General features: G+C 62.9%; 55 protein-coding genes (1 of these 55 running past the window's edge). 24 read left to right on the top strand and 31 right to left on the bottom strand.

Annotated elements, in window-relative coordinates; genetic code table 11:
* Positions 1–17: 17 nt before the first annotated feature.
* Entirely contained in the window at positions 18–1,175 is a 1,158-nt protein-coding gene (locus AC6I99_RS21775) for a LacI family DNA-binding transcriptional regulator (RefSeq protein ID WP_497961859.1), read from the bottom strand.
* A gap of 262 nt (positions 1,176–1,437) precedes the next feature.
* Between AC6I99_RS21775 and AC6I99_RS21770 the strand changes: the two genes are divergently transcribed.
* The 8 genes from AC6I99_RS21770 (at position 1,438) to AC6I99_RS21735 (ending at position 11,132) form a co-directional block, all read left to right on the top strand.
* The gene (locus AC6I99_RS21770) at positions 1,438–2,529 is read left to right on the top strand and encodes a sugar ABC transporter substrate-binding protein (RefSeq protein WP_497961858.1); all 1,092 of its coding nucleotides are present in this window, start codon (positions 1,438–1,440) and stop codon (positions 2,527–2,529) included.
* Between the two features lie 72 nt (positions 2,530–2,601).
* Positions 2,602–4,179, top strand: coding sequence for a sugar ABC transporter ATP-binding protein (locus AC6I99_RS21765; RefSeq protein ID WP_497961856.1), 1,578 nt, complete (start codon positions 2,602–2,604; stop codon positions 4,177–4,179).
* Between the two features lie 39 nt (positions 4,180–4,218).
* Complete coding sequence (locus tag AC6I99_RS21760) at positions 4,219–5,277, top strand: ABC transporter permease (protein ID WP_224092726.1); 1,059 nt, start codon at positions 4,219–4,221, stop codon at positions 5,275–5,277.
* Between the two features lie 42 nt (positions 5,278–5,319).
* Positions 5,320–6,270, top strand: a complete 951-nt coding sequence (locus tag AC6I99_RS21755; RefSeq protein ID WP_497961854.1) for an aldo/keto reductase — start codon at positions 5,320–5,322, stop codon at positions 6,268–6,270.
* 44 nt (positions 6,271–6,314) lie between these two features.
* Positions 6,315–7,967: a GMC family oxidoreductase gene (locus tag AC6I99_RS21750; RefSeq protein WP_224165860.1), complete on the top strand. Its 1,653-nt coding sequence runs from the start codon at positions 6,315–6,317 to the stop codon at positions 7,965–7,967.
* Positions 7,968–8,005: 38 nt separating this feature from the next.
* Entirely contained in the window at positions 8,006–8,719 is a 714-nt protein-coding gene (locus AC6I99_RS21745) for a gluconate 2-dehydrogenase subunit 3 family protein (protein WP_224165859.1), read from the top strand.
* Between the two features lie 149 nt (positions 8,720–8,868).
* Positions 8,869–9,861, top strand: coding sequence for a LacI family DNA-binding transcriptional regulator (locus AC6I99_RS21740; protein WP_497944000.1), 993 nt, complete (start codon positions 8,869–8,871; stop codon positions 9,859–9,861).
* A gap of 179 nt (positions 9,862–10,040) precedes the next feature.
* The gene (locus AC6I99_RS21735) at positions 10,041–11,132 is read left to right on the top strand and encodes a nitrilase-related carbon-nitrogen hydrolase (protein ID WP_309928359.1); all 1,092 of its coding nucleotides are present in this window, start codon (positions 10,041–10,043) and stop codon (positions 11,130–11,132) included.
* 76 nt (positions 11,133–11,208) lie between these two features.
* Here the strand turns inward: AC6I99_RS21735 and AC6I99_RS21730 are convergent, their stop codons facing one another.
* The gene (locus AC6I99_RS21730; protein WP_497961852.1) at positions 11,209–12,192 is read right to left on the bottom strand and encodes an acyl-CoA thioesterase; all 984 of its coding nucleotides are present in this window, start codon (positions 12,190–12,192) and stop codon (positions 11,209–11,211) included.
* Between the two features lie 146 nt (positions 12,193–12,338).
* On the opposite strand from AC6I99_RS21730, the gene aztD reads away from it, so the two are divergent.
* Positions 12,339–13,652: a zinc metallochaperone AztD gene (aztD, locus tag AC6I99_RS21725; RefSeq protein ID WP_497961851.1), complete on the top strand. Its 1,314-nt coding sequence runs from the start codon at positions 12,339–12,341 to the stop codon at positions 13,650–13,652.
* 151 nt (positions 13,653–13,803) lie between these two features.
* Here the strand turns inward: aztD and AC6I99_RS21720 are convergent, their stop codons facing one another.
* Both AC6I99_RS21720 and AC6I99_RS21715 read right to left on the bottom strand, forming a co-directional pair.
* Positions 13,804–14,238: a DoxX family protein gene (locus AC6I99_RS21720; protein ID WP_497961849.1), complete on the bottom strand. Its 435-nt coding sequence runs from the start codon at positions 14,236–14,238 to the stop codon at positions 13,804–13,806.
* A 40-nt stretch (positions 14,239–14,278) separates the two neighbouring features.
* A complete protein-coding gene (locus AC6I99_RS21715; RefSeq protein ID WP_497961847.1) occupies positions 14,279–14,863 on the bottom strand; it encodes an antibiotic biosynthesis monooxygenase in 585 nt (194 codons plus the stop codon).
* Between the two features lie 42 nt (positions 14,864–14,905).
* On the opposite strand from AC6I99_RS21715, the gene AC6I99_RS21710 reads away from it, so the two are divergent.
* From AC6I99_RS21710 to AC6I99_RS21700, 3 genes are all read left to right on the top strand, one after another.
* Entirely contained in the window at positions 14,906–16,246 is a 1,341-nt protein-coding gene (locus AC6I99_RS21710; RefSeq protein WP_497961845.1) for an MATE family efflux transporter, read from the top strand.
* A 9-nt stretch (positions 16,247–16,255) separates the two neighbouring features.
* Entirely contained in the window at positions 16,256–16,828 is a 573-nt protein-coding gene (locus AC6I99_RS21705) for a DUF308 domain-containing protein (RefSeq protein WP_309928354.1), read from the top strand.
* 75 nt (positions 16,829–16,903) lie between these two features.
* Positions 16,904–17,257: a hypothetical protein gene (locus AC6I99_RS21700; RefSeq protein WP_497961843.1), complete on the top strand. Its 354-nt coding sequence runs from the start codon at positions 16,904–16,906 to the stop codon at positions 17,255–17,257.
* Between the two features lie 90 nt (positions 17,258–17,347).
* On the opposite strand, the gene AC6I99_RS21695 is transcribed toward AC6I99_RS21700, so the two are convergent.
* Entirely contained in the window at positions 17,348–17,896 is a 549-nt protein-coding gene (locus tag AC6I99_RS21695) for a CGNR zinc finger domain-containing protein (protein ID WP_224092762.1), read from the bottom strand.
* 71 nt (positions 17,897–17,967) lie between these two features.
* Between AC6I99_RS21695 and AC6I99_RS21690 the strand changes: the two genes are divergently transcribed.
* Positions 17,968–19,014 carry an EamA family transporter gene (locus AC6I99_RS21690; RefSeq protein ID WP_497961841.1) on the top strand — a complete coding sequence of 349 codons (1,047 nt, stop codon included), beginning with the start codon at positions 17,968–17,970 and terminating at the stop codon, positions 19,012–19,014.
* Between the two features lie 73 nt (positions 19,015–19,087).
* On the opposite strand, the gene AC6I99_RS21685 is transcribed toward AC6I99_RS21690, so the two are convergent.
* Positions 19,088–19,351, bottom strand: coding sequence for a WXG100 family type VII secretion target (locus AC6I99_RS21685; protein ID WP_011776688.1), 264 nt, complete (start codon positions 19,349–19,351; stop codon positions 19,088–19,090).
* Positions 19,352–19,509: 158 nt separating this feature from the next.
* Between AC6I99_RS21685 and AC6I99_RS21680 the strand changes: the two genes are divergently transcribed.
* Positions 19,510–19,782, top strand: a complete 273-nt coding sequence (locus AC6I99_RS21680; protein ID WP_011776687.1) for a DUF2277 domain-containing protein — start codon at positions 19,510–19,512, stop codon at positions 19,780–19,782.
* Positions 19,783–19,863: 81 nt separating this feature from the next.
* On the opposite strand, the gene AC6I99_RS21675 is transcribed toward AC6I99_RS21680, so the two are convergent.
* From AC6I99_RS21675 to AC6I99_RS21665, 3 genes are read right to left on the bottom strand one after another with little or no spacing between them, the layout of a single operon-like run.
* Complete coding sequence (locus tag AC6I99_RS21675; protein WP_497944005.1) at positions 19,864–22,446, bottom strand: heavy metal translocating P-type ATPase; 2,583 nt, start codon at positions 22,444–22,446, stop codon at positions 19,864–19,866.
* Between the two features lie 8 nt (positions 22,447–22,454).
* Complete coding sequence (locus AC6I99_RS21670) at positions 22,455–22,688, bottom strand: heavy-metal-associated domain-containing protein (protein WP_224092768.1); 234 nt, start codon at positions 22,686–22,688, stop codon at positions 22,455–22,457.
* Between the two features lie 49 nt (positions 22,689–22,737).
* The gene (locus tag AC6I99_RS21665) at positions 22,738–23,109 is read right to left on the bottom strand and encodes a metal-sensitive transcriptional regulator (RefSeq protein ID WP_224165849.1); all 372 of its coding nucleotides are present in this window, start codon (positions 23,107–23,109) and stop codon (positions 22,738–22,740) included.
* 237 nt (positions 23,110–23,346) lie between these two features.
* Between AC6I99_RS21665 and AC6I99_RS21660 the strand changes: the two genes are divergently transcribed.
* A complete protein-coding gene (locus AC6I99_RS21660) occupies positions 23,347–23,691 on the top strand; it encodes a rhodanese-like domain-containing protein (RefSeq protein WP_497946906.1) in 345 nt (114 codons plus the stop codon).
* A 25-nt stretch (positions 23,692–23,716) separates the two neighbouring features.
* Entirely contained in the window at positions 23,717–24,367 is a 651-nt protein-coding gene (locus AC6I99_RS21655; protein ID WP_497944007.1) for an alpha/beta fold hydrolase, read from the top strand.
* 9 nt (positions 24,368–24,376) lie between these two features.
* Here AC6I99_RS21655 and AC6I99_RS21650 read toward each other — a convergent pair whose 3' ends face one another.
* Both AC6I99_RS21650 and treS read right to left on the bottom strand, forming a co-directional pair.
* Positions 24,377–24,817 carry a VOC family protein gene (locus AC6I99_RS21650; protein WP_224165847.1) on the bottom strand — a complete coding sequence of 147 codons (441 nt, stop codon included), beginning with the start codon at positions 24,815–24,817 and terminating at the stop codon, positions 24,377–24,379.
* Between the two features lie 101 nt (positions 24,818–24,918).
* The gene (treS, locus tag AC6I99_RS21645) at positions 24,919–27,195 is read right to left on the bottom strand and encodes a maltose alpha-D-glucosyltransferase (RefSeq protein ID WP_309928336.1); all 2,277 of its coding nucleotides are present in this window, start codon (positions 27,193–27,195) and stop codon (positions 24,919–24,921) included.
* Between the two features lie 272 nt (positions 27,196–27,467).
* Here treS and AC6I99_RS21640 point away from each other — a divergent pair, with 272 nt between their 5' ends.
* Positions 27,468–28,445: an NAD-dependent epimerase/dehydratase family protein gene (locus AC6I99_RS21640; protein WP_497944008.1), complete on the top strand. Its 978-nt coding sequence runs from the start codon at positions 27,468–27,470 to the stop codon at positions 28,443–28,445.
* Positions 28,446–28,501: 56 nt separating this feature from the next.
* On the opposite strand, the gene AC6I99_RS21635 is transcribed toward AC6I99_RS21640, so the two are convergent.
* Genes AC6I99_RS21635 through AC6I99_RS21625 form a run of 3 tightly spaced genes read right to left on the bottom strand, consistent with a single transcriptional unit; the run spans position 28,502 to position 32,285 of the window.
* Positions 28,502–29,860, bottom strand: coding sequence for an MFS transporter (locus AC6I99_RS21635; RefSeq protein WP_497944009.1), 1,359 nt, complete (start codon positions 29,858–29,860; stop codon positions 28,502–28,504).
* 59 nt (positions 29,861–29,919) lie between these two features.
* Positions 29,920–31,686, bottom strand: a complete 1,767-nt coding sequence (locus tag AC6I99_RS21630; protein ID WP_497944010.1) for a sulfatase family protein — start codon at positions 31,684–31,686, stop codon at positions 29,920–29,922.
* Entirely contained in the window at positions 31,683–32,285 is a 603-nt protein-coding gene (locus AC6I99_RS21625; protein ID WP_224165842.1) for a PadR family transcriptional regulator, read from the bottom strand. The genes AC6I99_RS21630 and AC6I99_RS21625 overlap by 4 nt, the downstream gene beginning before the upstream one ends.
* A 221-nt stretch (positions 32,286–32,506) precedes the next feature.
* Between AC6I99_RS21625 and AC6I99_RS21620 the strand changes: the two genes are divergently transcribed.
* Positions 32,507–33,805, top strand: a complete 1,299-nt coding sequence (locus tag AC6I99_RS21620) for an LssY C-terminal domain-containing protein (RefSeq protein WP_497961839.1) — start codon at positions 32,507–32,509, stop codon at positions 33,803–33,805.
* A 91-nt stretch (positions 33,806–33,896) separates the two neighbouring features.
* Here AC6I99_RS21620 and AC6I99_RS21615 read toward each other — a convergent pair whose 3' ends face one another.
* Genes AC6I99_RS21615 through AC6I99_RS21605 form a run of 3 tightly spaced genes read right to left on the bottom strand, consistent with a single transcriptional unit; the run spans position 33,897 to position 36,071 of the window.
* A complete protein-coding gene (locus tag AC6I99_RS21615) occupies positions 33,897–34,301 on the bottom strand; it encodes a RidA family protein (RefSeq protein WP_024818727.1) in 405 nt (134 codons plus the stop codon).
* Complete coding sequence (locus AC6I99_RS21610) at positions 34,298–35,059, bottom strand: IclR family transcriptional regulator (RefSeq protein WP_224165837.1); 762 nt, start codon at positions 35,057–35,059, stop codon at positions 34,298–34,300. The genes AC6I99_RS21615 and AC6I99_RS21610 overlap by 4 nt, the downstream gene beginning before the upstream one ends.
* A gap of 4 nt (positions 35,060–35,063) precedes the next feature.
* The gene (locus AC6I99_RS21605) at positions 35,064–36,071 is read right to left on the bottom strand and encodes a sugar kinase (RefSeq protein ID WP_224092791.1); all 1,008 of its coding nucleotides are present in this window, start codon (positions 36,069–36,071) and stop codon (positions 35,064–35,066) included.
* Between the two features lie 180 nt (positions 36,072–36,251).
* Between AC6I99_RS21605 and AC6I99_RS21600 the strand changes: the two genes are divergently transcribed.
* The 4 genes from AC6I99_RS21600 to AC6I99_RS21585 are packed head-to-tail and all read left to right on the top strand — an operon-like array spanning position 36,252 to position 41,284.
* On the top strand, positions 36,252–37,559 hold the full coding sequence (locus tag AC6I99_RS21600) for an alanine racemase (protein WP_224092793.1): 1,308 nt from the start codon (positions 36,252–36,254) through the stop codon (positions 37,557–37,559).
* Between the two features lie 10 nt (positions 37,560–37,569).
* Positions 37,570–39,237, top strand: a complete 1,668-nt coding sequence (locus AC6I99_RS21595) for an N-acyl-D-amino-acid deacylase family protein (RefSeq protein ID WP_224092794.1) — start codon at positions 37,570–37,572, stop codon at positions 39,235–39,237.
* Positions 39,234–39,869, top strand: a complete 636-nt coding sequence (locus AC6I99_RS21590; RefSeq protein ID WP_224092796.1) for a bifunctional 4-hydroxy-2-oxoglutarate aldolase/2-dehydro-3-deoxy-phosphogluconate aldolase — start codon at positions 39,234–39,236, stop codon at positions 39,867–39,869. Before AC6I99_RS21595 ends, AC6I99_RS21590 begins: the two co-directional genes overlap by 4 nt.
* Positions 39,870–39,892: 23 nt before the next feature.
* A complete protein-coding gene (locus AC6I99_RS21585; RefSeq protein ID WP_224092802.1) occupies positions 39,893–41,284 on the top strand; it encodes a GntP family permease in 1,392 nt (463 codons plus the stop codon).
* Positions 41,285–41,460: 176 nt separating this feature from the next.
* Here AC6I99_RS21585 and AC6I99_RS21580 read toward each other — a convergent pair whose 3' ends face one another.
* The 3 genes from AC6I99_RS21580 to AC6I99_RS21570 are packed head-to-tail and all read right to left on the bottom strand — an operon-like array spanning position 41,461 to position 44,940.
* Positions 41,461–41,967 (bottom strand): universal stress protein, encoded by a 507-nt coding sequence (locus AC6I99_RS21580; RefSeq protein WP_224092804.1) that lies wholly within the window; start codon positions 41,965–41,967, stop codon positions 41,461–41,463.
* Between the two features lie 52 nt (positions 41,968–42,019).
* Positions 42,020–42,364 carry a CU044_2847 family protein gene (locus AC6I99_RS21575; RefSeq protein WP_224092806.1) on the bottom strand — a complete coding sequence of 115 codons (345 nt, stop codon included), beginning with the start codon at positions 42,362–42,364 and terminating at the stop codon, positions 42,020–42,022.
* Positions 42,361–44,940: a CHAT domain-containing protein gene (locus AC6I99_RS21570; RefSeq protein ID WP_224092808.1), complete on the bottom strand. Its 2,580-nt coding sequence runs from the start codon at positions 44,938–44,940 to the stop codon at positions 42,361–42,363. Before AC6I99_RS21570 ends, AC6I99_RS21575 begins: the two co-directional genes overlap by 4 nt.
* A gap of 200 nt (positions 44,941–45,140) precedes the next feature.
* On the opposite strand from AC6I99_RS21570, the gene AC6I99_RS21565 reads away from it, so the two are divergent.
* A complete protein-coding gene (locus AC6I99_RS21565) occupies positions 45,141–45,341 on the top strand; it encodes a hypothetical protein (RefSeq protein ID WP_224092810.1) in 201 nt (66 codons plus the stop codon).
* A gap of 43 nt (positions 45,342–45,384) precedes the next feature.
* Here the strand turns inward: AC6I99_RS21565 and AC6I99_RS21560 are convergent, their stop codons facing one another.
* The 9 genes from AC6I99_RS21560 to AC6I99_RS21520 all read right to left on the bottom strand — a co-directional run bounded on the left by AC6I99_RS21560 (position 45,385) and on the right by AC6I99_RS21520 (position 52,889).
* Positions 45,385–46,047, bottom strand: a complete 663-nt coding sequence (locus AC6I99_RS21560; RefSeq protein ID WP_224092819.1) for a GntR family transcriptional regulator — start codon at positions 46,045–46,047, stop codon at positions 45,385–45,387.
* A gap of 36 nt (positions 46,048–46,083) precedes the next feature.
* Positions 46,084–47,217, bottom strand: coding sequence for an FAD-dependent oxidoreductase (locus AC6I99_RS21555; RefSeq protein ID WP_224092821.1), 1,134 nt, complete (start codon positions 47,215–47,217; stop codon positions 46,084–46,086).
* Between the two features lie 3 nt (positions 47,218–47,220).
* Positions 47,221–47,355 carry a hypothetical protein gene (locus tag AC6I99_RS21550; protein ID WP_263433783.1) on the bottom strand — a complete coding sequence of 45 codons (135 nt, stop codon included), beginning with the start codon at positions 47,353–47,355 and terminating at the stop codon, positions 47,221–47,223.
* A 16-nt stretch (positions 47,356–47,371) separates the two neighbouring features.
* Positions 47,372–48,283 carry an ABC transporter substrate-binding protein gene (locus AC6I99_RS21545; protein ID WP_224092824.1) on the bottom strand — a complete coding sequence of 304 codons (912 nt, stop codon included), beginning with the start codon at positions 48,281–48,283 and terminating at the stop codon, positions 47,372–47,374.
* A 23-nt stretch (positions 48,284–48,306) separates the two neighbouring features.
* Entirely contained in the window at positions 48,307–49,713 is a 1,407-nt protein-coding gene (locus AC6I99_RS21540) for an NAD(P)/FAD-dependent oxidoreductase (protein WP_224092826.1), read from the bottom strand.
* Between the two features lie 51 nt (positions 49,714–49,764).
* Entirely contained in the window at positions 49,765–50,499 is a 735-nt protein-coding gene (locus AC6I99_RS21535; RefSeq protein WP_497961836.1) for an SDR family NAD(P)-dependent oxidoreductase, read from the bottom strand.
* 66 nt (positions 50,500–50,565) lie between these two features.
* Positions 50,566–51,672 (bottom strand): alanine racemase, encoded by a 1,107-nt coding sequence (locus AC6I99_RS21530; RefSeq protein ID WP_224092828.1) that lies wholly within the window; start codon positions 51,670–51,672, stop codon positions 50,566–50,568.
* Between the two features lie 39 nt (positions 51,673–51,711).
* On the bottom strand, positions 51,712–52,182 hold the full coding sequence (locus AC6I99_RS21525; RefSeq protein WP_224092830.1) for a RidA family protein: 471 nt from the start codon (positions 52,180–52,182) through the stop codon (positions 51,712–51,714).
* Between the two features lie 17 nt (positions 52,183–52,199).
* Positions 52,200–52,889, bottom strand: coding sequence for a haloacid dehalogenase type II (locus AC6I99_RS21520; RefSeq protein ID WP_224092841.1), 690 nt, complete (start codon positions 52,887–52,889; stop codon positions 52,200–52,202).
* A 153-nt stretch (positions 52,890–53,042) separates the two neighbouring features.
* Between AC6I99_RS21520 and AC6I99_RS21515 the strand changes: the two genes are divergently transcribed.
* Positions 53,043–53,810, top strand: a complete 768-nt coding sequence (locus AC6I99_RS21515) for a glycoside hydrolase family 16 protein (RefSeq protein WP_497961834.1) — start codon at positions 53,043–53,045, stop codon at positions 53,808–53,810.
* Here AC6I99_RS21515 and AC6I99_RS21510 read toward each other — a convergent pair.
* Together AC6I99_RS21510 and AC6I99_RS21505 are read right to left on the bottom strand one after the other, a co-directional pair.
* Positions 53,791–54,882 carry an ROK family transcriptional regulator gene (locus AC6I99_RS21510; RefSeq protein WP_224092847.1) on the bottom strand — a complete coding sequence of 364 codons (1,092 nt, stop codon included), beginning with the start codon at positions 54,880–54,882 and terminating at the stop codon, positions 53,791–53,793. The two genes, AC6I99_RS21515 and AC6I99_RS21510, sit on opposite strands and share 20 nt — an antisense overlap.
* Before the next feature lie 53 nt (positions 54,883–54,935).
* Positions 54,936–55,491, bottom strand: partial view of an ABC transporter substrate-binding protein gene (locus tag AC6I99_RS21505; protein WP_224165823.1) — the 3' portion only. The gene runs 371 nt beyond the window's last position; only the last 556 of its 927 coding nucleotides appear in the window; its start codon lies beyond the right edge, outside the window; the stop codon is at positions 54,936–54,938.

Genomic DNA, 55,491 nt, shown 5'->3' with positions numbered 1-55,491 from the left:
TGTGTCGCGTCGCTTCATTAATTCTGAACCTGGGGCGCTGCTTTTGGGGGCGCAGCGGTGCTTTGGCGGACAACGAGCTGGGTGGGGACGAGGGTGACGCCGCGTTTGGTGGTCTTGGTGCGGATCTGCTGTAGGACGTTGTCAACGCACTGGTTGCCGACGTCGGCGAAGTTCTGGTGGACCGTGGTGAGCGGGGGAGTGAAGGAGGAAGCTTCGGGGACGTCGTCGAAGCCGACCAGGCTGATGTCTCCTGGAACTGATTTCCCCTTTTCACGGAAGGCCCGGAGCATGCCGAGGGCCATGTGGTCGTTCGCGGCGAAGACGGCGGTGCAGCCGGGCTCGTCGGCAAGCCGCAGGCCCGCAGCGTAGCCCGAGTCCGCCGACCAGTCGCCGCGGATCAGCGGCGGGACAGGCCTGCCGGCGTCGGTGAGCGCCGTGTGCCAGGCGGCGGCGCGGCGTTCGCCGGCCAAGGACTCTTCGGGGCCGGCGACGTGCCAGACGGTTTCGTGGCCGAGGTCCAGGAGGTGTTTGACGGCCTTGCGGGCGCCGCCGGCCTGGTCGGTGTCCACCACGCTGTACTGCTCCCCGGCGTCGGGATCGACGACGACGACCCTCACTCCCGGGGGCAGAGTCGCTGTCGCTGCCTCGAGGAGGTGGACCTCCATGATGGCAATCACCGCATCGACGGCGAGTTCGCCGATGCGTGAGAACGCACCCTGGATACCGGCTTGGGTGGGGGCGGTGACGGGGATCAGTGTGATGGCGAAGTCCTGCCGGGCTGCGTGCAGCGCGATTGCCTCAAGCGTACGCATGGTCCCCAAGGACGACAGCGAGAACGTGATCACGCCGATGGTCCGGAAACTTCCGCGCCTCAGCGCCCGTGCCGCACTGTTGGGCCGATATCCCAATTCATTCATCGCAGCAGTGACGCGCCGCCTGGTGTCATCGTGCACATCGCGGCTCCCGTTCGCCACCCGGGACACGGTCTGCGTCGAGACTCCGGCCCGTACGGCAACATCCACCATCGATACACGATCAATGACGGTTGCGGCAGGTTTGGCGAAGGTGGTCTTCGGTCCCGCGCCCGCGTGGAGCCGATCGCCTGGCCCCAAATCAGGATGCCGCAACTGTTCCCGTTGGTCCGGGGGCGGGTTCTCGTCAAGGTCCCAGCACATCTGTCCTACCTGGTTGGCCGCGGGCCGCTTCGATGCGTCCGCGGGAAGAAAGATACTTCCGAGTTAGCGATAAATCAGGATCCTTATCACTGACCTGATCATTTGATACCTCTGACTTTCCCTTTATTTTGCAGGACTTATTCGGAAAACGCCAGCTTCATTAAATTTTCCTCCAGCCTCTTGATAGTGCGCTAACTCAGACTGTAACGTGACTCTCGTGCCCCAAAGTTGGGGTGATCACGAACACAAGGGAGTGTTGTTCATGCAGAGAACTACAACTGGAATTCGTCGAAACAAGAGACTTGGCAGAGCGGCACTGTGTGCTTCTGTCCTGACGGTCTCCATGCTTGGGCTGGCTGGCTGTAAGGGCGGCGCTGCCGCGGACGACGCGGGGGAGAAGGCAAGCGGCAAGGGGCTGGTCATCGGCTGGAGCCAGCGCGGCATCAGCGGCAGTGACTGGTGGAAGACTCTTGTTGAGGGCGGCCAGGCCGAGGCCGGCAAGGTCGGCGCGCGTGTGGAGCTGCTGGACGCCAACGGTGACACAGTCCGGCAGAACGCCGACGTGCAGACCCTGATCACCAAGGGTGTGGACGTGGTCGTTATGAACCCAAATGATCCGCTTGGCGTTGGTCCCTCGATTCAGGCCTTGAAGGACGCGGGCATACCCGTTGTGACGGTCAACTCGAGCGTGGACAAGTCCTTGGTTCCGGACATGTTCTGCTACGTTGCCGAGGATCAGGAGCACACCGGCTCGCTCGCCGGTGAGGTAGCTGCACAGCGCGCGCTGGAGAAGTACGGAGAGAAGGGCGAGATTAAGCTCGTCGGTATCGGCGGCTTCCCCGGAGATGTGCTGAGCGACCTTCGGTTCAACGGTTTCATGGCCGGATGGAACCGCATTATGGAGAAGCACCCCGGTGTCACCACCGTCAAGCTTGACACCAAGTACGGTGAGTGGAAACCGGACAAGGCCCTGGCCCCAATACGTGACGTCGCCACCGCCAACCCCGACCTCAAGGTCGTCTACAGCATGAGCGATGTCATGCACGGCGGCATCGTCCAGGGCCTGCAGCAGGCCGGCCTGTGGGGTGACGGGATCATCATGGCCAGCTACGACGGGGGCATGGGCGCCATCAAGGAGATGGTGGACAACCCGAAGGGACCGCTCCAGGCGGATGCATCCAACCAGCCTTGGGACCAGGGAGCCGCAGCCGTGCGCATGGCAGTTGCCGCCGTCCAGGGTGACCAGGCCCAGTGCCCCGGCAAGACCAAGTACATCGATACGACCGTGGTGACGCCCGCTGACGCGGCCAAATACTACGTCCCCGGTGACACGTACGTCCGCGCCAAAGATTAAGAACCTGCCGGCCCGGACAGCAATCTTGCGCCGAACCCTCCCGGCCCCGAACGTCCTAGATAAGGAACATCTATGTCCGCCAACAACCAGGCACCGGTGGCATCAGCCACCGGGACCGTGGGGAAATCCCATTCCAGTGCCCCAGAGCTCGAACTTGAGGGCATCACCAAGTCCTACCCCGGCGTGAAGGCGCTGAAGGGTGTCAGCTTCAGCGTCGGCCGAGGATCGATCCACGCGTTGGCCGGACAAAACGGGGCCGGCAAGTCCACGCTCGTCAAGATCCTTTCCGGCGCCGAATCCCCGGACTCGGGGAGCATTCGCCTTGGTGGCGAGCTCCAGCGCTTCCGGGATCCAATGGATGCCCAGCAGGCCGGGATTCACACCATCTACCAGGAACTCTCGCTCGTTCCTTCCCTGTCCGTGGCCGAGAACATCTTCCTGGGCCAGCTGCCACTGCGCAGCGGCGCGGCCGTGGACTGGCAGCGGATGCAGGCCCAGGCGCGGGCCGCCCTGGACCGGGTGGGTTTCGACCTGGACGTTCGCCGCCCGGTAGCAAGTTACTCCACCGCGGAGCAGCAGGCCGTGGAGTTGGCCAAGGCCTTGCACAAGGACGCCCGGGTGCTGCTGCTGGACGAGCCCACGTCCACGTTGCCGATGCCCGACGTCGAACGGCTCTTCACGGTCCTGAGGTCCCTGTCCGAGCAGGGTGTGACGCTGCTGTATATCTCGCACCGCATGGACGAGCTCTTCTCGCTCTGCGACGCCGTGACTGTGCTGCGCGATGGCGTGAACGCCGCGGATTTGAAGACGGCAGACTCCAAGCCCGCCGATGTCGTCACGGCAATGGTCGGCAAGAGCCTTGAAGGCTCCATTGCCGAGGCGGCCCTGCGCGGGGAACGCTCACCCAGCCTCGGTGCAGGCCCCCGGGAGAGCGTCATCCTCTCCGCCCGCGACCTCTCCGAAGAGGGGTACGTGGACAAGGTGTCGTTCGAACTGCATGAAGGCGAGGTCCTCGGCATTTCCGGGCTCAACGGCAGTGGCCAGTCAGAACTTGCTGGCCTCATCGCGGGTGCGCGGCGCCGGACCTCAGGCGAGATCCGCGTCGACGGGAAAGCAGTGGACTTCCGTGCCCCGCGCGATGCGATCCGCCGAGGGATCGGGCTGCTGCCGCAGGACCGGAAAGCCGCAGGCTTCATCCCGGACATGGGCGTCGCCGGCAACATCACCTTGGCCAGCCTTCCGCAGTTCAGCCGGCTGAGCGTCATCCAGTCCCGGCGGGAGCGCGGCGTGGCCAGCGAGATGGTGGCACGACTCGGCATGAAGGTCTCCGGGGTGAACCAGCCGCTCAAGACGCTGAGTGGCGGAACCCAGCAGAAGGCCATCCTTGCCCGCTGGCTTGTCCGCCAGTCACGCATCCTCGTGTGCGACGAACCAACCCGCGGAGTAGACGTCGGCGCGAAAGAGGACATGTACGAACTCATCCGCGAGTTCGCGCAGGCCGGAGGAACCGTCGTAGTGGCGAGCTCGGAGATCACCGAGGCGATGATGTGCGACCGCGTCCTCGTCATGGCCCGCGGCCGGGTCGTCGCAGAACTCGCACACGATGACATCGACCCCTCCGGCAACGCCATTCTCGAACGCTTCGCCTGACGGCGCTATCCATCAGACTTTCTACACAGGAGAACAACCATGTCCCGGACCCTGTCGCCCCTGCCCCAGCGCAGTGACACCACGTCCCAATCCTCAAGCATCACCTCGCGGCTGCGGGGCAGCGCCCTGCGCGCCCTGCCCAAGAGTTATCTGATCCTGGTCCTCCTCGCGATCATCGCGGTGGGCTACTACGTTTCCGATGACTTCCTGACGTTCCGCAATGCCGAAAACGTGATCACGGCCGCATCGATCGTCGTCGTGCTGGCCATCGGACAATACTTCGTTATCCTGACAGGCGGCATTGACCTGTCTGTGGGGTCGATCCTGGCCATGTCCACAGTCCTTACCGCACTCACCTTGCAGGCCGGAATGCCCGCTGGCGCGTCCGTCGTGTTCGTACTGGCCTCTTGCGCTGTCGCAGGACTGATCAACGGCGTCCTCGTCGTTTGGCTGAACATTCCGCCGTTCATCGCAACGCTTGCCATGATGAGCGCCGTCAAGGGCTTCAGCTACATCATCCAGTCGACAAGCTTGATCGAGATCCGCGACCAGGGACTCATTCAGGCCTTCTCCCGCGGCAGCTTCCTCGGTATCCGCAACCCGGTCCTGATCTTCATCATCGTGGCAGTGGTGGCGGCGCTTGTGGCCAAATACACGACGTTCGGCCGCTCCCTCTACGCGATTGGCGGCAATCCTGAAGCCTCGCGGCTTTCGGGCCTGCCGGTCGCGCGGAACCTGATCATCACCTACACCATCTCCGGTGTTCTTGCCGGCTTGGCCGGACTTGTCGCGGCGGCCCAGCTACGGCAAGGCAGCTCACTCATCGGCGTAGGCTACGAACTCGACGCGATAGCAGCCGTCGTCGTGGGCGGCGCCTCCCTGATGGGCGGCAAGGGCGACCCCCTAAACGCAGTGATCGGCGTATTCATCCTGACGACCATCATCAACATCATGAACCTCGTCGGAATCTCCTCCGAACCGCAGCTGCTCATAAAAGGCGCAGTGATCATCCTCGCCGTCTTCCTCTCCAGCGCGGGCGGCGTCCAGAGGATTTCCGGATTCTTCGCCAAACATTTCCGGCGCCCCCGGGTTGCTTAAAACCCAAACCGTCAACCCATTCAGCTCCAGAAAGCAGGAATCATGTCCATTCGTCCCCTGGGCCGCACCGGCCTGACTGTCTCCGATATCTGTGTCGGCACGAGCGCGCTGGGCAGCTTTCCCGCCCAGTACGGTTACGAAGTCGATGAAGGCACCGCCGTCGCCACGATTCACCGCGTCTTTGACGGGCCCTTCACTTTCATCGATACCTCAAATGAGTACGGCGGGGGTGCCAGTGAAGAACGGATTGGCCGGGCGATCGCCGAGCGGGGCGGCATCCCCGAGGGATACGTAGTCGCCACGAAGGTCGACCCCGTTCCCGGCAGCACCGACTTCTCCGGTGACCGCGTCCGCCGGTCCGTCGAGGAAAGCCTCGAGCGCCTGGGCCTCGATAAGCTCCAGCTCGTCTACCTGCACGACCCCGAAAAGATCTCGTTCGAGGAGGGTGTGGCCAAGGGAGGTCCCCTTGAAGCCCTCATAGATCTTCGGGATCAGGGCGTTATCCAGAGCCTGGGCGTCGCCGGAGGCCCGATTGACCTGGAGCTGCAGTATCTTGCGACGGACGCGTTCGACGCCGTCATCAGCCACAACCGCTACACCCTCGTCGAACAGACCGCCGAGCCGCTCCTGGAGGACGCAGCCCGCCGCGGAGTCGCCTTCGTCAATGCCGCCCCCTTCGGCGGCGGCATGCTCGTCAAGGGCCCGCGGGCCGTCCCGCGATACTGCTACGCCCCTGTCGACCAGGCGACGATCGACAGGGTCCTGCGCATGGAGGCGCTGTGCGGGCAGTACGGTGTCCCACTCGCAGCGGCTGCCCTGCAGTTCTCCGTGCGCGACGAGCGCGTGGCATCCACCATCGTTGGAATGTCCCGCCCGAACCGCGTCGAGGAGACCCTCCACCTGCTTAACCACGACATCCCCCAGGAACTCTGGGACAAGCTCCTGCCCCTTGCAAGCGTGGGCCGCAACGGCATTGAAGCCGTGACGGTCTGAACGCCAGTGCGCGAAGCAGGACTTTACGAAAGGAAACCAAAATAATGACCAGGAAGAAGCAGCCCGAGCCTGTCGACGTCGTCATCGTCGGCGCAGGCGCCGGCGGGGCCACAGCGGCAAAGGTGCTGTCCGAGGCTGGCCTGAAGGTGGTGGGCCTGGAGCGGGGGCCATGGCTGAAGCCTGAGCACGCCTCGGGAGACGAGCTGAAGTTCCTCAACCGGAATTTCATCTGGCAGGACCCGAAGGTGAAGCCGCGGACCTATCGTCCGAACGACAAGGTCGAGGCGGAAATCACCAACTTCTCGGCGACGCCGCAGGTTGTCGGCGGAGGTACCACCCACTGGGGCGGCATGGTGCCGCGCATGGCCGAGAGCGATTTCAAGCTGCGCAGCCTGCACGGCGACGTGCCGGGTGCGAGCTTGGTCGACTGGCCCATCTCCTATGACGAACTGGAGCCGTACTACACGCGCGTTGAGTGGGAGTTCGGCACGTCGGGCCTGGCGGGGGCGAACAAGTGGGAAGCGTGGCGCAGCCGGGGCTACCCGACCAAGCCATCACCGCTGAGCCAGATCGGGCGGACCTTCGCCACCGCGATGTCCAAGCTCGGCCACGGCACTTTCCCGATGCCGCAGGGCATGGTCACCGAACCTTACCGGGGGCGGCAACCCTTCAGCGAGAACGGCTTCTGGCAGCAGTACCCCGATCCGGGCACCGGCAAGTCATCGACCCTGATCAGCTTTATCCCGGACGCGATAGCGACCGGCCGCTACGACCTCCGCCCAGATTCTTACGTCAGCGAGATACTCGTTGGCAAGGACGGTCGCGCCACCGGTGTCCGCTACCAGGACGAGGACGGCGACGAATTCGTCCAACACGCCAAAGCCGTCATCGTCTGTGGCGGCGGCATCGAAACCCCGCGGCTGCTGCTCATGTCCAAGTCGGGGCTCTTCCCGGACGGCCTCGGCAACGGCAACGGCATGGTTGGCAAGAACGCGACCTTCCACCAATACTCTTTCTCGGTTGGCTTGTTTGACCGTGAGGTGAATGATCCGCTGTACGGGTGGGCGGGCCACTACATGAGCCTGTGTTCGTTCGACTTCTACGAAACGGACGAGAGCCGGGGCCATATTCTCGGGTCTCTGATCTTCCCCTCGATGATCGGGCACCCTGTGAACTGGAGCTTCCCCGGCAGGCCGACCTGGGGCCAGGCGGCGAAGGACGCGGACCGCGACTTTTTCAACCACAGCATGAAAATCGGGGTCCTGCTGCATGATTTGCCGGTTGAGGACAACCGCGTCGACCTTGACCCGAACGTCAAAGACGCCTGGGGGCTGCCCGTGGCGCGCATTACCCACACGCCCCACTCCAACGACTTTGCCCAGGAACGCTGGCAGGTTTCCAAGAACGGGGAAATCCTCGAGGCCGCAGGGGCGAAGAAGGTCATACCGGTCAACATGGAGCGGATCACGGGCAATACCTCGCACGAACTGGGCACCGCCCGCATGGGCAACGACCCGGCGACGTCCGTCGTCGACCGCTGGTGCCGCTCGCACGAGGTACCAAACCTCTACGTTTTCGACGCGAGCTTCTTCCCGACCGCGACCGGCATCAACCCGGCCCTGACGATCATGGCCAACGCTTGGCGGTGCTCGGACCGCATCCTCCAGGTCGACCGCCACGGCTGGTCAGAAAACTGATTTGCACCCCACACAGGATACGAAAGGACAGATCTCACATGGGACAGGCGGAATGGGCTACGGTACCGATCTCAACACGCGACGTCGAAGGGCCGGTCTTTTTCACCGAGCACGAGTGGAATACGATCGAGGCCGCAACGGCCCGGATCATCCCCACTGACCATCATCCGGGCGCGCGTGAGGCCAAGGTTGTGCGCTTCATTGACCGGATGCTGGCGGGAACGCAGTTCATCTTCCCGGCTGCTGACGGGAACGGGTTCCTCCGGATGGAGGGCCGCGACGAGGCCGCGTGGCAGGAGCGCATCAAGCAGCGCCGGGAGTTTTACCGTGAAGGCGTTGTGGAGTTGGACCGGCTGGCGAAGGAGCGTGCCGACGTCGGGTTCCTCGAACTTCCGGCGGATGACCAGGACGCGGTGTTGGAGACGTTATCGGGCGCGGAGAAGCCGAACGCTTTCTCACTGGAGCACTCCGAAGCTGGTCTTGGCGGCGCGCCGGCGGGCAACCAACCGGTCAACGAGGACTTTCTGGAGTTCTTCCCGCTGCTGGTGCTCAACACCCGTCAGGGGTTTTACGGCGACCCGGTTTACGGAGGCAACGAGAACCGGGTCGGTTGGGGTGTCATCGGCTTCGACGGACCCCCGTCGCTGGCCTCAACGATGGACGGCAGCTACACAACCCGAAAGTACATGGTGGAGGGGGCCGAGTGGCCGTACGACCAGCATCCCGAAGTCCTGCGGTACAGGCGCCCGTGACAGCCGGCGCAACGCCCGGCGTCGCGTTCAGGGGTTCGTCGAGGGTGACCGGGGATAATGGAGTGGTGTCCACGACCCCTGCACCTTCAGAAGCCCGGAACTCCAACGGGCGCGGGGAGCGGCTTGCCTCCAGGTCAAAGGCCCCCCGGATGTCCGATGTTGCCCGGCTCGCGGGGGTCTCCCAGCAGACGGTGTCACGGGTTGTCAGGGGAGCGACCAACGTGGACCCGGACATCCGTCAACGCGTTGAGCACGCCATCGCACAGCTGCGGTACCGCCGCAATCCAGCGGCAGCGGCTCTCGCCAGCAACCGGACCATGACAATCGGCGTTGTCAGCTTCGAACTGTCGGTCCTCGGACCAACGGTGGCCTTGTACGGTATTTCCGAGGAAGCCCGGCAACATGGCTATGCGACGCGTTTAGTCACGTTGGCCAGTCTTCGCCGGGAAGATATTAGGGCTGCCTTCGAATCCATCAATTCGGACACAGTTGACGGCGTGATCGTGCTCGCGCCCCTGTTGGATGCGATCACGGTGCTTGAGGGCCTCGACATCGGTGTTCCCGTAGTGACCTTCCAGCAAGGATCGCAGCCGAGCCCGACAAGCGTTTCTGTTGACGAAGTGCGTGGTGCGCGGATGGTGGTGCGCCACCTGCTGGACCTCGGACACGAAACCGTATGGCACGTCCAAGGCCCGCCGGGCTGGATGGCAACATCTGCCCGGGTCCAGGGATGGGCAGCGGAGCTCGGGGCTGCTGGACGAGTCGTTCCGACGCCGCTGCCAACTTCCGACTGGTCGGCCGCCGAGGGATACCGTGTCGGCCGTGAACTCGCCGCAAAGAAGGACGTCACGGCGGTCTTTGCCGCCAACGACCCCTTCGCGCTGGGAGTAATCAAGGCCATGGACGAGGCCGGGCGCGACGTTCCGGTCGATGTCAGCGTGGTGGGATTCGACGACGTCAAAGAAGCACCCTTCTTTCGCCCGGCGCTAACGACCGTAAAGCTGGATTTCGAAGCAATCGGTCATATCGCTGTAAGCCGTATCCTCGCCATGATCAAAGAGGAAGCCGAGGGAGACATCCCCCTGCTGGAACCACGCCTCATACTCCGCGACACCACAGCACCGCCGCGAAGCAAGCGCTAACACAAAGCGCCGCCTGCCCCGCCATACCCGGGGTTCAACTCCCGACCAGGGCCATCAATGGTCTCTGGTCCACCCCTAAGAACCGGACCACTCCGAGTTCTTGCAATCCCTAACTAAACCGGAATACCGTGAGTTAGCGCTAACTCAGGTACTCAAAGAAGAGAAAAGAGAAAGAAACAATGGTCGATCCATTTGTCGTCGTCGCAGTCTCGCCGCGGACCATCAACGTGAAAAATCCCGGCGACGGCGTAGCGAACGTCAAACGCATCAATGAATTCATCGACACGGCAGTCATGGTCGGGTCCTGGGAAGGCTCTCCGGTCAAGCTGGTCGTCCTGCCGGAAATGGCAATCCAGGGCATGATCGCCAACACGCCAGGGAACCGCGAAAAGGAGCGCCACTTTGCCGTGACAATCCCCGGTCCGGAGACGGACGAACTCGCGAAAAAGGCCGTGGAACTCAACACCTACATCGCTGCTGAGTTGTACATGGTCAAGGACGAGGACTTCCCGGACCGCCACTTCAATGTCGCCTTCATCATCGATCCGCAGGGCGACATCATCTACAAGCGCTACAAAGCCACCAGTGACGCCTACGAGGGCGGCATGCTTGGCAACATGAACCCGCACGACGTCTGGGACGAATGGATTGAAAAGAAGGGCGATGGCAATGCAATGGACGCCATTTTCCCTGTGGCCAGGACCGAGATCGGCAACATCGGGTACGCCATCTGCCACGAGGGTGTGTACCCCGAGGTGCCGCGTGGGCTCGCGATGAACGGTGCCGAGATCATTATCCGGGGCACCCTGATCGAGCCGGCCGTGCAGAACGGCATGTGGGAACTGCAGAACCGGGCCCACGCCATGTTCAACTCGGCGTACGTCGTCGCTCCGAACCTGGGGCCCGAAGTCCGTGACGACGGGTCAATGCAGGACCTGTTCGGCGGCCAGTCCATGATCGTCGGTCCACGCGGCCAGATCCTGACCAAGCAGCAGGGCTGGACCTCGGGCGACTCGTTCGTCTGCACTACGATCGACATCGAGGCGCTACGCCGTGCCCGTCTCTCGAACGGCCTGTACAACCAGTTCAAGGACCTGCGCACGGAGCAGTACCGGGTCATTTACGACACCCCGATCTATCCGAAGAACCAGTACCTCGACGCGCCCCCGGCCGAGGGCTGGCTTGCCCGGGAAGACTCCACACGGGCCGCCAATATCGAGAAGCTCATCGAGCGCGGCGTTCTCACTCCGCCGACGGGTTACAAGGCCTAGACCGAGGGTTGGCCGCGGGCGTGTTTCGCGCCCGCGGCCAACGCGGTTTGTTCCATCGGACCTGACTAAGCCGAAGTCATGCCTCCTGGTAGCCGCCTGCCTTCAGCAAGTGGTCGGGCAGCCGGTTTCCGGGGGCCCTGCCGCGGATCTCCAGCAATTCCCTGGCGTGCGCGTGCAGTTTCTTATCTTCCTCGGACACAGGCACCCACGGCGGAATGGGTACGGCTGTTCCGGTTTCGTCGCGGGCCACCATGACCGTCAGACAGTACGTGGTCAGGTTCATTTCGCGGGTTTTCGGATCGCCGGAGCGGACGTGGACAGCGATGTGCATTCCCTTTGCGCCGGTGTACACGAGCCGCGCTTCCACCTCCACTACGTGGCCGATCAGCAACGGCCGGTAGAAGCGCACGCCGCCCGAGAACACCGCCACAGTATCCCGGCCGCAGTACCTGGAGGCGCAAACGTAGGCGGCCTCATCGATCCATTTCATGACGATGCCACCGTGGACTTTGCCACCCCAGTTCACATCAGTGGGGGACGCCATGAAACGCAACGTCACGCGTTCGGCGGTGCCGGCGTCGGTATATTCCTGGGCGTTCATCGCATTGACGATCTGCTCGCGGACTTCAATGCGGGCAAGCGCATGATCGCGTTGCTCAATCTCGTCCGGAGTGGAGGGCTCGAACTGTGGCACAGGAATCGGCTTGCCGTCAGGTCCGACGGCCACGAAAATCACCATGCACTGGCTGTGCATCGTCTCCGGTCCACCCTTGGGATCGCGCGAGCTGACCACCGTGTGGATGTGCATGGAAGAACGGCCGGTGTAGACGATGGTGGACGTCACGTCCACCATGTCGCCGCTGTTCACCGGATCTGTGAAGTGGATGTTGCCCACGTAGGCCGTGACGCAATAGGACTTCGCCCAACCAACGGCCGCCGCGTACGCAGCCTTGTCCACCCACTCAAGGACGGTGCCGGCGTCGACGGATCCACTGTGGCCCACATCCATGGGGGCGGCGAGGAAGCGGAGGGTTACGGAGTTGCTGGGGGACTCGCTCATGCTCGAAGTTTACTGTTGGCGGGTTTCTGTTACGTGTCCACGTCGTGCGCCCGCCGTCCGGCTGGCCAGACCTTTCTGCCCGGCCAATCCGAAACGGACGACCCAGGCGATTTGATACACAAATGAGAATCAATATCATTTAACCCATGACTCATCACCCCACCCTTACTTCGCCACGCCCAACCACCCGAACAAGGCGCCGCAGAAGCGCCCAGCCGCTTGCCGCCGTCGCGCTTTCTGCGCTTCTCCTCACCGCGTGCGCTGCCCCCGGCGCCAACCCGGCTGAAGCGCCAACCGAATCCCATGCAGCAACATCGAAGGAAAAGGAAGCGGGCGCTCCCTCGCCTCGGCTCGTTTACACGTACGACGGCGGCATCGCCGTGGTAGACGCAAAGACGCTCGAACCCGTGGGCGGCGAAGCGGAGCTCGACGGATTCAACCGCCTCAATCCTGCAGGTGACGGCCGGCATGTCCTGGTGTCCACGGGCGACGCGTTCCGCGTTTTCGACGCCGGCGCCTGGACCGAGCCGCACGGCGACCACAGCCATCACTACGTGGCCGAACCCAGGCTGACGGATCTGTCGTTCGAGGCGAGCAAGGCAGGTCACGTCGTGCGGCACGCGGACAAGACTGTGCTGTTCAGTGACGGCTCCGGCAAGGTGGAAACCTTCGAATCCAGCGCCCTGCGCGACGCTGTGGAGGCTGGCAAGCTGCCCGCCACGGACGTTTACACCACGGCCGAGGCTCACCACGGCGTCGCAGTGGAGTTGGAGGATGGCAAGCTGCTGGTCACCCTGGGCAACGACGAGGGCCGCACCGGCATCGCTGTCCTGGAGGCCGGCAAGGGGCAGGACCGTAAGGAAGTCGTGCGTAACGAAGACTGCCCTGGTGTGCACGGCGAGGCAGTTGCTGCAGAAGAAGCAGTGGTGGTGGGCTGCGAAAACGGCATGCTGATCTACAAAGACGGTGCCATTACCAAGGTCGCAAGCCCGGACGCATATGGGCGCATGGGCAACCAGGCGGGCTCGGAGAAGTCGCCGGTGATCCTGGGCGATTACAAGGTGGACAAGGCCGCTGAGCTGGAACGGCCCACGCGCATTTCCCTGGTCAACACTGAAACCGCAACCCTCCGGCTTGTGGATATTGGAACCAGCTACTCGTTCCGCTCGCTGGGCCGCGGACCGGCCGGCGAAGCGCTGGTGCTCGGAACTGACGGCGGCCTGCGCGTCATCGACCCGCTCTCGGGAGAAGTGACCTCGACCATCCCTGTAGTCGCCGCGTGGGAAGAATCCGCCACGTGGCAGGACCCGCGCCCCACGCTTTTCGTTCAAGGCTCGACGGCGTTTGTCACCGAACCTGCGACGCAAACTATTCACGCGGTGGACTTGAAAGCAGGCAAGGTGAAGAAGTCCGTGCAGCTTGAGCACGTCCCGAACGAACTGACCGGCGTCGAAGGCTAGACGTTCTCTCACATCCTGACCCTTAAGCGCCGACGTTCTCTCACATCGTGACCCCTTAACGCCGATGCTCGCTCACTTTCTTGACGAAAGTGAGCGAGCGTTCCGCAATTCAGGCTCGGATGTGAGAGAACATCGGGGGGTTGGGGGCAAATTACGCGAGGACGCGGAGCTTGCTGGCGGGGCGGCCGAAGAGGGCGTTGTCGGCGGAGATCTTGCCTGCTCCAGCCAGGGCGAGGGCCAAGGCGGCGCCGGCGAAGAGTAGGACCAGCTCGTATCCGCCGTTGGCGACGAAGACGCCGGCCGGAGCGTGAACCAGGAACAGTGCTCCCAGCATGTCAATGGCCAGGAGGGCCGCGAACACACGGGTCAGGAGCCCGAGGATCAAGGCGATGCCGCCCACAAGCTCGAGGGTTGCAACAACCGGGGCTACCGCGGAAGCGCCCGGCACGCCCATCTGTGCAAAGGAGGCCTGGGTGCCGGCGATGGTGAATTCGTTGAACTTCTGCCAACCGTGCGCGGCGAAGAGAAAACCTGCAATAACGCGCAGGACGGTCAGGGCTGTGGTGCTCAAGCTGGACTTGTTCATGCCTTCAACCTTCCCGGAGATAAGTTGAAGAGTCAACTAATTAAGAAGTTCCGTGACTCATCCCACGAGGTTTTGCCTGCAGCCAAGGCTGGAGGAGGCGCGTCGTGATGGGCAGGAAGATGTACGTCATCAGCGGCGTCAGAATGACGATGTTGAGCAGCACCTGGAACACCAGCGGCCAGCCCAGCGTCAAAGGGTGCAGCAGGAAATTGGCCAACAGACTAAGAGGGAAGAACGGTAGGAAGATGCTGATCGCCTGTTTCCAACGCGGTGGCACCACAGTTTCCGGAACAACCACGGAGGCATCGCCGGGCTGCGAAAACCAGCCCTCGATGCCTGTACGCCGCTCAACCCGCGTGGTCTCCATCATTTCCCGCGCGCTGTCGATCCACCAGCGCCGCTCCTCGGACTGCTCCCATCCATGCAGGGTTTCAGCATCGGCGAACCGGTACAGCATGTGCCATTCGTTCGAGCCGGCCCCACTCCGGACCCACCCCGAGCCCAGATATCCGGGCCACTCGCGCGCCAGTTCCTGGCCAGCGTGTGCCCAGGCATTTGCTTGCCGGGTGTACCCCGGAAGGATGGTGCGGGCGACGGAAACTGTAACGGGATGCTTGTGTGACACGGCCCCAAATTTACCCGCCCCCAAGCGGACTAGGCTTGTTTAGTGCCTCAAACCACAACCGTCACCACTCGTTCCAATGCCCGCGAGATCCTGCGCCTGGCAGTACCCGCGTTCGGCGCGCTCATAGCCGAGCCGCTGTTCCTGCTCGCTGACTCCGCCATTGTGGGCCACCTTGGCGTGGATCAGCTCGCCGGCGTTGGGCTGGCATCCACGCTGATGCACACTGCTGTTGGACTTATGGTCTTCCTGGCATATTCGACGACGCCGGCAGTCGCCCGGGCGATTGGCGATGGCAAGCTCGGCAAGGCTTTGGCGGCAGGGCGCGACGGCGTGTGGTTGGCTCTGATCCTCGGTGCGGTTCTCGCCGTCGCCGGCTTTGTCGCCGCCGAACCCCTGGTTGGCCTGATGGGCGCGACGGGTGAGGTTCGCGGGTTCGCAGTGGATTACCTGCGTTGGTCGATGCCCGGGCTGGCCGCGATGTTGCTCATCTTCGCAGGCACGGGCGTGCTCCGCGGCCTTCAGGACACCCGGACACCTTTGGTGGTTGCCACGGCAGGATTTGCGCTGAACATCGCGCTGAACTGGTTCCTCGTCTACGGATTGGATCTGTCCGTTACTGGTTCGGCCATCGGCACAAGCATTGCGCAATGGGCCATGGCGGCCGTGTATCTGGTGATGGTTGGCCGGAACGCCCGGCAGCACGGTGTCTCGCTCAAGCCCCACTGGCATGGCATTCGGGCCATGACAAAGGTTGGTTCGTGGCTGATGCTGCGTACCCTAAGCCTCCGCCTCGCCATCCTCTCCACAGTCCTGGTAGTCACTGCACAAGGCGCAGTGAACCTCGCAGCCCATCAGCTGGCCATGACCATTTTCTCGTTCCTCGCCTTTGCCTTGGATGCGCTCGCCATCGCGGCGCAGGCCCTGATCGGCAAGGAACTGGGCGCCAGAAATGCTGTCCGCGTCCGGGAATTGACGCGAACCATGATCCGCTGGGGCCTGGGGTTCGGGGTGATAACCGGCGTGCTGCTTGCCGTGGCCGCGCCATGGGCCGGCTACCTCTTCACGTCTGACGCCGGTGTGCGTGAGGCATTGACCGTCGCCCTGTGGGTCCTTGCAGTCGGACAGCCTTTGGCCGGCTACGTCTTCGTCCTGGACGGCGTCCTCATCGGTGCCGGTGACGCGCGCTATCTGGCGATTGCCGGCGTCGTGAATCTTGCGGTCTACTTGCCGCTCCTGACGGCCGTCCACCTGACCAGGCCCGACGGCGCGGCGGGGCTGGTGTGGCTGTGGGTCGTCTTTGCGCTGGGCTACATGCTGGCGCGCGGGGTCACTTTGGGGCTGCGGGCGCGCACGGACAAATGGGTAGTGCTTGGTTCGCACTAAACTGGATGCGTGACTCTCCCCACGACTCCTTCCCAGACACCTCCTGCGTCCGTGCCCGGGCTCTGGAAACCAGTGCTGACCCGGGCAGTGGTTGCGCTGGTGTTCGGCCTGGTCACCATCTTCTGGGGATCGCCTTCGGTGCAGGTGCTGGCTTGGGCCGTTGGCTTGTACCTGCTCGCAACAGCGGGTTCGTTGTGGGTCTCGCGCGTTCTGCCTGCGGCAGTTCCGGTGGTTGTCGCGATCGGCGGTGTGGGGGCATTGGTCACTCAGTCAGATGCCGGCGTCGCGCTTTCTGCCGCCGCCGCGTTGCTGGTACTTGGCGTTCTTGAACTGGTCCACGCACTGCGGAATCGCGACTCGTTGACCCGTGATTGGCTGGTGTCCGGTGTTATCGCTGTGGGTACTGCTGTGGCGTTGCCGTTCTTCATATCGCTCGGCGCGCACGCACTTCTGGGTGTTGCCGGTGGCGGAGCGATCCTTTCCGGCGTGCTGTGGATTCTCTCCGGGCTGACGCTCCGGCACGATGCTCACACGGGCAACCAGGCCACTGCGCCGGGTGCTTCCCCGGAGGCCGTAAACTAGTAGCTGGACGTTCTACTCGTTGTAGAACTTTTGCAGACCGGCGGGGAGCCGAACAGGCCCGCCATCATTGGAGGAATGATCGTGGCAGACCAGACACCAGGAGAGCCGCGCAAGATGCGGACCTCGGTCAAGGGACCCCTCATGTTCTCCGCGTTCTTCGCAGTACTGGCATTCGTTGCCGTGCTCATTTTCGCGTCTGGCGGCAGCGCACGCGCTCCGCGGTTCGACCTCGCCTTCACCGGCGCTGGTATCGCGTTTATCGTGAGCCTCGTGGTGGCTGCCATGCTCTCCATGAGCCACAAGGAAAACGCCGAACATCTGGGCAAGGGCTCTGGCGTCAACCTCAGTTCGAAGCGTCCCGGGCATGGTGGTCCCGCCGCTCCCGGTTCCGTTACAGACGAGACTGAAACGCCCGACGGCGGCCACTAACCTTCAAGCGCTTCCTCACTACAGGTGGGGGAGCGCTTTTTCGTAGAGTGGGGCCGCAGTGGTGCCCTGCATTTTCCGCGGGGAGGAGATCTACTCGCCCACGGCCGCTTTCCGCGCCCGATACGCTGCGACGTGTGCGCGGTTGGCACAGTTGCCTGTGTCGCAATAGAGCTTGGAGCGGTTACGGCTGAGGTCCAGGACCACCGCATCGCAATCGTCTGCGGCGCAAATACGCATGCGATCCATTTCCTGGCTGCGGATGACGTCGATGATGGCCATAGCGGCCTCAGTGCCCATGCGGTCGGCGAGTGGTGCTTCCGGTGTGGTCGCGTGGAGATGCCAGTCCCAGTGATCGTGCTTGACGAGTTGCGGGAGTGCCTGCGCGTCTATGAGCAGTTTGTTCACGGTCTTTGCGGCGGTGTCCTCATCGGCGGCCCAGAGTGATGCCAGCTCGCTACGCAGCCGCTTGACGCTGCGCAATTCTGCTTCGTCATGGGTCCTCGAACCCGAGAATTCTTCGGCCTCCAAAAAGGCGTCGAGGTCCTCTACTGATGCCAGCGAATCCTCGCCGTTGGCTGCTGTGTTGACGAGATTAACGACGGTGCGTAGTGCAATCTCGGTGTCAGGCGCAAAATGCACTTTGACTCCTTACATGTTTCGGGAGTACTGTCATGACCATAAGCCCACTTTACTCCTGACAGGAGGCCGCTGTGTCAGCTACAAAGACGAAGGCTGATGCAAAAGGTTTCCTGGCCTCAGGACTCGGCATCGCTTTATTCTCCTCCGCGGTTTTCGGTACCTCCGGTTCGTTCGCCAAGTCCATGCTCGAAACCGGCTGGTCACCTGGCGCTGCTGTTGCCGTGCGACTCACTGGTGCTGCGCTGATCCTGGCGATTCCCGGCGTCGTGGTTCTTCGCGGTCGCTGGCACCAGCTCAAGGACAACTGGCTGACTATCCTGCTGTTTGGGCTCATCGGAGTCGCAGGTTGCCAGCTGTTCTACTTCAACGCAGTAGCCCGGTTGTCCGTGGGGGTCGCGCTGCTGCTCGAATACCTTGCGCCGGTCATGATCGTGCTGTGGCTGTGGATCGCCAGCCGTCGCCGCCCTCGGGCCCTTACCGCCGCTGGCGCATTGCTTTCGTTGGGTGGACTAGTCCTTGTGCTCGACCTCACCGGCGCTGTGAAGGTGGACTTCATCGGCGTCCTCTGGGGCATGGCTGCCGCCGTGTGCCTGGTGATCTACTTCTTCATCACAGCCAAGGAAAACGACACCCTTCCTCCACTCGTGCTTGCCTCGGGCGGTCTCCTGGTGGGCGCGCTGGTCATGTGGCTGGTGGGTGCCGTGGGGTTGATCCCCATGACTTTCAGTACCGCCGATACGGCCCTCGGCCCCTGGACCATACCCTGGTGGGTGTCAGCTGTGGGGCTTGTTATTCTCGCGACCGTCCTCGCCTACGTTTCCGGCATCATGGCAGCACGCAGCCTGGGGTCCAAAGTGGCGTCTTTCGTGTCCCTGACGGAAGTGCTGTTCGCCGTGATCTGGGCTTGGCTGCTGTTGGGTGAATTGCCGAGCACCATCCAGTTGCTGGGTGGGCTTCTGATTGTGGGCGGTGTGGTCTTGGTCCGCGTGGACGAATTGCGAGGTGACCGTAAGGCCGCCCGGACCGCTGAGGAGGCTGCCCGGGCCCGCGTCCTGGATCACGCGAACGACGTCGAACCCGTCCCGTCGGGGCACGTCGCCAAGGTCCCGCGGGACTAAGCGGCAACTTCGAGTTTGGATCTTAAGAAGCGAAAACCCCGGACGCCGTAGCGTCCGGGGTTTCCCAACGGTCCTAGTTGGAAGCCTGCTGCTGCTGCTCAGCGTTCTTCTGAGCGCGGTCGCCGGCTTCGCGAAGGGCGTCGGCAACCTTCTTCAGGTTGGAAGCGTGCTGGCTGTCCCACTCGCCGCGGAACTTGTCGGCGTCCGGGCCCTTCCAGTCGGTGCCGTCAAGGGCGCCCTTCAGCTGTGAGCGCTGCTGCTCGATGTTCTCGGCACCAGCCTTCAGCTTGTTACCGAGCTGACGAAGCTGATCAACATCTGCACCCCAAATAGCCATGAGATTCTCCTTCATTTGTTCGGACCCGAGCTCTTCGGCATCCCCAGCGGCCTCCGGCTCATCCGGAAGATCCAATAGCTAAAACCTATCGTGGGATTCGAAAAGGCGTCGATGGGCACCCCTCCCCATGGAGCGCTGCCCATAGTTAGCATGGGGTTATGTGCCGGAATATCAGGACTCTTCATAACTTCGAACCACACGCTACGTCGGCAGAGGTGGAGGCCGCCGCGCTGCAATACGTGCGCAAGATCAGCGGTTCCACCAAACCGTCCAAAGCCAACGAGGAAGCTTTCGCTGAGGCCGTCCACGAGATCGCCCACATCACGCAGCATTTGCTGGATTCGCTGGTGAGCCATGGCCCGGCGAAGAACCGTGACGAGGAAGCCGCCAAGGCAAAGGCCCGGGCTGCTGTCCGCTTCGGGACGGCTTAGCCCGGGCACAAGTCCTCAAACTGCGCAGCAGCACATGACGTTCTGAGAGCTCGGAGCGCCCTGTGCTGCTACGCGGATGGGTTACTTCCCGAATGAGCGGAGCCGCAGGGAGTTCGCGACGACAAGCACGGAGCTCGCCGCCATTGCTGCGCCTGCGATCATCGGATTGAGCAGTCCGATGGCTGCCACTGGGATGCCGATCGCGTTGTAGAAGAAGGCCCAGAACAGGTTGGTCTTGATGGTGGAGAGCGTCTTGCGGGAGAGCTCGATAGCCTGAACGAGCTGGCCCAGGTCGCTGCCCATCACGGTGAGGTCAGACGCTTCGATTGCAACGTCCGTGCCGGACCCCATCGCGATTCCCAGATCCGACTGGGCCAAGGCAGCGGCGTCATTCACGCCATCGCCTGCCATTGCCACCGTTGCGCCGGAGGCCTGAAGCTTCCGGACTGCGTCGACTTTGCCTTCCGGCAGGACCCCAGCGAACACGTCGTCAGGGGAAATCCCGACGGCGGCAGCTACTTGGGCGGCGACAGCGGCGTTATCACCTGTCAGGAGCATCGGACGGATACCGAGATCCTTCAGTCGCTTGATCGCAGCTGCGGAGCCGGGCTTGATGGTGTCGCTCAGGCTGACGATTCCGGCAGCTTGACCGTCCACAGCCACCCAAATTGCAGTTGCGCCGCTATTCTCCTGAGCTGCGAGCTCGTCCCGCTGGCTGGCATCGAGGGCGATGCCGTTCTTCTCAAGCCAGCCCGAGCGCCCAACCACAACCGTTTTTTTAGTGCCGTCCAACGCCACGGTTCCGCGGACTCCGCCGCCAGGAGCGGAACTGAAGCCATCCACACCGGGGAGAGCGCCGGCGTCGGGCATTGCTTCCTTGGCTGCTGCCGCAATCGCATGGGCAATGGGGTGCTCCGAGGCTGACTCGACCGCACCGGCAAGCGTCAGGACTGCTGCCCGGGAGTGGCCATTGAGGGCGACCGTATGGTCCACGGCAAGCCTTCCGCTGGTCACGGTGCCGGTCTTGTCCAGCAGGATGGTGTCCACATGCCGGGTGTCCTCCAGCACCTGCGGACCCTTGATGAGAATGCCCAGCTGAGCGCCGCGGCCCGTTCCGGTCAACAGCCCGACGGGAGTTGCGAGGCCAAGGGCGCAGGGGCAAGCGATCACCAGGACGGCAACTGCAGCGGTGAACGCCGCGTTGAGGTCGCCCGAGAAGAACAGCCACAGAACGAACGTCACCAACGCAAGCACCAGCACGATCGGCACGAACACCGCGCTGATCCTGTCCGCGAGCCGCGCGATTGGCGCCTTTCCGGTCTGCGCCTGACTGACCAAACGGCCCATCTGGGCGAGGGTCGTGTCAGAACCCACCCTCGTGGCCCGGACCAAAAGGCGGCCTGAGGTGTTGATGGTAGCGCCGGTGACAGGGCTCCCTGGACCGACCTCGACCGGAACAGATTCGCCAGTCACGAGAGAGGCATCGACGGCGGACGCGCCGTCAATCACCACACCATCGGTCGCGATCTTCTCACCAGGGCGGACCACGATGACATCGTCTACCAGGAGTTCTTCAGCAGGTATTTTCTGTTCCCGGCCGTCCACCAAAATCGTGGCATCCTTGGCGCCCAGATTCAGCAGGGCTTTCAAAGCGTCGCCGGCCTTGGCCTTCGCATTTGCTTCCAGGTACCGTCCCAACAGCAGAAATGTGGTGACAACGGCGGCGACTTCGAAATACAGCCCACCACCGGACATGCTTTCCATGCCCGGGTGCTCCGTCATCCTGGGATCCGCGAACAACTGCCACGCGGAGTAGAGGTAGGCCGCGATCACCCCGATGGAAACGAGCGTGTCCATGGTGGATGCGAGATGCCGGGCATTGATAGCGGCGGCCCTATGGAACGGCCACGCAGCCCAGCTGACCACAGGCAGCGCCAATGCACCCACAATCCAGCCCCAGTTGGTGAACTGCAGGGCAGGAACCATGGAAATCGCGAAGACGGGCACGGTCAATACCGCCGCCGTGATCAGGCGTGGGCGGAGTGTTGACGCTGCCGGGCCGTGAGACATGTGATCTGTGTGATTCGCGTGCTCGGCATGCTCTGCTGGCGCGGAACCGCCGGAACCATGCTCTGAGTGCTCGTGGTTGCCTTGCGTAACGCCCCCGGCGCCATGCTCTGCATGCTCGGTCGTTCCTCCCTTGGACGCATGCTGCCGCATAGCGCCGGACGCATCAGTGTGGTCGTGTCCGGTTCTAGTCTCCGTGGCTTGGGGCGGTTCGGCCTGCGCCGCGTGTCCATTGTTGGTGGACGTTTTTGCGTGGTCCTTGTGATCTGGGAGGTCACTCGTGAGCTCGGTGACGGAGCTTGGTTGGTGACCCTGGACGCCACGATTGTGGTGGTCCCTGGTGTGGGGGGCCGGGGGTTGGCGGACTTTGGCTTTGTAGCCTGTGGCGTTGACCGTGTCCACGATTTGTTGGTCTGTCACCGTGGCTGGGACGGTGACGTGGGCTGATTCCAGGGGAAGGTTGACGCTGGCTTCGACGCCTTCGAGCTTGCCGAGCTTTCGTTCAACCCGATTGACGCACGAGGCACAGGTCATGCCCTCTATGTCCAGTTCGATGACCCGGGTTTCGGGCTGATTGAAGGTCTCCTGGTTAGTCAAGAGGACTCCTAGGCTTCGTTGGCTACCACCAAGTAGCCGGCTTCTGCCACGGCCTCGCCTATTTCGGACGGCGAGAGCTGGCTGGTGGATGTGATGGTTACGGTGGATAGCCCGCCGGGGTTGAGGTCCACGGAGACGTCCTCCACGCCGTTAAGTGCTTCGAGTTCCTCGCTCACGCTTGAAACACAGTGGCCGCAGGTCATGCCGGAAACGTTGACGTTTGTCTGGATGGTCTGGCTCATGATGCGCTCCTTGGTGGTGAGTTGAATGGTGTGATGTGTGTTGGCGGAATTACCGCAGCAGGCGCCCGATGGCATCGGTGGCCTCCTTTACTTTGGCATCGATCTGTTCGGCGCGGGCTTCAGGATTGGGCTCGGAGGCGGCGCCAACCACGCAGTGGCCAATGTGCTCTTCAACGAGTCCCAGGCTGACGGCGTGCAGGGCTTTGGTTGCAGCAGCCACCTGCGTGAGGATGTCGATGCAGTATTTGTCCTCTTCCACCATGCGCGCGATACCGCGGACCTGCCCCTCGATGCGTTTCAGGCGGCGCAGGTAGGCGTCCTTGTTGCTGGTGTACCCGTGTGGTGCGGCGTGCTCAAGGTCGACTTCGATGGTCGGGAGGTCCGCGCTCAGGTGGTTGAAGCTCAGGTCTGCATTGCTCATGCTTCGAATGTATACCCCTCCGGGGTATCAAATCAAGTACCCCCTGGGGGTATTGGGCGTATGGCTTCGAGAAATGGGAACGCGCCCAGGCTTCGCGTAGTGTTTGCTCTGGGGCGGAAGGAGATCGTCCGCAGAATCGCTTTTCTCAACGGAGGATACGTGACAACCTCACCGACCGGCCTAACGCTCGATCCCGCCGCCTTTTTTCGCGCCAAGTTGCAGTGCGAAATCGACGTCATGGAAGTGGCTGAGTCGGAGCCGGGATCGTTGCTTGTGGTGGATACGCGTAGGCAGTCCTCATGGGACCACGGGCATATTCCCGGTGCGGTACATATTCCGACCGCGCAGATTCCGGCGTTGGCTTCAAACCTGATCCCGGCGGCCTCAAAAGTGGTGGTCTATTCGTGGGGTCCGGGTTGCAACGGCAGCACCTTCGCGGCGCTCGCATTCGCCGAGCTGGGATATTCCGTGAAGGAAATGATAGGCGGAATCGAGTACTGGATCCGGAACGGCCTACCACTTGAGACTGCTTCCGGCGTCAGCTCGCAGAAGCCCGATCCGCTGGTAACAGCTCACGCGTGATGTCCCTGGAAAGCGGGGTGGGAATGTGGCCGTTTTCGTACTGATCCACGGTGGCGGTTCCTCGGCATGGGACTGGCATCTGGTCAGGCCACTGCTTGAGGCATCGGGGCATGGCGTCATCGCTGTCGACTTGCCCATTGAAGATGCCGGCGCAGGGCTTGAGGACTACACGCGGGCAGTGACTGCAGCCGTAGGCGACGCTCAGAACACCATCGTTGTTGGGCACTCGTTGGGTGGCTTCACAGCACCATTGGCCTGCCACGCCCTCCACTCCGACGGACTTGTGTACCTCTCGGCAATGATTCCGATGCCGGGCGAGACGTTTGGGGACTGGTGGACCAATACAGGGCATGATCGGGAGTCCATCCCTGAAGAAGCATTCTTCAACCTGGTCCCCGAGGATTTGGCACAGCAGGCAACCGGCAAAGAGCGCGACCAGCAAGGTGCGTGGATGTCCGCGCCTTGGCCCGGCCAGCATCCGGATGTGCCTACCCTGGCGATTTTGTGCCGTGACGACCTGTTCTTTCCATCGTCATTCATGAGGCACCAAGTACGTGATCGGCTAGGAATCGAACCGGTGGAGATCCCGGGCGGTCACTATGCCAGCTTGAGCCATCCGGAAGCTGTAGCAGCCGCTCTCAACGAGTTCGCCAAGCAGATCAATGCGGGCCGCTAAATATGGTCCTCAGTCCTTCTTCTTCAATTCCTGGGCGAGCATCACCAGGATTCCGCTGGGTCCGCGCAGATACGTGAGCTTGTAGATATCTCCATAGGTGGCCACTCCGCGTAGCGGAGTGCATCCGTGCTTCGCCGCTATCTCAAGGGCTTGATCGATATCGTCAACGGAGAAGGCCACCCGGTGCATTCCGATGTCGTTCGGACGGGTGGGGTGCGTCTCGATCGCATCAGGGTGGATGTATTCGAAGAGTTCCAGCTGACCCTGACCATCGGGGGTTTGCAGCACCGCAATCTTCGCGTGGTTGCCATCAAGCCCGACGGCGGTATCGGCCCACTCGCCGCTGACGGTGTCACGGCCAACCACTGTCAGGCCGAGGTCGGTGAAAAAGGCGATGGTTTCTTCAATGTCCCGTACCGCAATACCGACATTCTCAAGTTTGATGGCCATGGGTTCGAAGCTATCAAGGTGAAGCGATTGGCTCCAGTGGCGAGGCGGGAGGAAACCTAACCCCGACGTCGGCACTTACGCGAGTGCCGACGTCGGGGCTTCTATTCGGTCTCGGCTTCCTTCAGAACGAGAGCCGTCCCTTGGAACGCCCGCAGTTCGAGGAAGAAGCTGCCAAGGTCATCCACTTGCCCCACGTTTTCGCCGCTGAAGAGATCGTGGACGCTGGCGCCAGGAACAAGGTGCGAGGACTGGATGCTGCCTGCGATGTCCTGGTCGGAGAAGTTCAGGACGGTGACTTCAAGCTCGCCGCTGCCGAGTTGGTTGACCAGGACCAGCAGCCCGCGGTTGGAAACGTCGGGCACGTCCAGCAAGGTACTCGTTGCGATCCCTGATTCTTCCCTTACTTTCAGGATCTGCTGGAGGCGCCGGGCGTAGGAGGCTGGATCCTTGAGCTGTTCAGGCAGCGGACCGTAGAGGCTCCGGGCCCGCGCCATGCCGGCGAGGGAGGTCTTGGCGTCGGGGCTGGTGCCCATGAGGTCGTGGGCGCCGCGGTTAATCCAGCGGGTGTCGCCTTGCGAGGTGAGCTCCCGGACTGTTTCCCGATCCAACGCGGTGATGCCGGTGAGGTCCCATCCGGAAAGCGCGAAGACCCCAGGCTGCAGCGCGTTGTACATGGACAGGAGCACGTGGGCATCCAGGACCTGGGCCTCTTGCTCCTGCGTTATCGAGTCCGGGTCTTTGATTCCCAGCGCCGCCATGAGGAAGCTGACCGTGGTGCAGGCGATGCCGTTGGTCGTGAAGACCGCGTTGTAGGGCCCGTTCTCACCGGTGAGGCGTTCCCGCAGGGTGCTCTGGACCTTCTCGGCAACCTCGGCGCCGGTCAGTTCTTCGCCGCCAAGCTCGAAGATGTCTTCCCTGTGTCCAGCGGCAAAGTGGAGCAACTCGTAGGTCAGTTCGTCGTGGTTCTGCAGAGCGTGCACCAGCGAGGCCTGGTCCACACCGATCTCCATGGCCAACCGAAGGGTCAGCCGCAGGAACTCGGTATCACCGGTGACCAGCGCATAGTGGTAGGCGGGCCTGGTGATGAAGTCGTAGGAAAGATCCGGGCCCGACTCGGACTGCGCCTTGATGTCATCAATGGTGAGGTTGAGTTCCTGGAAGGAGAACCCGCCCACTTTGCGGATCATAGAGCCAATGAGCTGGTTCGCTGCCTCGGACAGGGGGTGGCCTTCCGACCAGCCCGGCTGTTCCTCCGCGCTCTTCTCCACGCCGAGGAAGCCGTTGGCATCCAGCCGCAGGGCACCGGTGCCCAGGTCCAGGAGGGAGTGCAACGCATCGCCCACCACCAACCGCATCCCGGCGAAGGTAGGGTCCAGCCAGTTAATGGATGGCTGCCCGGCCTTGAAGTAATGGAGATAAACCCAGCGACGGGTTTTGCCGGTGGTATCCACGATCGGCCTGGTGGCGCTCCAGTTGGTCTCCTTGACCCCGGGTTCGTAGAAGATCACGCGTTGGAGCCTGCCGATGATGTATCCGGCTTTTTGCAGGGCCTGCTCGGTATCGGGACTGATATTCACAGAATCTTCGCCCTCGGGAACATCAGGCAGCAGGTGCCAGTCTTCCTCGGGGATATCCACCATGTGATAGATGCCCGGGTAGTCCCGGAAGTTCATCTCAGCAAGACGGAAGTCGGCGCCTTTGCCTGTATGGCCGGGCACGATGTCGTCGATGACCGTCCCGTCATGATCTGCGGCGACTTCGCACATCCGGCGGAATTCTTCCTCCGTGCCGAACGCCGGATCGATCGCCATGCTGATGCGGTCAAAATGGCCATCCACGCTGGGCGTCTGGGACCAACCGCTGATGCCTCCGGCGAGCTTTACGGGGCCAGTGTGGAGTCCGCGGATGCCGATCTCCCGGAACGCCTTCCAGAGGCCCGGCTCTCCCAGCGCGGACAGAAATGACTGACCCTCGCGGGTAATGAAGGAGAGAGGGTAGGCCGTGAACCACACAGGTGCACGCTCCACTGCCGCCCGCGGGTTTGGTCGGGCGTAGGCGTTCTGCCACATGCTCGCCTGGCCAGAGAGTTGCCGGGCCATGGTGTTGGCATCGCCGAGCATCGACTGGTTGCGAAGCCAGTCCACATATGTCGGATTGCGCCCATCGAATTCCAAGGAGGGCCTGGCTGCGAAGAATTGCCGGCGTCGGGCGATCGGCCGGAGGGCTTTCGGGCGGGCGGGATAGAACTGTTCGTCAAACGTGATCTCGGGTGACTCTGTGGCGGTTTCCTCGGGTTGCGTTTCCTGCGGATCCTCCGTTGTTTCCTCTGGATTCCCGTTGGTTTCTGACAGGCTCTCGCTGACTACAGGCTCCCGCACAGCTTTCTCCTTTACGTGGTCGCCGCGTCAACGCCGACCGTCCGAGGGGGTCGTTCAAGAGGTCACGTACCCGGGCTTGCCCGGAGTATTCATGCTAGTCACGAGGGCATGGGGTTTGTCGAGCTTGGGAGAAGTGAGTCGTCAGGTTGCTGGCCAATCGTCGCTTGATGTCTCCGCAGTCCCCGCTTAAGTGAGGCCGCCCACGCCGCGCCTGTATAGAGGAACTACTCTGGAACTCCAACCCAAGCAGGCCCAAAAAGCGAAGGTTACCCATGAAAATAGTTGTCATCGGCGGCAGTGGCCACATTGGTTCGTTCCTCGTGCCCAGGCTCGTCAACGCCGGCCATGCAGTGACCAACATTAGCCGTGGGATCCGGCACGCCTACACCGATACGCCCGAGTGGCAGCAGGCCCGCCAGGTCACAGCGGACCGGGAGCAGGAGGACCGGGACGGCATCTTTGGTGACCGGATCGTGGAACTGGGTGCCGACGTCGTGATTGACCTGGTCTGCTTTACGCTCGACTCCGCCACCGCGCTGGTGAAGCGACTCCGCGGCGAGGTAGGCCACCTCCTGCATTGCGGTTCTATTTGGCGGTATGGCGCCAGCATGAAGCTGCCCATCGCGGGGGGCTCGGATTCGGCCGCTGCCCCAACCGATGAGTACGGCATCCAGAAGCGCGCTATAGCCCGCATGTTGAAGGAAGAGACGGCTTCCGGCGGATTGGCTACTACGTCGTTGCACCCCGGTCACATCGTCGGACCTGGATGGCAGCCGATCGGGCCACTTGGAAACCTGGACCCATCCGTGTGGGAGACGATCTCCGCCGGGAGGCCTTTGAAGGTTCCCGGAAGTGGCACGGAGCTGATGCATCACGTGCACGCCGACGACGTCGCGCAAGCCTTCGAGAAGGCCATCCAGCGACGTGAAGCGGCGGCCGGGGAGGACTTCAACATTGTTGCTCCCACCGCCCTGACAGTTCGCGGATACGTTGGGATCGCTGCGTCGTGGTTCGGGAAGGAAGCCAGCCTCGAGCCAGTCAGTTGGGAGGAGTTCCGCAGGACCACCACACCTGGGCACGCGGATACGAGCTGGAACCATCTGTCACGCAACCATTGCTTCAGCATTGAAAAAGCCAAGTCCCTGCTGGGTTATGCACCCCGGTATGAGCCGGAACAAGCGGTCCGCGAGTCCCTGGAGTGGCTCATCGACCACAAACAACTCAGCGTCGGAATCCTCGCCACAAGTTAAACCGCGACGTCGGCACTCACCTGAGTGCCGACGTCGAGCCCGAACGGTTGCCTAAGTCAGCCCTGGTGCAGTGCTTCCTGCCGACGCTGCTCCAACGCATTCCGGACACGCTCCACGTCCCGCGGGTAGCAGAAGTAGAGGGCGGTGAGGACTGCTGCGTTGACCAGCATGAGGATCACCAGAGTCCAGAGGAACACGGCCTGGATTCCGAGGCTTGAGGCCAGGGCGCCCGCTCCAAGGGAGAAGACGGCCCACCCGATGGTCTCGAAAACGGTCAGGAAGATAGCGAAGGCCTGGCCTCGGAGTTCCGGGAGGACGACGGCCGCGACGATCGGACGGTTGGCGGGCGGATTGGCTCCTTGGGCGAAGCCGATCAGGGCCCAGAACGCGCTGTAGATGCCGATGTTGTCGTAGTCGAATTGGGTTGCGAAGAATGCGACGGCGGCGAAGAGAACCTGGGCGCCCTGCAGGTAGGCAACCCGGCCCCTGTCGGGAAGGACCCGGTCCAGGAGCGCGACGAGCCAGCCGCCACCGGCGGTCCCGGCGAAGTAGCCGAGCCCAAAGGGCACCAGGACGATGGCCGCCACCGCGTTGGTGAAGCCCCGCTCCACCACGAGGAACTGGATACCGAAAATCGCGATGAGGAGGTGCCCGGAGAGCAGGCGCGAGAGCATCATGATGGAGAAGCTGGGAATCCGGAACAGGGAGGCCACCGAGCGGACAGTGACTTTCGGGGTGAGGCGCTCGCGGCCGCTGAGGTCTGCGAGTTGCTTCTCGGACGCTCCCACTCCGGGGTCTTTCAGGAGCAGTGACACCAGCAGGCCGGCAAGGATGCAAATGCCACCGATGGTCCACATGCCGAAGCGCCAGCCGTCAGTAATACCGGTGAACAATGCGATGAGCGGGGCAATGAAGGAACTGATGAGGCTCATGAACCCGTAGAAGTAGCCCGCAGCCTTGCCGCGCTGGCTGTCATCGAAGGAGTCCGCGATGATGGCGTTGGCGATCGGGCTTCCACCGATGATCGACGCCGACATCAGCGTGTTGAGGATCAACAGTTGAACGAAGTCCTGGGAGAAACCTGCTGCTATGCCGAAGACGCCACCGGCCAGGGTGGTGGCGATCAGCGCTTTCCGTCGGCCGATCTTCCCGGCAAGCCAGGCCCACGCCGGACCGGCTGGGACAGCAATGATCTTGCCGAGTGCGGCCAGCAGGCCGAGGTGGCTGCTCTGCAGTTTCAGGGCCGCCGCAATGGTCGGGAACAGGGTGGCGCTGAGGCCGGCTTCCGTATTGTCCACGACCGTAACGCCGGTGAGGACAGCGAGGTTTCGCCAGCGGTGGGGGACTTTGCTGGCTTGGGCTGCTCCTTCTGCTGGAGCTTCCGTGGCGAGGGCAGGGCTGGGTTGGGAGGTCATGGGCTGTAGGTCCTGTCTACATTGTCAGGCTGGGTTGGGGATGTGTCACTGGCTTGGAGTTACGCCGTGGGGACGGCAGCCAGTTCCTCGGCAATGGACCCGAGGGCGCTCGAGGAAACCGGGATGACGGCTGCGAGCTGGTAGAGGCTGAGCTGGGCGGGGATGTTAACCAGTTCAGTGCTGATGAGGTCGGGGAGGTGATTCTCCACGGCTTCGCGGCCGCGGACGTCCTGGAGCAGTTCCAGAAGGGGCAGTGTCAGGGCAGCTCCGCCGTCGGCGAAGCTGTCGATCGGTGGCAGGGGTTCCAAAGCGATCCGCGCCCTGTCCGCTTGCCGGGCGGCGAGCAGGTGCTGGGCTGTGGGTTCGGAATCGAAAGGAATTCCGAGCCGCTGGAACTGGCTTTCCGGTGCATCGTTGGCGTGCATAAGTTTGGCCAGTGTTTTCAGGAGGCGCAGTTCCAGCGCGTCGTCGATGATGGGGTTCGTTTGGTGTGGGTCTTCTTCAAGGTCAAACAGGAGGGTTCCGTGGACCCATGAGTTCATCATGGAGGTGGTCTGGACTTGCATTGTCCGCAGTCCCTTGGTGAAGCTGAACGCTTCCGCAGGTTCCCACTGCGCGAGTTCGGCTGTGGAGAACCGCGACCGCATGTGGGTGGGCATCAGCGTGTAATCCTCCAGTGGTGCGTTGGAAGGACCGACGGCGGCACGCATGTAGACGTAGCGGCCGTCAGTGACGTTGACGTGGCCACCGTGGATACCGAACAGGGCCGCCTCACGTACTTCGCTGTCGTCCTGCAGCACGGCGGCCAGGTCCTGGCCCTGCATGTCCTCCGTAGGTTCGACGCCGAAGAAACGCAGCATGGTGGGTGCAATGTCGATGGTCTGGGCGAGGGCTCCACGCCGGGTGTCCTTGCCGCCGGTGCGCGGGTCCCACAGGAACATGGGCAGGTGCACGAGTTCGTTGAACCATGGTTGAACGGATTTTGCCCACCAGCCGTGTTCGCCCAGCAGGAAGCCGTGGTCCGTGTTCACCAGGAGGAGGGTGTCTTCCCACATGTTGTACTGGTCCATGGCATCCAGGACCCGTCCGAGCGACTTGTCGCACATCGAGACCAAAGCGGCATATTCGTAGCGGGCGTGCTCCACCTGATCCTGAGGTTCGGTGACCTTCTGGTATCCCGGCCAGTCGAATTCGGGGCCGTCGTAATCATGCTCGTACAAAGCCTTGTATTTGCTGTGGGTGAAGAAGGGCTCGTGCGGATCGAAAAGCTCGATCTGGAGCATCCACTTGTCTGCTTCATGGTTCGTATCGATGAAGTGCAGGCCGGCGTCCACGGTTTTGGTCTGCGAGTGGTCTGCCTCGGTGGGCATATAACTGCGGTTGATGAGGTCCTGTCGCTTCATCCCGGCACGCCAGTCCTGGCTTCCGCCGGAAGGATTTACCACACCCTTCCACGGGTCGCCTTCCTGGCCACGGAAGAACTCCCAGGTGGTGTAGCGCGGGTGATAGGTGGCGCCTCCGTCCTCCCAATAGTGTGGGTGGTCTGATACGAGATGCGTGTGCACTCCTGCTTTTCCCAGCATCTCCGGCATGGAATCGTCGAAAGGTTCCAGCGGGCCCCAACTGCGGTGCAGGAAATTGTGGCGGCCGGTGTGCATCTCGCGGCGTGCCGGCATGCAGGGCATCGAACCGGCATAGAAGTTGTCGAACGTCGCCGTCTTTGCTGCCAGGCGGGCAAAGTTGGGGGCGTCCACGAACGTGTCCGCCGCGTAAGGGGAGAGCATATGCCTGTTGAGGCTGTCGAACATGAGAATGATGGCCTTCATGGTTGCAGCTCCGCCGGTACTGCGGTGAGCGAACGGGACGAGAGCTGCCCATCCAGAAGCTCCTTGCGCAGGCTGATCAGTCCGGCAACGTGGGCGTCGATGGCACTCGCACCCATGAGGTGCAGGCGCTCTCCCACCGATTCGGCGAGCTCGGTGTCGAAGGCGATCGTGGGGGCCCACTGTTCCCTGCGATCACGGTTGCGGTACCTGGCGATTTCGTCCTGGCGGGTGTGGATTTCGACGTCGAGAATCCGGAGGAGTTGCTCGGCGCTCATGAAGCCGGCAAAGGACAACCGTGCAGCGAGTTCGGGGTCCTGGAAACGGCTGGCCGGGTGGTACGGGCCAGTGAGCCAATCAAGGAACACGGTGGCTCCTTCGTCAGTGACGCGGTAGGTCTTTGCGTCCTGCGCGCCGGGACGGGGGTCCACGCTGTGGGTCACCCAACCTTGGCTCTCCATGCTCCCGAGCGAGCGGTAAACCTGGCTCATCTGCGTATTGGAACGCAGGAAGCGGCCATGGGTGTCCAGGTACTTCTTGATGTCGTAGCCCGTGCTCGGATGCTCCAGCAGGACTCCAAGAAGGATGTGTTCGAGCTTCATTGTTCTCTCCATTGACAGGTCATTGCGTGATGCCGGTCACGCTTTCTAAGAAAAGAATGACACAAGTGGAATGGTGAGTCAATGACACAAGTGGAATGCTTTTTGGTTCGACGACGGCATCTGGCCAAGTTCCGGCGTCGAACCTTAATGCCCGGGACTGTGTACACGCGGAGGCCAGGAGGCGAAGCTTAAGGAGCACGTGCACCCAGGGGGAGTTCCGAATGTACAAAGCGCCGAACAAAGGAGTCACGGACAGCCGGCTCGACCACGCGTTCTTCGTCCTGGGTGGAGCAGCTGCGGTGTGGCTGGCATTCCTTTTGGTGGGGGAGAGCTTTCATCTGGGGTGGGGCCAGGTGTGGTTTTCCTTTGTGTTCTGGGCCTTCCTGGCCTACCTGCTGCTGCCTCGCCTCCACCGCATCCTGACCACCATTTACGTTCCCGGCTACTTCATCGGCCGGGCCCGGACCAGCGACGGACTGCTCGGTGACCCGGTGAACGTGGCCCTGATGGGCACCGAGCCGCAGATCCACGCGATCATGCGTGCCGCAGGGTGGACCATCGCGGACGACGTTACCTTCGCCAGCAGCCGGCGCATCGTGAGCTCTACGCTTTTGAGGCAGAGCTACACCCAGGCCCCCGTGAGCCCCCTCTACCTCTTTGACCGCCAACAGGACTTCGCCTACCAGCAGGAAGTGGACAGCAACCCCGGCAAACGCCACCACGTCCGCTTTTGGCGCTGCCCCGAGGGCTGGATGCTGCCCGGCGGGCACAAGGTGGATTGGCTCGCCGCCGGCACTTACGACCGCAGCGTTGGCTTCTCCCTGTTCACCCTGCAGATCACGCACAAGATCGAGCAGAATACGGACGTGGAGCGGGACCACATCGTACGAACGGTGTCCGCGGCTGAACCTGCCGTGACAGTGCGCGTCATCAAGGACTTTTCCACCGGATACCACTCGCGCAATGGAGGAGGCGACTCCATCTCCACAGACGGCGACCTGCCCATCATCGACGCCCGCCGCGTGCCCGTCCCCGCCGACCAGCCAGCCAGTCGGACGGACAGCCGCGACCGCCGCCCCGCACCCACCATGACGGGCGCATTCCTCGTGGTCATCCGGGCCCTTGCTGCACTTGCTTTGGCCGTCACTTTGCTGGGCTCGGGTGGCAACATCACCGTCGAGGACGCCAACCTTGACCCACAAACCACGACGGCGGCAATCGTCACCATAGCTATGATCGTCCTGGTTTTCGGGCTCGGCGAAGTGTTCCTTGCATGGCGGATATTCCTGGGCAGCAACGGCGCCCGCGTGATTGCGATGGCACTCAGCTCCATCTCGATCGTGGTCCAGGCCATCGACGCCTCCACGGGGACCACCAATCTCACGCTTGAGGCAGGCCTGTCCGGCTTGGCCACGGACATCCTGGTGCTCCTGGCTCTATCCAGCCAACGAGCCAGGATCTACGCCAAGCGCCAGCGGGTTCCGGCCGTCCCGCCGTCGGTGAAGCACCGCACCCGATAGCCACCACCCAGAAACGGGCTGACGACGCCTGAATATAGGTGTCGCCAGCCCGAAACTGTGGCTCTAACGAAAGTGGGTGTCGCAGCCAGGATTAGGCAGTGACAGCCAGGGCGTCGATCTCCACCAGCATGACCTCGTGGGGGAGGTCAACAAAGACAGTAGTGCGGCTCGGCAGCAGACCGCTGGGGACGTTCTCGCGGATGAACTCGCCGTAAACCTCGTTCATGGCGGCGAAGTCATCGCGGGTTGTGAGGTAGACGCGGAACATGAGGACGTCTTCAACGGAGGACCCGCCGGCTTCGAGGATGGCCTTGACGTTCTCCAGCGTGCGACGGGTCTGGACGCGGACGTCGCCCTCACCGATGTACTGGTTGGTGGCGGGATCCATGGGGCCCTGGCCGGAGACCTGGAACATGCCGCCCTTCTTGATGCCCTGGGAGAATACGTGCGCCGGGGCGGGGGCGTTTTCGGTCAGTACTACGGTCTTTTCACTCATGCTGAGTTCCTTTCGTGGCTGATCCAGCCGAGGTCATTCGAGATGGCCTCGGTGCTGGCTTTAAGGTCGGGCAGCAGCTCAAGCAAGCCTTCATAGCTGAGCATTACTACCGGTACCGAACAAGAGGCTGCGGCAACAACGGCGCCGCTGGCATCGCGGATGGGGGCCGCGATGCAGTGCACGAATGCTTCGTGCTCGGCGTTGTCGTGGGCCCAGCCCTGTTCCCTGACCTGCTCGAGTTCGGCCAGCAGGGCCTCCGGCGAGGTCAGGGTGTTCTCGGTAACTTTTACGTAGTCCAGCCCCGCGGCAATCTTTTCCTGCCGGCTGCGCGGCATATCGGCGAGGAGGACTTTGGACACAGCGGCCGAGTGCAGCGATGCAGTCAGGCCGATGCGTGAGTACATGCGGACGGGGTGGTGTGACTCGAACTTGTCGATGTACACCACCTCATTGCCTTCAAACGCGGCCAAGTGAACGGTGTGCCCGGTTCGCCCGTTCAGTTCGGCCAGGTGCGGGTGCGCTACCTTTCGGATGTCCCGCTGCTCCAGGGCCAGCGATGACAGTTCGAACAGTTTGGAACCCAGCATGAACCGCTGCTCTTCGTCCCGCACCACGAACCGTTTCTCCTCCATGGCGTGCAGGAGCCGCATCACGGTGGTCTTGTGCACGGATGCTTTGGACGAGAGCTCGTCAAGGGTGGCGGGCTTCGCTGCGAGTTCTGCGAGCAGGTCGATGGCCCGCATGAGGCTCTGGCTCAAGATGTCACGCTCCGGTTCTGGTGTTGAAATGTCCCTCTTCAACATGGATAGCAGCCCAGTCCTCATCCGAAGAATCGAGGATGGCCGCGAGCTCCCCGGCGTCGGGTAGGGGACCGCGGTCGCCATGAACAGTCAAGGTGCAGGCTGCTGCGACGTGCCCCCTGCGCAGGCTCGTTTTCTGGCCGAGCCCAAACAGCATGCCGCTGAGGTAACCGGCGGCGAACGAGTCGCCGGCGCCAACAGGCTCGACGACGGCGACGGACAGTGCGGGAACCTCTTCCCGCGTGCCACTCCGGTCGAGGGAGATTGCGCTGATCGCCTCATTCTTGATGACCAGCACTTGAGGGTCCGGCATCAAACGGCGGAGTTCGGCTTCATCTGTGGTGCCGAAGGCGTGCTCGGCTTCGTCTTTTCCAACAAGCACGACGTCGGCCCGGTTCGCCAGGCGCTGCAGGACGGACCGGTCTTGGCCTGCCCAAAGGGCGGCTCGCCAGTTCACGTCGAAGCTGACGATGCGCCCGTTCCGCGGTTCGGCCAGCAAGGCTTCCAAGAGAGACAGGCACTCCGCGGACAGGGCAGCGGTGATGCCACTCAGATGGATCAGCGCTGCGTTCTCCAGCAGTGAGGAAACGGCGGGATTGGAAAGTGTGCCGGGTCCCATGGCCGACGCCGCGGAACCTTGCCGGTAGTACAAAACTGAACTGCCGCCGTCGGGATCTGATTCCTGGGCGGGGACCTTCACGTAGAGGCCGGTTGGCCGGGATTCGTCCACCTCGACGCCGGTGACTCCCACCCCGTGCGCCCGGAGGTCGTCCAGAATGCGAGTGCCGAAGCCATCGTGGCCCACCCGGCTGACCCAGTGCGTGTCCAGGCCCATGGCTGCCAATCCCATGGCAACGTTCGACTCTGCACCGCCGATCCCGCAGTGGAGCTCCGTGGCTTGGTGCAGGGGAACGGCTTGGACTGGGGTAAGCATGGCCATCGTCTCGCCAACGCATACAGCTGACAGCATCGTTCTCCCACTAGTTGTGCGCTTCTCAGCGGTCTTGACTCTCCGTCCGCCACCATGTTAGACATATCACCAACAGGTTTGCAACCAGCGTTGCAAAATACGCAACGCAACTGAGAATCGCATACTGAACAGCCCCACACCGCAGCTTCAAAAACGCAGCCCCGCGAAGGGAATGAACCCGTGAACACTTCCGAAGCCATCTCGGCACACGCCGTGGCCGGCCTTGCAAACCGTCAGCTTGATTGGCGGCACAAGGCCGTTCCGGCAACCGCCAACGGGATTACGCACGCCGAATTCCTCGCCGCCAAGCACACCCTGGGCGATCTGCAGACGCCGCTGCTGACACTTGATAACACGGCGCTCCAGGCCAACGCCGATCGCCTGGCTGACTGGTGCAAGGAACACGGGGTGCTGCTTGCCCCGCACGGCAAGACCACCATGGCTCCGCAGCTCTGGACTGAACAGCTCAACCGCGGCGCCTGGGGCATCACCCTGGCCAACTTCGCGCAGCTTCGCGTAGCCCGCGAGTTCGGCGTCGCAAACCTTCAGCTCGCCAACAGCCTCACGGATCCGCACGCCATCGAGTGGGTCGCAGCCAACGCCACTGCCGAAGCGCCCATCCTGTCCTGGGTGGATTCCGTGGAAACGGTGGAAGGTCTTAACCGCGTGCTCACCGGGAGCGACGCCGTGCTGGATGTCCTCGTGGAGCTCGGGGCCCACGGCGGCAGGACAGGCGCCCGGGGCGTTGACGCTGCGATGCAGGTTGCCCGCGCGATCTCCGCCTCACCGAACCTGCGTTTGGTAGGCGTCAGTGGCTACGAAGGCTCGCTCGCGCACACCGCGGACGACGCCGGCCTGGGCGCCGTCCGCGGCTACCTCGCCCAGATGCGGCTGCTTCACGAGGAACTGCTCGCCGAAGGCCTCTATGGTTCCGGCTCGGTGATCATTACAGCCGGTGGCAGCGCCTACTTCGACGACGTCGTCACAGTCCTGTCTCCCTGCATCAGCACCGGCGCCGAAACTGGTGGCCCCAGTGTGGACCTCATGGTCCGCAGCGGCGCCTACATCATCCACGACGACGGCTTCTACCGCGGAATCTCGCCGTTTTCCCGGGAAGGCGATCAACCATTCCATGCCGCAATGCATGTCTGGGCACGCGTGGTTTCGCAGACAGAGCCGGGCCTTGCCATCCTCGACGCCGGCAAGCGGGACCTCCCGTTCGACGAAGGCCTGCCCGAGCCGCAGTTCATCGGACCGCTTCTCGGCGGAGCCATGGAGCCTTTGGTTGGGGCCGAAATCACCTCGGTCAACGATCAACACAGCTTCATGACCTTCGATGCCAAAACCACCACCGTTCGTCCGGGCGACGTCGTCCGGCTGGGCCTGTCCCACCCCTGCACAGCCTTCGACAAATGGACCGTCATTCCGGTACTCGCAGACACCAACGGTGACCAGACCGTCGTCGACCTCATCCATACCTTCTTCTAGGACGAACGCCATGAAGACCCTCATCAGCAACGCCACCTTGGTGGACGGAACCGGAGCGGACCGCCGCCCGGCGGACGTCCTGCTGGACGGCGCGGTGATTGCCGCCGTCGTCGACGCCGGAACCCTCACCGCAGGCGAAACCGGGGCCGATCGCACCATCGACGCCACGGGCCTGGTCCTGAGCCCTGGTTTCATCGACATGCACGCGCATTCTGATCTGCAACTGCTTGTTAATAGGCAGCATTACGCCAAGCTCAGCCAAGGCGTCACCACGGAACTGCTGGGTCAGGACGGCCTGTCCTACGCACCAGTGGACGATGCCACGCTTGCAGGTGTGCGGGAGAAGATCGCTGGTTGGAACGACAACCCGGCGGACTTCGACTGGAATTGGCGGACCGTGCGTGAGTACCTGGATCGGTTGGATGCCGAGGCCACCGACGACGATGGCACTACAGGACGGATCGCAACCAACGCCGCTTACCTCGTCCCGCAGGGAACCGTCCGGGCCATGGTGATGGGCTTCGCAGAAGGTGATCCCACCCCGCAGCAACAGCAGCAGATGCAAGACGTGATCCGCACGTCGATGCAGGAAGGCGCCGTGGGAATGTCCTCCGGCCTGACCTACACGCCGGGCATGTACGCGCAGACCGAAGAACTCGCCGGCCTCTGCAGGACTGTCGGCGAGCTGGGCGGCTTCTATGCACCGCACCACCGTTCCTACGGCAAGGGCGCACTGGATGCCTACGCCGAGATGATCGGCCTGAGCCGGGACACAGGCTGCGCCCTGCACCTCTCCCACGCAACCATGAATTTCGCGGAGAACAAGGGCCGGGCAGGCGAACTCCTGGAGCTGATCGATAGCGCGCTTGATGAGGGAGTGGACATCACCCTGGACACCTACCCCTACCTCCCCGGAGCCACGACGCTCTCCGCGCTCCTCCCCAGCTGGGCATCGTCCGGAGGTACGGAAGCGACGCTTGCCCGTCTCAACGACCCCGAAACCCACGCACGCATCCGGGAAGCCGTGGAGATCTACGGCTCGGACGGATGCCATGGCGTAGTTGCCGAGTGGGACACCCTGGAAATCAGCGGCGTCCAGAACCCGGCGCTCGCCGGCTATGTCGGGAAGACCATCAAGGAGATCGCCGCCGGGACCAACGAGGAACCGTTCGATGTCTTCGTGCGGATCCTCACCGAAGACCGCCTCGGCACCGGAATCCTGCAACACGTGGGTCACGAAGAAAACGTCCAGGCAATCATGAAGCACCGCACCCACACCGGCGGCAGCGACGGCCTCCTGGTCGGTGCCAAGCCACACCCCCGGGCATGGGGAACCTTCCCTCGCTACCTCGGCCACTACTCCCGCGATCTCGGATTGCTCAGCCTCGAGGAAACGGTCCACCACCTGACGGGCCGTCCCGCCGCACGACTCAAGCTCCACAACAGGGGCCTGGTCCGCGAAGGCTACGCGGCCGACGTCGTGCTCTTCGACCCGGAAACCATCCGCGACGAAGCCACTTTTGAGAATCCCCGCCAAGCCGCCAGCGGCATCCATTACGTCTTCGTCAACGGCGCAGCAGCGATCGACGGCGGCCGGCCCACCGGTGCCCGCGCCGGCCGTGCCCTGCGTCGAAGCAGTGACGGACTCACCCGAGAAGGAAGCAGTACCACCCAATGACTCCTGAAGAATTCATCCAGCAGCTCGAAGCCGACCGCACCCTCGCCGTGGTCCGCGCTCCGTCCATCACGGACGCCGCGGATCTCTGCCGGGCACTGGCCGACGGCGGCATCCGCAGCGTGGAACTGACGTTCACCACCCCGGATGCGCTCAAGCACGTCAAGCGCGCGGCAGAGACCGCGGCGGACCACGGTGCCGCCGTCGGAATCGGTACGGTCCTGACCGCAGACCAAGCCCGCGCAGCGATCGACGCTGGAGCCAGGTTCCTGGTAACACCAGGCATCCGGCCCGAGGTTGCAGCAGTCGCAGTGGCCGCCGGCATCCCGTTCAGCCTCGGAGCCATGACGCCCACCGAAGTGGCACAGGCACTTGACCTTGGGTCCGGCGTCGTCAAGATTTTCCCTGCCCGCCAGCTTGGGCCGGTGTACCTGAAGGACCTGCAGGGCCCCTACCCGGGCATCCGCTTCTTGCCTTCAGGAGGCATCGACGCTTCCAACGCCAAGAGCTACCTCGACGCCGGTGCTGCCGCAGTATGCTGCGGCACAAGCGTGGTCCCGCCCGCAGCAGTAGCTGCAGGCAACTGGGCAGACATCGCGGCCCGTGCCGCCGCGTTTACCGGCACCCTCAAGTAGGACTCACCCAGAAAGAAACCCCCATGAATGAATTCCTCGAATGGCTGCGGCACGACACCGCCGGCCTGCTCCTCCTGGCAGGCGCGGGCATTGCCCTCCTGCTGTTCCTGATCATCAAGGTCAAGCTCGAACCGTTCATCGCCTTGGTGGGAACCGGCGTGATCGTGGCGTTGGTGGGTGGGGTCTCAGTGGAAGCCTTGGTCGGCTCGGCCACCAAGAGCAGTGACGCCCTGATTGAGAAGGGCTTCGCTGGCATCCTCGGCCACATCACAGTGATCATCGGCCTCGGCACAGTGCTCGGCGCCATCCTAGAACGGTCTGGTGGCGCGGAAGTGCTGCTCGGCAGGCTCGTGAAGATCTTCGGCGAAAAGGGCACCCCGCTCGCGATGGGTATCACCGGCTTTGTGCTGGGTATCCCGGTGTTCTTCGATATTGGTATCTTCGTCCTGGCGCCGTTGGTTTACGTCGCTGCAATCCGCGGTGGCAAGTCGCTGGCACTGTACGCACTTCCTTTGCTGGCCGGCCTCTCCGTGACGCACGCCTTCCTGCCACCGCACCCCGGACCCGTCGCTGCCGCCGGCCTTTTCCATGTTGACCTTGGCTGGATCATCCTCATGGGCCTCATCTGCGGTATCCCGGCCTGGTTCGCTTCCGGTATTTTGTGGGGCACGTGGATCGGCAAGCGCGTCATGGTCAATGTTCCCGAGGACCGGATTGTCCCCGAGGCCGAGGAAGCCAAGGGCCACGAGCCGTCCATTGGACTGGTGCTGCTGGCCATCGGCCTGCCTATGATCCTCATCCTCGGCGGCACGTTCGGCAACATCTTCGCTCCTCCCGGTGTATTCCGGGACGTCCTGCAGTTCTTCGGCAACCCGGCCATCGCGCTGACCGTCGCAGTGCTGCTGGCCATGTGGCTCCTGGGCATCCGACGCGGCATGAGCTCCGCCGAACTCAGCGAAATCACCGGTTCATCGCTGCGTCCAGTGGGCATGATCCTGCTGGTTGTTGGCGCCGGTGCCTTCTTCGGCGCAGTTCTCTCGGCTACCGGTGTAGGAAAGGCTGTGGCCGACTCGCTCGCCCAGGCTGGCCTGCCCATCATCCTCTCCGCCTTCGTGATCAGCGCGGGCATGCGCATTGCGCAGGGCTCGGCAACCGTGGCGATCGTAACCACCGGTGGCATCCTGGCCCCAAGCCTTGCCTCCGGTTACTCCCAGCCGCAGCTCGCCCTGATCGTGGTGGCCATCTCCTCGGGCTCCATCATTGCCAGCCACGTCAATGACGGCGGCTTCTGGATCATCTCCAAGTACTTCAACATGTCCGTCAAGGACACCCTGAAGACCTGGACGGTTCTCGAAACGGTGTTGTCCATCGTGGGCTTCGCTATGGCGGCGCTGCTGTACACGTTCGTGAGGTAGCTGCTTCATGAGGTAGCTGCGGCCACCTCTGGGTGTTAAACAAAGAGCTCCGGAGTGCGTTATTGGGGGATACGCACTCCGGAGCGGTCTTTGAGCAGGTGCTTTCGCCGTCCTGCAGTAATCACTCTACGTTGGGCGCGACGGCATTGCCACCACCTCGAATAAGTACTTTCGCTTTAGTTTTTACGGCCAGCTTCCTGGGGCTTTCTCTGCGGCACAATCAGCACGGGCCGGCGTTGGTGGTGGCTCAGCCAGGCCGCCACCGAGCCGTTCAAAGCCTCGGAAATGCGGTGGCCCAGGCCAGGTTCCGGCGTTCCAACAATGATCATCGAGGCATGGATGTCCTCGGCGAGCCGGCCCAACGCGCGTGCGGGGTCTCCGGCGAGCAACCGCAAAGTCCAATCCGCTGAGCCGCCATCCATGGCCTCGCCGATGAGCTTGCCCAGGTCACTGCGAACAGCTGCGACGTCCTCGTCATCCTTCTCCGGATGAAGCGACATCCGGTGTGTCTCCCGCGCAGGGTCCCATTCCACGAGGTAGCTGGCCTCGTCCACGTACGCACAAACCAGCGGCACGCCGAGTTGTTCTGCCAGCGTCCGGGCCGTTTGCAGCACCTCCACATGCTGGTCGGGCAAGACGCCCACAACCAAAGGAATCCGTCCGCTGAAATTCTCCGCAGCCATACCTTATTGTTGCGCCGCGAGCAGTCCTTGAACAGGCTGTCTGCTCACCGGCCTAGTTGGTTTGGGGCGGTTTGTTCCACGTCAGCCGAACCTTGAAGTTAGAAGCAGTGCTGGCCGATGCAATGAACGCCCCGGCCTCGGCGTGGAGGTCTATGCCGAACTCCACGCTGACCTCGTCAGGCCGGTTCTCCAGGCTCAGAAGCTCATCAATCACGCCCTGTACGGCGGGTCGGACATGCTCCAGGGCCCGCTGGAACGTCTGCTGCGCCCTCGCGAATACGCCGGAATGATCCCCCGCATGATCGCCACCCCTGGTCACGATGCTCCCGGCTGTGCTCGCGACCTCCACAACTACCGTGCCGCCGTCGTCGGTGGTGAACTCAACCAGCCGGCTCACGGCGAAGTTCCCGTCTTGGCAGCTGGCCCCGCTTCAGGTCCCGCTGCGGGTCCTGCTGCAGGGACAGTGCGCAGCCGCCGTGCCATCACGACGAACACCACGCCCACCGCGCAAAGAAGCATCAGATGCAGCAGCAAGGGCAGCGCCTGCGACATGTACCAGCTCTCCATGAACACGCCTTTCCCTTGGATCCAGATGATCGGTTGCAACACAGTGGGCAGCAGGAGGAGCCACGCAAACGTCCGCCCGACCGGGTCCTTTAGGGCCAGGATGCCCGCCCAAAGTCCGAAGGCGGCAAGGATAAAACTGGCCACGACCGCGGTCACTTCCACCGTGTAGTTCAAGCCGGCGAGCCCAAAGATCGCGGCGGAAAGCACGACGCCGGTCATCGCAAGACGCGCTGGTACGGTCCGTCCAGGCAGCCCGGCGACCATGAGCAGCAGATAACCGAGTGGTGCCAGCAGGCCGTACAGGATCCGGAGCACGATGTCGCCGCCGTTGTCCTGCCAGTAAGCCTCGTCGAACCACATGAAGAACACCACGATGCACGTCCCCAAGCCACCAGCCACCGCCAAGGCGGCACCGGCCCACGCGAGCGGTGTCCAGGCGAGTGCTGGTTGCGGCGGTTTCGCGGATGGAATGCCCGACGCCGGGACCTGGGCGGGTGCCGGGACCCGTGCTGCGGGGGTCGCCGTTGGCCGCTGAGGTTCTGGCCGCCGGGGCTCTGGCCGCCGGGGTTCTGGAGGCAGGTCCGCGGCCGTATATGAACCTCGTTCCGGGGAAGGCTGCTTTGCAGGCTCCGGTTCTGGTGGCTTCGCCTTCTCGATCTCGGCCCTTGCAGCGCTCGCAAGTCCGTCGGGGTCGGCCGCGGCCGGATCGAGCGTCGCAAGTTCAGCTGATACATCCACCACGGCTCCCCACGAGCCCAAAGACGAGTGGTAGCGGAGTTCGCCCTGGAGGTCGGAGATACGCTGACGGCGCTCGCAGTCCTGACGGCGCCTTGCTGCTTCGGGGAATTCCGGATCGTCCTGCACCAGGGCAAAGCCGTCCGCCGCGGCCAGCCAATCGCCAGCCTCTTCAGCGGCGAGTGCCTCACGGTATGTGCGGGACATGTCCAGCCGGTGCTGTGCGCTCTCCCTTAGCGCCGTGGCGTCACGGTAGCCGGGTTCCAAGGTCAGAAGGTCATCGAACAATTCAACGGCTTGCTCGAAACGCCGTGCCCTTAACTCCGCGGAGGCCTGGACATAAAGGGCACGTAATTGGGCTCGCTTCATCGCCTGGTCGGCGTTGATTTGTGCCGCCTTCGCGGCAGCTCCGTCTCCCGCGCCCGGGCTTCCCGGGCCCTGCAGCGGGACTGACGCTTGCCCGCCCGAGGTGGGTGCCGGCGTCGGGACCCCAGCTTGGCCGGCCTGCCCGCCCAAGGCGGGTGCCGGCGTCGAACGTGCTTCCGAAACCGCTGAGCGTGGTGTGCCCCGCAGCGTAAAGAGTTGGGTGGAACCGCCCCGGACGTAGAGGGCAGGGGTGACCCATTCGAGTGTGCCGTCCGGGCTGGCCATGACCGAGATCCTGCCGACCCGTGCCGCCTCGTCCACCGTCCGGCCGTTGGCGATCGCAGCGTAGAAGCCATGGGCGAAGGCGATGGCCGCGGAGTCACTGATGGCGAATTGCATTGCCGCCACGGCGCCTATCCCGCTCCTGACCAACGAGGAAGCGGTGCCGGAAAAGAGGTCCGATTGGCCCATCTCGCCTGAGGAACAAGAGTTCAACACAACCAGCCGCGGACGTGGTGCCGCAACACTGAGCAAGGCCATGAGCCGCACGGCCCGGACCATCGCGGCCCTCCCATCCGGCCCCACCAAGGCGATCCTGCCTTCATCGGTCCGGGAATCGTAATCGCCGTGGCCCACAAAATGCACCACATGCCACGGGCCGGCAAGCAGCATGGACTGGACGTCGTCCCAGGTTCCGCTCCTGGACCACACCAGCTCCACCCGTCCCTCGGCTACAGGACCGGCCAACGCCCTGCTCAGGTGATCCTTCTCGGCATCGACATCGAGGGTAGGAAGGTCCCGGGGCGAAGCGACGATGCCAAGGATCCGCAGCGGGGGAGCCACGTCCAAGGGATTCTGGTTGTAGTCAGGGGCAGGGATGTGCCGCAACAGAGGTTCTGTTTGGCACAAGTACGTCTCGGTTTCGGGGTCGAAGAGGGTCTCCCACGGCATGGTAGCCAATTCCGGGGCGGCAAGCCGCAGGACCACTCTGAGTTGCTGGCCCGCATGTTGGGCCGCGCCCAGGCTGGCCCGGTACGTGCCGTAGACCTCGCGGGTGAACAACGCCTGGAACAACTGCTGGCCAACTTCGCGGACTGCCATCTCGGCCACGGGCATGGTGCGGCGCGCAGCCACCGCAGAGGCAAGAACGGTCGCTTCAAGTTGGGGCAGCCGGTCCAGGATTCCCTCAACGTCCAAGGTGAACATCCCCGAAGCGTGGCCTCCCGCCGGAGCACGGACCACGTGCACCGTGTATTCGCCGCGTGCAGAGCCGGTATCGATCTCCAGCTCGATGTCACAGTCCATCGCGGATCCCTTGTGCGAGCGGGCGTCGGCACGGATTCTTGAAACCTGTGCGCCAGCGTCCTAGGTACAGATTGGCCCTTCGCCGGGTTCCCCACAAGACCCTGAAAGCCCTGCACTTATGCAGCGACACCTGCAGACGGGCAGCCCTTGTAGACAACCCGGCCCCGGCCTACGGTTAATCCGAAGGAAGGTGGTCTGCGATGGAAATCTTCATGTGGTGGCTGGACCTGCACTTGGACAGCAAGGAGTGGCTACGCGAAAACCTGCGTGCCGAGGAACTTCCGTTGCAGGTCCTGCAGCATATTGCCGAGGCCGGCGGCCCTCATCCGGACAAAGTCAGTGGGGTGCTGACGGTGCAGGATTGGGACTTCATTGAGACGCAGTCGGAGTTCGTGGACTAAGGCCGGGCCAGCGTCGCCGAAAGCCGGTTTACGCCTGCCCCGCTTACTTCTGCTGTAGGGGCTCTTCGTGGAGGGCATTCTGGAATTGACTGACCATTTCCTGGCGGAAGGCATCGAAGTCTCCGGCCAGCGCCAGTTCAGCCAATTTCTCATGCTCAACAGCGATTTCGTGGAGGTCGCTGTACGTACGGTGATCGACCGCCAGGTACAGGCGCAGCTTGTTCTCCCACCCGTTCCACATGTTTTGCAGGGCGGTATTCCCCGAAAATTCGTAGAAGAGCCTGTGGAAACGAAGGTGGGCGTCAATGCTGCCGGGGATGTCATTGGTGTCGGTGGCCCGGTACAGTTCCTCGATGGTCTGCTTGAGCCGGAGCCGCTCGGGACCCCGCAGGGTGGGGGCTGATAGCTCGGCAGCATAGGGCTCTACGAGTACCCGGATCGACGCGATTTCTGCGACGTCACGAGCGCTGACTTCTACGACGAAGGACCCCCGGAAGGGGACCTTGACCACCAGCCCTTCTTCCTCGAGCTTTGTCAGCGCCTCACGGAGCGGGGATCGACTGATACCGAGGTCTGCGGCGATATGCGTCTCGCGCAGTTGTTCCCCGGGAGGCACAGTTCCGTTCAGGATGGCGGTGCGGAGAACGCGGTAGACACCGTCCGGCGTCGTCATCCGCTGTTCCTGCCACGTGAACTTGCGGTCCATGTTCCGCCTCCCTTGTCGATTGTCGATTATACCGGCTTAGCTCGTCCTGAACCGTTCCGGGCGAACGAATTCCAGGCCGTCGAGCGACTGTTTACCGAGCGCCTCGTACGCGGCGATGTGGCCGAAGCCGGTGGCATTCTTGAAGCCGCCTCCGGAGAAGCCTGTGGCGCAGTAGATTCTGCTTGACCCACCTAGCCAGCCCACCAGTGGATTGCGGTCTTCGCTGTAGAGGTCCGGGAAGGCATCGGAGCGGACGATGCTGGGAACCAGGCCGGGCAGGAACTCGGTGACGGTTTCCAACGTGTCGGCAATTTCGCCTGTTGACAGTTCCCTGGGGAAAGCATCGGGGTCCGTTGTCACCGTGCCCCGGCCGTCCAGGGTGGCTTTGACGGTAACGCCGTCAACGGCGGGTGCCCCGTACATGGAACGGTCCTCGTACATCCGGCTGAAGGTGGGGAACTTCTCCGGGGTGAACTGCGCTGCGTCGCGGGCAATGAACCAGCTCAGGAAAACCCTGCGGGTTTCGGTGTGCGCCTTCAGGTCATCAGGCATGAGCCGCCGGGACCAACCCCCGGAGGCGACGATGACGTTCTCGAAGGTCCAGGAGGTGTCCCCGGAGGTGACCACAACGCCGTCGTTCGTTTCCCGGATGCCGGTTACAGGAGTGTTGGCAAGGACCGTTGCCCCGTTGGCCTGTGCAGCTGCAATCGCTGCCGTTACCGCCCGGTCAGTCCGCAGGACGCCGGCGTTCGGGTCGAACACCGCGGAGTCGTCAGCACGGAGGTTGTGCTGGGGGTAGCGTTCGGCCATCTCCTCACGGTTCAGGATCCGGTGGGCAGCCCCATTGATCCGGGTAGTCTCCAGAACGCTGCGGAGGTATGGCCCATCGGTGGTGCCGATGGAGAGCCCGCCACAGCGGGTGAGGATGTCCTGTCCCGTTTCTGCCTCGAGTTCTGCCCAGAGGTCCCGTGAGCGCTCCAGGATGGGATAGAGCGCGGGGCTGCCGCGGTAGATCATGCGGAACAGGCGGGTATCCCCGCCTACGGCGCTGCGTCCATGGGCCGGGGTGTGTGTTTCGAAGCCGGCCACGGAATCGGAAAGGCGTGAAGCCTGCCAGAGTGCCATGCTTCCGATGCTGCCCAGGCCGATGACGGCGAGTTTTCCGTCCATGGCTCAGAGCACCTCGAAGTCTTCATGCATGAACAGCAGGGTGCCTGCTGTTTCCCGGGCTTCGTGGGTTTGACGGGTTGCGCGGGTTTCGCGGGTTTCGGGGGCAAAGCCCATGCTTCTGTGGCTAATGGTTTGCATGAGGGGAATACGTCTCCTAGTTGAGCTTGGCATCGGTGATAGCGCCGGATTCGAGGCCCCAATTCGAGAGAGACTTCTTGTATTCCGGGCTGTTCAGGACGGACTGGACGGCGGCCTGGAGGGCGGGGGTCAGGGGAGAGCCTTTCTTCAGGCCGATGGCCGTCAAGTCGCTGGAGCCGACGTTGACCTGGGGAGTCAGGATGGTGAACGACTTGGGCTGCTGCTTCTCGGCCCAGGCGAGGGAGGTTGTGTCGTAGAGGATGCCGTCGATCCGCTTGGACGCCAACTGTGTCAGGGCCTCCTGGACGTTGGGCAGGGTCACGGCGTTGATCGCGGGCTGCCCCTTGGAAGTGCAGGTCTGCTCCGAGAGGGCCGGGAGTCGCTTGAGTTGGCCTGTGGAGCCTGCTGTGACGGCAATGTTCTTCCCACACAGGGTTTCGTTGGTGAGCTTCAAAGGATTTCCCGCGGCCACGGCCACTGAGTTGCCGGCTTTGAAGTAGTCGATCATGTCCAGGACCTTCAGTCGCTCCGGCGTTGGTGCCATGGTGGTGACGGTGAAGTCGTACCGGCCACCGTCAATGCCAGGAATGATGGTGTCGAAGACGGTGTTCTCGAACTTCAGCTTCAGGCCGAGCTTCTTTGCTACCAGGCGGGCGATATCCGGGTTCAGGCCGATCGGCGTCGAGTTGTCTTCAGCGAGGAACGTCGTCGGCGGGTAGTGCAGGTCCATGGCGACCGTCAGTTCGCCCTTGTCCTTATAGGACGCCGGCAGGAGGCTTACGGCCTTTTCGTCGGGCTGGACGCCCACGGAGATATCGGCCGTTTTCGGATCTGTTGGGGACGTGCTTGTCGTCCCGCCACACCCGGTAAGGGCCAGCAGCAGTGCAAACCCTGCGGCTGCAGCCTGGATCTTGCTTGTGGTCTTCATGGTGTGCCTCCGGGGGCGTTTCTCTATTCGTGTAGTCCGGCGAGCCTGCTGCCGAATCTGGCCAGGAGGGACGTCTTGGTGGAATCCTTGCGCTCTTCCCACTGATCAGCAAGACCGAAAAGCCGGTACATGCCGTGAACACCCATCCAGCGAATGGGTTCCGGTTCCCATTTCCGTGCGCGGTACCCAACCCAGGGGAGCGTGGTCCGTTCCGTTTGCCGTTCGAACGCCAATTCCGCGAGTGTCCGCCCGCCCACATAGGCGGCTGTAACGCCGTGTCCGGCATAGCCCGTGGACGAGCCAATTCCGGATGCCTGGTCCCATTGCACGCCGCCGTTCCAGTCGCGGGTGACGCCCAGGACTCCGGACCAGGCGTGGTCCACTTCGAGGTGGATGCCCGGGAAGAAGGACCGAAGCTTCGTGGAGATCAAGTCAACAGTTGACTGGGCTGTGGCACCGGCGCCGCCCGTTCCGGAGCCGTAGCGGTAGGGCCTTCCCCGGCCGCCAATGGCGATGCGTCCGTCCGCTGTCCGCTGCGAATAGATGAACGTGTGTGCGGAATCGCTGAGGCACTGAAGCCCGTTCCAGCCGATCTGCTGCCAGGCCTCGTCGGAGAGTGGCTTGGTCACGATCATCGAGGAGTTGATCGGTATCAAGGACCTGCTGCCCAGCAACTGACCGGAGTACCCTTCCGTGCAGATGAACGTTTTGGCCGCCGCGACCCGTCCATTGGCCAAGGTCAGGGTTTTGCCGTCGATGCTGGTTATCCGGCTGTTTTCGTAGATCGCCACCCCCATGGACGTCAGGGTGTCCGCCAGGCCGTAGACAAGTTTTGCCGGATGAATGCGGGCGCAGGGCTTGTAGAAGAGCCCGCCGTGGACGGTGGAAATGTTGATCCTGCTTTGGAATTCGTCCCGGTCGAGCAAGTGGACTTCGTCTTCGGTCAAGCCGTACTTCCAGTCGGCGTCACGCCGGGCTACCAGCCGGCCCAGCCCCGCCTTGGTGTGGGCAGCGACGAGCGCCCCGCCCTTGTGCTGGTCCGCGTCGATTCCCTCGGCCTGAAGGATATTAAGGACGGAGTCGACGCCGGTCACGAACTCCTGCTGCAATGCCCGGCTTGCGTCCAGCCCTTGTCCGGATGCGCGGGCGAAGGTGGCCCGATTTCCTGGGGGCATCGCCGAAAGCCAGCCGCCGTTTCGCCCGGAGGCTCCGTAGCCGATCTGTTCCGCCTCAAAAACCGCCACCGAGAGTGAGGGCTCGAGCTTCTTGGCGAAGTATGCCGCCCATAGGCCTGTGTAGCCACCGCCTATGATTGCCAGATCCACGGAGCCTTCGCCTTCGAAACGCGGGTACGTTGGCCGGTTTTCTGCGAGTCCGGCCATCCAGAAGCCGAGGTCTCCGTTTCGGGGTGTTGCTGTGAGGGCTTTCATCTTGTCCTACTTTGTGGGGAGTTGGTGAGCCAGTGGAAGGCGGTGCGATGCTTAGAAAGCGGTGTAACCGCCGTCGACGGGCAGTACAGCGCCCGTGATGTAGGACGATTCCGGGGACGCCATGAAAAGTATGGCGTCGGCAATTTCTTCCGGAGTGGCCAGGCGCCGGAGCGGGATCTGCCCCTCGCGTTCTGCCCGGTAGGCCTCGGGATCGGGCCTGCGCTGGAACGAGGCCTCGATGACGGGGGTGACGGTCAGTCCCGGCGCGACGACGTTGACGCGGATGTTGCGTGAGGCCCACTCGATTGCGGCTCCCTTGGCGAGCATGATGAGGCCGCCTTTTGCCGCGGAGTAAAGGACTTCATCGGGCTTGCCAACCATGCCCAGCCGTGAACTGACCAGGACGAACGAGCCTCCCGTAGCAGGCATCAACGGTGCAAAGTGCTTCATCATCAGGAAGGCACTGAGGAGGTTGCTGTGGAGCACATTCCTCGCATCCTCATACGCCATCTCCGTCAGCGGGCCGCTTACCTGCAGACCATGGTTAAGGACGACGACGTCCACGGTGCCGAACGCTTCGGCGGCCTGGCGGGCGAGGCTTTCGACGAATGCCTCGTCATTGAGATCTCCAGGGACGTACACGTCATCGGTTTGGGCGCTGTCGAGTTGCTCCCTGCGGCCGGTGAGCAGCAGCCGGGCGCCTTCGCGGCGGAAGTGGGAACCCACTGCTTCCCCGATTCCGCTGCTGGCGCCGGTTATGACGGCAGTGGTCTTATCAAGTCTCATGATGGTCGTTCCTTGGTCGGTAAGTTGCTTGGTTGCGGGCTGGGGCGGACGTACGGTTCCCACGAATCAGCTCAGGAATCCGCGGGCATCCACCCGCCACCGTTCCAGCCATGTTCCCGTGCTGTCAGTAACGATGTACTCCTCGAAATTGACCACGACGGGGCAAACATGGTTCGGGACGATCGGGAGAACCTTGCCGACGCCGGGATGGAAATCGTCGGCAGGCAGGGGGAGGAAGCCGTGGTATTCGTTGAGCTTGGAGAGAACGGCCGACGTCCCGGGGACAGCGCCATAGCCGATCTGGGGACTGCCTTCCCGGCCTAGTGCCTTGGTGCCTACATCGAGAATGATCTGATCGGGAACCCAGTCACTGACCACTGTGCCGGCGACAAACAGGGCGATCTGGTCTTCGGTGCAGGCCCCGAGCCGCATGTTGTTCAAGTCATTGAACACGTATTCGCCGGGCCTGATCTCGGTAATCACGTTGCTCGTGGCGTACTCGATGGTGGGTGTTGAGCCGGCGCTGACGACGTCTGCGCTGATGCCCACAGCGCTGAAGCTCCGCACCGCTGTGGTGAGCGCGGCTTCCTGGTCCACGGCGGCGCGCTGGCGGGCGTCCGGGCTGGCGCTTCCATGACCTGGATAGGTGAAGACGCCCACCGGCACCAGTCCCCGCCTCCGGGCGGCGGCGGCAAGTTCGCCGGCGAACTCGGGTGGTGCGCCGGAACGACGCGCACCGCAGTCCACCTCGATGACAACCTGCAGCCGTTCGGCCTCGGATCCCATCGCATCAGCAAGGGCATCGATCGCCGCGAAATTGTCGACGCCGACCCGCAGCCGGGTGGTTACCGCAAGTTTGCGGATGCGAAGGCCTTTCGTTCCCGAAGGCCAGATGGGGTAGGCGATAAAGATATTGTCGAAGCCGGCTGCGGCGAAGACTTCGGCCTCACCAACATTGCCTGCGGTGATTCCCACAGCTCCGGCCTTGACCTGGCGACGGCCGATTTCGACGCATTTGTGCGTTTTTACATGCGGTCTGACATCAAGGTCCTGCTGGGCAGCAAAGGCCTGCATGCGGTCGATATTGTCCTGCATAACGTCGACCAGCACGATCGGCGCCGGGGTGTCGACCCGTTCGACCAGAGCGTTGAGTGCTCCCTGGATACGGTTCACGCTGTTCTCCTCATGAATTTACCGCCAACATGTCCGTGCCTAAGCGGCTGTGCAGATCATCTGGATCTCTACAGGAGTGTTGGCCGGCAGCCCGGCGACGCCGATTGCTGTGCGGGCGTGCCGGCCGTTCTCTCCCAACACTTCGATGAGCAATTCGCTGGCCGCGTTGGCGACCCGCGATTGCAGGCCGAAGTCCGGCGTGCTGGCCACGAACACCAGCATCTGCACGATCCGGACCCGGTCCAGGTCTCCTACCGCCTGCACAGCCGCGGCAAGGCAATTGAGCGCGGCATGGCGGGCGAGCTCCCGCGCTGTCTCCAGCCCCACGTCCCGGCCGACGACGCCTTGGCCCAGCAGGACGCCGTCCTTGTATGGCAGTTGGCCAGCGATGTGGATGCTGGAACCCACCGCGCGGTGGTCCACGTAGTAAGGGCTATCAGCAAGGGTTGGAAGCTCCAGGCCCATGGCCCGGAGTCGATCCAAAGCCGAGCCCGCCGTAGTGACGCTCATCTGTAAACGAGTCCTTCTTAGGAAGCAGCAGGACGCGGAAGGCCGAAGAGGACGGGGAGCTCGGCAATGTCGGTGATCCGCTCGTAGCCGAGCCAGTGCTCGTCGTGTTCGAAGCCGCGATCTACATACACCTTGTTCTTGATGCCCAAGGTGGCTGCGGACCGCAGGTCGTACATCGGGCTCGCGGAGACGTGCACAATCTCGTCGGGCGTGACGCCAAGCTTGTCGAACATGTACTCAAACGCTCCGAGACGGGGTTTGTACATGCCCATCTGCTCGGCGCTGATGACGCTAGCGAACGGAGCTTGGAGGTTTTCCGAAAGCCGCTCAGCATGCGCGGTGTCGCTGTTGGTGATGATGACCAGGGGGACTGCCTCGGCCAGGCGGTTCAGGGCCTCGGTCACGCCCGGGTACGGGCCCCACGTGGGGACAATTTCGTAAACCGCCCTTGCGTCGGCCGCGCGGTATTCAAGGCCGAGCCTGCGTGAGGCGCGTTCCATGGAGTTGGCGATGATTTGGTGGAAGGGCTTGTAATCGCCCATGCACTCATCGATCCGATATGCCTTGGTGGCCTGCAGGTATTCATCGGCGAGCTCCGCCGGCAGGCGTTCGCCCAGGACCGCACGGGTCGCGTCGGCGATAGCGAACTTGATCAGTGTTCCGTTCATGTCGAACGTTGCGAACTTCGGCTTGATGTCGAATGCCATTTTTTCCTCCAGTTTGATTTTGTTTGGTCTCGTCGATTGTCGACGAGAGCACGTTGAGAAGTACCGTCGATTGTCGACAATACTCGGGTTGGTTGTAGATTGTCAACGGATTGGTCCCGAAAAGTGCTGGGCCTATTCAACTAGGATTTGCTGATGACCGGAGAAATCATTGATGAGCGCTTTAACGATTCAGCACTGAACCCTGCCCTTTGGGTTGAGCACTACCTTCCCCAATGGACCGAGCCGGACCGGTCCCGGGCCCGCTACGATTTCGACGTTGACGGATTGCGGTTGCGTATTGATGCCGACCAGCCTGCCTGGCGTGAAGCCGACGGTCCCTTTCGGGTCAGTAATCTCCAAACGGGAACCTTCTCCGGGGGCCTCGGGACCACGCGGGGAACACACCGCCACCGACTCGATGGACTGCAGGTGGTGACTCCCCAGCCGACACGCCGGTTATGGACCCCAGTCACGGGAGAGGTCCAGGTAAGGGTGAGCGCAAGCGCGGACCCGACCTGCATGCTCGCAATATGGTTGGTGGGATTTGAAGAGTCCAGTCCGGCCGACTCCGGGGAGTTGTGCATCGCTGAACTTTTCGGTGACAAGATCGCGCCAGACAGCAGCACTGTTCGAGTCGGGATCAAGGCACACCACGATCCCCGGCTGACCACCGACGTCCGGGACATCCAGCTGCCCATTGATGCCACCACGCCGCACACATACGGTGTGCGCTGGTCCGGGACCGGGGCGGAGTTCTCCGTTGACGGGCACGTCATCATGTCCAGCCCACAGGGTCTCGCCTACGAGCAGCAATTGATGATTGATCTCTTTGAATTCCCCGCTACGGAGCATCGCGAAGCAGAAAACTATCCAAAGACCGCGCGGGTTCATTCCGTGGTTGCTACTGGGCTTCGAGCATAGATTCCCGGAGCCGGGACTGGACCAACGCCAGTCCCGCATAGGCCGCTCCCTGGGCCACCGAGAGTCCGACAACTTGCGGCACCACGGTGATCCCAGGGACTACCGGAAGGATTTGTGCCAGACGCCTGAGTGCCTCAGGACGGACTTCGTCCACGAGCGGACTCAGGCGGCCCACGAAATATACGGACTCCGGGTCAAGCGTCACGGCAACGGCACCGACGGCGGCGACCACCGCCGTCGTAAATGCCTCAAGCACCTCCGCGCGGGACGCCGCATCCTTCGGTTGGGACCAGAGCGCTTGGATTTCGTCCAGGTCCAGTCCCCGTCCACTGGCGAATTGGAGGAGTCCCTTTGTGCTTAACAGTCCCTCGAGTGTCTCGTTGCCAACACCGGCGAACAGAACCTCACCAAGGTGGCCGAAAGCCGAAGTCCGGCCCTGTGCGATTTCATGATCAGTGCAACTGGCGAAGCTCAGCTCCGTACTCAGCATGAAGAGAACAGCGTTTCCTATGGTCGCGTCACCCTTCAGGATCCCCCGGAGGGATGCGCTGGCATCGCTCTCAAGCACCACGGGAGCCTTCAATCGATCTTCAATCGTCTTTTGAAGAATTGCCGTACCCGTCCGAATACGGCCAGGCAGGGCGGCGACGATTTGGCGCAGTGGCCCCTCGGCGGAATCGCTGGTATCCACAATCAGGTCCAGCAACCACCCGGTAATGGCTTCTTCATCGCCGCCCTCCAAGCTGGGCACGATCACGTGCCTGACCTCGCGGCCCCGCAGGTCCGTCACCAGGACGCAAGTGGTCCGTGCTCCGAACGAAATGCCCACAACATGCCCCGCCGTGCCGGGCACATCCAGATAGGTGGAGGGCCGGCCACGACGCGCAACCGCATTGACTCCCTGTTCGACGACTAGACCGTCGTAACGAAGCTCATCCACCTTCCGGGATACCGTGGCCTGGCTTAATCGTGTCAGCTCGATGAGCCTGGTACGCGTCAAGGGCGCCTCTGAAAGGACAGCATCAAGAACCCAAGCCTTGGTGTGGTCCCTTGCGGTGGGATTGGTACGCATAGCACAACCTTAATGAGATATCAGAGCGAAGCCGGGACGTGAGGGGGCCGGTACTAGCGGATCTTGGCCTCAGTAATAGCCGATTCTCCCAGGCCCCAGTAGTCCAGGGACTTCTTGTATTCGGGGGATTCCAGAACGGATTGGATTGCTTTCTGGAGTGCCGGGGTCAGGGGGGACCCCTTCTTCACGCCCATGGCGACATTGGTGTCAGTGCGCGTATCCATGCGCGGCTGCAAGGTGGTGAAGTGGTTGGGCTGCTGATCGTTGGCCCACGCCAGGGCACTGGCATCGTAAAACACAGCGTCGATCCGCTTGGAGTCCAGTTGTGTCAGGGCTTCCTGGACGTTGGGCAGGGTGATGGCGTTGATGGCGGGCTTGCCCTGGGAGGTGCAGGTCCACTCAGAGACATTGGGCAGGTGCTTCAGTTGCTGTGTTGAGCCCTTGGTCACGCCAACGTTCTTGCCACAGAGCGTGTCATTGGTGAGGTTGAGCGGGTTGTCCTTCGCTACGGCTACGGCCGAGCCTCCCTTGAGATAGTTGATCATGTCCAGCACCTTCAGCCGCTCGGCTGTAGCGGACATGGTGGTGGCGGTGAAGTCGAAGCGGCCG

The sequence above is a fragment of the Arthrobacter sp. TmtSoilC77 genome, from assembly GCF_059739415.1.
Note: the sequence above shows the minus strand (reverse complement) of the source record. Positions and strands in the feature narration are given on the sequence as shown.

Coding starts and splice junctions, on each gene's coding strand:
- AC6I99_RS21775 (WP_497961859.1), bottom strand. CDS start 1,175: ATGTGCTGGGACCTTGACGAGAACCCGCCCCCGGACCAACGGGAACAG.
- AC6I99_RS21770 (WP_497961858.1), top strand. CDS start 1,438: ATGCAGAGAACTACAACTGGAATTCGTCGAAACAAGAGACTTGGCAGA.
- AC6I99_RS21765 (WP_497961856.1), top strand. CDS start 2,602: ATGTCCGCCAACAACCAGGCACCGGTGGCATCAGCCACCGGGACCGTG.
- AC6I99_RS21760 (WP_224092726.1), top strand. CDS start 4,219: ATGTCCCGGACCCTGTCGCCCCTGCCCCAGCGCAGTGACACCACGTCC.
- AC6I99_RS21755 (WP_497961854.1), top strand. CDS start 5,320: ATGTCCATTCGTCCCCTGGGCCGCACCGGCCTGACTGTCTCCGATATC.
- AC6I99_RS21750 (WP_224165860.1), top strand. CDS start 6,315: ATGACCAGGAAGAAGCAGCCCGAGCCTGTCGACGTCGTCATCGTCGGC.
- AC6I99_RS21745 (WP_224165859.1), top strand. CDS start 8,006: ATGGGACAGGCGGAATGGGCTACGGTACCGATCTCAACACGCGACGTC.
- AC6I99_RS21740 (WP_497944000.1), top strand. CDS start 8,869: ATGTCCGATGTTGCCCGGCTCGCGGGGGTCTCCCAGCAGACGGTGTCA.
- AC6I99_RS21735 (WP_309928359.1), top strand. CDS start 10,041: ATGGTCGATCCATTTGTCGTCGTCGCAGTCTCGCCGCGGACCATCAAC.
- AC6I99_RS21730 (WP_497961852.1), bottom strand. CDS start 12,192: ATGAGCGAGTCCCCCAGCAACTCCGTAACCCTCCGCTTCCTCGCCGCC.
- aztD (WP_497961851.1), top strand. CDS start 12,339: ATGACTCATCACCCCACCCTTACTTCGCCACGCCCAACCACCCGAACA.
- AC6I99_RS21720 (WP_497961849.1), bottom strand. CDS start 14,238: ATGAACAAGTCCAGCTTGAGCACCACAGCCCTGACCGTCCTGCGCGTT.
- AC6I99_RS21700 (WP_497961843.1), top strand. CDS start 16,904: ATGATCGTGGCAGACCAGACACCAGGAGAGCCGCGCAAGATGCGGACC.
- AC6I99_RS21685 (WP_011776688.1), bottom strand. CDS start 19,351: ATGGCTATTTGGGGTGCAGATGTTGATCAGCTTCGTCAGCTCGGTAAC.
- AC6I99_RS21680 (WP_011776687.1), top strand. CDS start 19,510: ATGTGCCGGAATATCAGGACTCTTCATAACTTCGAACCACACGCTACG.
- AC6I99_RS21670 (WP_224092768.1), bottom strand. CDS start 22,688: ATGAGCCAGACCATCCAGACAAACGTCAACGTTTCCGGCATGACCTGC.
- AC6I99_RS21665 (WP_224165849.1), bottom strand. CDS start 23,109: ATGAGCAATGCAGACCTGAGCTTCAACCACCTGAGCGCGGACCTCCCG.
- AC6I99_RS21660 (WP_497946906.1), top strand. CDS start 23,347: ATGGAAGTGGCTGAGTCGGAGCCGGGATCGTTGCTTGTGGTGGATACG.
- AC6I99_RS21650 (WP_224165847.1), bottom strand. CDS start 24,817: ATGGCCATCAAACTTGAGAATGTCGGTATTGCGGTACGGGACATTGAA.
- AC6I99_RS21640 (WP_497944008.1), top strand. CDS start 27,468: ATGAAAATAGTTGTCATCGGCGGCAGTGGCCACATTGGTTCGTTCCTC.
- AC6I99_RS21635 (WP_497944009.1), bottom strand. CDS start 29,860: ATGACCTCCCAACCCAGCCCTGCCCTCGCCACGGAAGCTCCAGCAGAA.
- AC6I99_RS21630 (WP_497944010.1), bottom strand. CDS start 31,686: ATGAAGGCCATCATTCTCATGTTCGACAGCCTCAACAGGCATATGCTC.
- AC6I99_RS21625 (WP_224165842.1), bottom strand. CDS start 32,285: ATGAAGCTCGAACACATCCTTCTTGGAGTCCTGCTGGAGCATCCGAGC.
- AC6I99_RS21620 (WP_497961839.1), top strand. CDS start 32,507: ATGTACAAAGCGCCGAACAAAGGAGTCACGGACAGCCGGCTCGACCAC.
- AC6I99_RS21615 (WP_024818727.1), bottom strand. CDS start 34,301: ATGAGTGAAAAGACCGTAGTACTGACCGAAAACGCCCCCGCCCCGGCG.
- AC6I99_RS21605 (WP_224092791.1), bottom strand. CDS start 36,071: ATGCTGTCAGCTGTATGCGTTGGCGAGACGATGGCCATGCTTACCCCA.
- AC6I99_RS21595 (WP_224092794.1), top strand. CDS start 37,570: ATGAAGACCCTCATCAGCAACGCCACCTTGGTGGACGGAACCGGAGCG.
- AC6I99_RS21590 (WP_224092796.1), top strand. CDS start 39,234: ATGACTCCTGAAGAATTCATCCAGCAGCTCGAAGCCGACCGCACCCTC.
- AC6I99_RS21585 (WP_224092802.1), top strand. CDS start 39,893: ATGAATGAATTCCTCGAATGGCTGCGGCACGACACCGCCGGCCTGCTC.
- AC6I99_RS21580 (WP_224092804.1), bottom strand. CDS start 41,967: ATGGCTGCGGAGAATTTCAGCGGACGGATTCCTTTGGTTGTGGGCGTC.
- AC6I99_RS21570 (WP_224092808.1), bottom strand. CDS start 44,940: ATGGACTGTGACATCGAGCTGGAGATCGATACCGGCTCTGCACGCGGC.
- AC6I99_RS21565 (WP_224092810.1), top strand. CDS start 45,141: ATGGAAATCTTCATGTGGTGGCTGGACCTGCACTTGGACAGCAAGGAG.
- AC6I99_RS21560 (WP_224092819.1), bottom strand. CDS start 46,047: ATGGACCGCAAGTTCACGTGGCAGGAACAGCGGATGACGACGCCGGAC.
- AC6I99_RS21555 (WP_224092821.1), bottom strand. CDS start 47,217: ATGGACGGAAAACTCGCCGTCATCGGCCTGGGCAGCATCGGAAGCATG.
- AC6I99_RS21550 (WP_263433783.1), bottom strand. CDS start 47,355: ATGCAAACCATTAGCCACAGAAGCATGGGCTTTGCCCCCGAAACCCGC.
- AC6I99_RS21545 (WP_224092824.1), bottom strand. CDS start 48,283: ATGAAGACCACAAGCAAGATCCAGGCTGCAGCCGCAGGGTTTGCACTG.
- AC6I99_RS21540 (WP_224092826.1), bottom strand. CDS start 49,713: ATGAAAGCCCTCACAGCAACACCCCGAAACGGAGACCTCGGCTTCTGG.
- AC6I99_RS21535 (WP_497961836.1), bottom strand. CDS start 50,499: ATGAGACTTGATAAGACCACTGCCGTCATAACCGGCGCCAGCAGCGGA.
- AC6I99_RS21525 (WP_224092830.1), bottom strand. CDS start 52,182: ATGAGCGTCACTACGGCGGGCTCGGCTTTGGATCGACTCCGGGCCATG.
- AC6I99_RS21520 (WP_224092841.1), bottom strand. CDS start 52,889: ATGGCATTCGACATCAAGCCGAAGTTCGCAACGTTCGACATGAACGGA.
- AC6I99_RS21515 (WP_497961834.1), top strand. CDS start 53,043: ATGACCGGAGAAATCATTGATGAGCGCTTTAACGATTCAGCACTGAAC.
- AC6I99_RS21510 (WP_224092847.1), bottom strand. CDS start 54,882: ATGCGTACCAATCCCACCGCAAGGGACCACACCAAGGCTTGGGTTCTT.